44 protein-coding genes and 5 pseudogenes (1 of these 49 running past the window's edge) are annotated in these 57,671 nt (G+C 62.0%); 26 read left to right on the top strand and 23 right to left on the bottom strand.

What is annotated here, in order from left to right:
• Window positions 1-113 precede the first annotated feature (113 nt).
• From APH27_RS14260 to APH27_RS14280, 6 genes are all read left to right on the top strand, one after another.
• Window positions 114-632, top strand: a complete 519-nt coding sequence (locus tag APH27_RS14260; RefSeq protein ID WP_060485155.1) for an RNA polymerase sigma factor — start codon at window positions 114-116, stop codon at window positions 630-632.
• Complete coding sequence (locus tag APH27_RS14265) at window positions 629-1,585, top strand: FecR domain-containing protein (protein WP_060485156.1); 957 nt, start codon at window positions 629-631, stop codon at window positions 1,583-1,585. Before APH27_RS14260 ends, APH27_RS14265 begins: the two co-directional genes overlap by 4 nt.
• 260 nt (window positions 1,586-1,845) lie before the next feature.
• Complete coding sequence (locus APH27_RS14270) at window positions 1,846-4,278, top strand: TonB-dependent siderophore receptor (protein ID WP_060485157.1); 2,433 nt, start codon at window positions 1,846-1,848, stop codon at window positions 4,276-4,278.
• Between the two features lie 56 nt (window positions 4,279-4,334).
• Window positions 4,335-5,447, top strand: coding sequence for a PepSY domain-containing protein (locus APH27_RS14275; RefSeq protein WP_027917518.1), 1,113 nt, complete (start codon window positions 4,335-4,337; stop codon window positions 5,445-5,447).
• A complete protein-coding gene (locus APH27_RS26615) occupies window positions 5,444-5,620 on the top strand; it encodes a DUF4175 domain-containing protein (protein WP_143512528.1) in 177 nt (58 codons plus the stop codon). The genes APH27_RS14275 and APH27_RS26615 overlap by 4 nt, the downstream gene beginning before the upstream one ends.
• A gap of 72 nt (window positions 5,621-5,692) precedes the next feature.
• Window positions 5,693-8,710, top strand: a complete 3,018-nt coding sequence (locus APH27_RS14280; protein WP_060485158.1) for a dermonecrotic toxin domain-containing protein — start codon at window positions 5,693-5,695, stop codon at window positions 8,708-8,710.
• Here the strand turns inward: APH27_RS14280 and APH27_RS14285 are convergent.
• From APH27_RS14285 to glnE, 8 genes are all read right to left on the bottom strand, one after another.
• On the bottom strand, window positions 8,671-10,113 hold the full coding sequence (locus APH27_RS14285) for a lipopolysaccharide kinase InaA family protein (RefSeq protein ID WP_060485159.1): 1,443 nt from the start codon (window positions 10,111-10,113) through the stop codon (window positions 8,671-8,673). The two genes, APH27_RS14280 and APH27_RS14285, sit on opposite strands and share 40 nt — an antisense overlap.
• Window positions 10,113-10,865 (bottom strand): lipopolysaccharide kinase InaA family protein, encoded by a 753-nt coding sequence (locus tag APH27_RS14290; RefSeq protein WP_027917521.1) that lies wholly within the window; start codon window positions 10,863-10,865, stop codon window positions 10,113-10,115. The genes APH27_RS14285 and APH27_RS14290 overlap by 1 nt, the downstream gene beginning before the upstream one ends.
• Window positions 10,862-11,596 (bottom strand): lipopolysaccharide kinase InaA family protein, encoded by a 735-nt coding sequence (locus tag APH27_RS14295; protein ID WP_027917522.1) that lies wholly within the window; start codon window positions 11,594-11,596, stop codon window positions 10,862-10,864. The genes APH27_RS14290 and APH27_RS14295 overlap by 4 nt, the downstream gene beginning before the upstream one ends.
• Complete coding sequence (gene rfaP, locus APH27_RS14300) at window positions 11,596-12,402, bottom strand: lipopolysaccharide core heptose(I) kinase RfaP (protein WP_027917523.1); 807 nt, start codon at window positions 12,400-12,402, stop codon at window positions 11,596-11,598. The genes APH27_RS14295 and rfaP overlap by 1 nt, the downstream gene beginning before the upstream one ends.
• Window positions 12,399-13,523, bottom strand: coding sequence for a glycosyltransferase family 4 protein (locus tag APH27_RS14305; protein ID WP_027917524.1), 1,125 nt, complete (start codon window positions 13,521-13,523; stop codon window positions 12,399-12,401). Before APH27_RS14305 ends, rfaP begins: the two co-directional genes overlap by 4 nt.
• On the bottom strand, window positions 13,523-14,581 hold the full coding sequence (gene waaC, locus APH27_RS14310; protein WP_027917525.1) for a lipopolysaccharide heptosyltransferase I: 1,059 nt from the start codon (window positions 14,579-14,581) through the stop codon (window positions 13,523-13,525). The genes APH27_RS14305 and waaC overlap by 1 nt, the downstream gene beginning before the upstream one ends.
• Window positions 14,582-15,631, bottom strand: a complete 1,050-nt coding sequence (waaF, locus tag APH27_RS14315) for a lipopolysaccharide heptosyltransferase II (protein ID WP_027917526.1) — start codon at window positions 15,629-15,631, stop codon at window positions 14,582-14,584.
• 222 nt (window positions 15,632-15,853) lie between these two features.
• Entirely contained in the window at window positions 15,854-18,787 is a 2,934-nt protein-coding gene (gene glnE / locus APH27_RS14320; protein ID WP_060485160.1) for a bifunctional [glutamate--ammonia ligase]-adenylyl-L-tyrosine phosphorylase/[glutamate--ammonia-ligase] adenylyltransferase, read from the bottom strand.
• 383 nt (window positions 18,788-19,170) lie between these two features.
• Between glnE and aceE the strand changes: the two genes are divergently transcribed.
• The 5 genes from aceE (at window position 19,171) to APH27_RS14345 (ending at window position 28,145) form a co-directional block, all read left to right on the top strand.
• Window positions 19,171-21,816, top strand: a complete 2,646-nt coding sequence (aceE, locus tag APH27_RS14325; protein WP_027917528.1) for a pyruvate dehydrogenase (acetyl-transferring), homodimeric type — start codon at window positions 19,171-19,173, stop codon at window positions 21,814-21,816.
• A 13-nt stretch (window positions 21,817-21,829) separates the two neighbouring features.
• The gene (gene aceF, locus APH27_RS14330; protein WP_060485161.1) at window positions 21,830-23,470 is read left to right on the top strand and encodes a dihydrolipoyllysine-residue acetyltransferase; all 1,641 of its coding nucleotides are present in this window, start codon (window positions 21,830-21,832) and stop codon (window positions 23,468-23,470) included.
• Window positions 23,471-23,996: 526 nt separating this feature from the next.
• A complete protein-coding gene (locus APH27_RS14335; protein ID WP_060485162.1) occupies window positions 23,997-26,681 on the top strand; it encodes a bifunctional diguanylate cyclase/phosphodiesterase in 2,685 nt (894 codons plus the stop codon).
• A 168-nt stretch (window positions 26,682-26,849) separates the two neighbouring features.
• Window positions 26,850-27,518, top strand: coding sequence for a peptide-methionine (S)-S-oxide reductase MsrA (msrA, locus tag APH27_RS14340; RefSeq protein WP_060485163.1), 669 nt, complete (start codon window positions 26,850-26,852; stop codon window positions 27,516-27,518).
• Window positions 27,519-27,521: 3 nt separating this feature from the next.
• On the top strand, window positions 27,522-28,145 hold the full coding sequence (locus tag APH27_RS14345; RefSeq protein WP_027917532.1) for a glutathione S-transferase: 624 nt from the start codon (window positions 27,522-27,524) through the stop codon (window positions 28,143-28,145).
• Window positions 28,146-28,227: 82 nt separating this feature from the next.
• Here the strand turns inward: APH27_RS14345 and APH27_RS14350 are convergent, their stop codons facing one another.
• Window positions 28,228-28,728 (bottom strand): ATP-dependent zinc protease, encoded by a 501-nt coding sequence (locus APH27_RS14350; protein WP_027917533.1) that lies wholly within the window; start codon window positions 28,726-28,728, stop codon window positions 28,228-28,230.
• Between the two features lie 182 nt (window positions 28,729-28,910).
• Here APH27_RS14350 and APH27_RS14355 point away from each other — a divergent pair, with 182 nt between their 5' ends.
• Together APH27_RS14355 and APH27_RS14360 are read left to right on the top strand one after the other, a co-directional pair.
• The gene (locus APH27_RS14355; protein WP_060485164.1) at window positions 28,911-29,798 is read left to right on the top strand and encodes an acyltransferase; all 888 of its coding nucleotides are present in this window, start codon (window positions 28,911-28,913) and stop codon (window positions 29,796-29,798) included.
• Between the two features lie 245 nt (window positions 29,799-30,043).
• The gene (locus APH27_RS14360) at window positions 30,044-31,393 is read left to right on the top strand and encodes an APC family permease (RefSeq protein WP_060485165.1); all 1,350 of its coding nucleotides are present in this window, start codon (window positions 30,044-30,046) and stop codon (window positions 31,391-31,393) included.
• 199 nt (window positions 31,394-31,592) lie between these two features.
• On the opposite strand, the pseudogene APH27_RS14365 reads toward APH27_RS14360, so the two are convergent.
• A pseudogene (locus tag APH27_RS14365) lies at window positions 31,593-31,898 on the bottom strand (DUF2780 domain-containing protein); the annotation flags it as partial.
• A gap of 186 nt (window positions 31,899-32,084) precedes the next feature.
• Between APH27_RS14365 and APH27_RS25910 the strand changes: the two are divergent.
• Window positions 32,085-33,065, top strand: a complete 981-nt coding sequence (locus APH27_RS25910) for an RHS repeat-associated core domain-containing protein (RefSeq protein ID WP_082435123.1) — start codon at window positions 32,085-32,087, stop codon at window positions 33,063-33,065.
• A 221-nt stretch (window positions 33,066-33,286) separates the two neighbouring features.
• Here APH27_RS25910 and APH27_RS14370 read toward each other — a convergent pair whose 3' ends face one another.
• Window positions 33,287-33,862 carry a DUF2780 domain-containing protein gene (locus APH27_RS14370; protein ID WP_060485166.1) on the bottom strand — a complete coding sequence of 192 codons (576 nt, stop codon included), beginning with the start codon at window positions 33,860-33,862 and terminating at the stop codon, window positions 33,287-33,289.
• 312 nt (window positions 33,863-34,174) lie between these two features.
• Here APH27_RS14370 and APH27_RS25915 point away from each other — a divergent pair, with 312 nt between their 5' ends.
• From APH27_RS25915 to APH27_RS26425, 8 genes and pseudogenes are all read left to right on the top strand, one after another.
• Window positions 34,175-35,065: an RHS repeat-associated core domain-containing protein gene (locus tag APH27_RS25915; RefSeq protein ID WP_177331674.1), complete on the top strand. Its 891-nt coding sequence runs from the start codon at window positions 34,175-34,177 to the stop codon at window positions 35,063-35,065.
• Between the two features lie 258 nt (window positions 35,066-35,323).
• A pseudogene (locus APH27_RS26865) lies at window positions 35,324-35,565 on the top strand (hypothetical protein).
• Window positions 35,566-35,703: 138 nt separating this feature from the next.
• A pseudogene (locus APH27_RS25920) lies at window positions 35,704-35,964 on the top strand (DUF3077 domain-containing protein).
• 135 nt (window positions 35,965-36,099) lie between these two features.
• Entirely contained in the window at window positions 36,100-37,032 is a 933-nt protein-coding gene (locus APH27_RS25925) for an RHS repeat-associated core domain-containing protein (protein WP_256250586.1), read from the top strand.
• Between the two features lie 393 nt (window positions 37,033-37,425).
• Window positions 37,426-37,680, top strand: coding sequence for a DUF3077 domain-containing protein (locus APH27_RS14380; RefSeq protein ID WP_060485167.1), 255 nt, complete (start codon window positions 37,426-37,428; stop codon window positions 37,678-37,680).
• A gap of 171 nt (window positions 37,681-37,851) precedes the next feature.
• Window positions 37,852-38,055 carry a hypothetical protein gene (locus tag APH27_RS14385; protein WP_060485168.1) on the top strand — a complete coding sequence of 68 codons (204 nt, stop codon included), beginning with the start codon at window positions 37,852-37,854 and terminating at the stop codon, window positions 38,053-38,055.
• Window positions 38,056-38,257: 202 nt separating this feature from the next.
• On the top strand, window positions 38,258-38,731 hold the full coding sequence (locus APH27_RS25935; RefSeq protein ID WP_082435129.1) for an RHS repeat-associated core domain-containing protein: 474 nt from the start codon (window positions 38,258-38,260) through the stop codon (window positions 38,729-38,731).
• A gap of 102 nt (window positions 38,732-38,833) precedes the next feature.
• Entirely contained in the window at window positions 38,834-39,166 is a 333-nt protein-coding gene (locus APH27_RS26425) for a hypothetical protein (RefSeq protein WP_156335885.1), read from the top strand.
• Window positions 39,167-39,223: 57 nt separating this feature from the next.
• Here APH27_RS26425 and fdhA read toward each other — a convergent pair whose 3' ends face one another.
• From fdhA to APH27_RS14420, 7 genes are all read right to left on the bottom strand, one after another.
• Window positions 39,224-40,423 (bottom strand): formaldehyde dehydrogenase, glutathione-independent, encoded by a 1,200-nt coding sequence (gene fdhA / locus APH27_RS14390; RefSeq protein ID WP_027917538.1) that lies wholly within the window; start codon window positions 40,421-40,423, stop codon window positions 39,224-39,226.
• A 273-nt stretch (window positions 40,424-40,696) separates the two neighbouring features.
• Window positions 40,697-41,554 (bottom strand): formyltetrahydrofolate deformylase, encoded by an 858-nt coding sequence (purU, locus tag APH27_RS14395; RefSeq protein ID WP_027594310.1) that lies wholly within the window; start codon window positions 41,552-41,554, stop codon window positions 40,697-40,699.
• 12 nt (window positions 41,555-41,566) lie between these two features.
• On the bottom strand, window positions 41,567-42,199 hold the full coding sequence (locus tag APH27_RS14400; RefSeq protein ID WP_027917539.1) for a sarcosine oxidase subunit gamma: 633 nt from the start codon (window positions 42,197-42,199) through the stop codon (window positions 41,567-41,569).
• Window positions 42,200-42,379: 180 nt separating this feature from the next.
• Window positions 42,380-45,397: a sarcosine oxidase subunit alpha gene (locus APH27_RS14405; protein ID WP_027917540.1), complete on the bottom strand. Its 3,018-nt coding sequence runs from the start codon at window positions 45,395-45,397 to the stop codon at window positions 42,380-42,382.
• Window positions 45,394-45,729 (bottom strand): sarcosine oxidase subunit delta, encoded by a 336-nt coding sequence (locus APH27_RS14410; RefSeq protein ID WP_027917541.1) that lies wholly within the window; start codon window positions 45,727-45,729, stop codon window positions 45,394-45,396. The genes APH27_RS14405 and APH27_RS14410 overlap by 4 nt, the downstream gene beginning before the upstream one ends.
• Window positions 45,730-45,743: 14 nt before the next feature.
• Window positions 45,744-46,994 carry a sarcosine oxidase subunit beta family protein gene (locus tag APH27_RS14415; protein ID WP_003255680.1) on the bottom strand — a complete coding sequence of 417 codons (1,251 nt, stop codon included), beginning with the start codon at window positions 46,992-46,994 and terminating at the stop codon, window positions 45,744-45,746.
• Window positions 46,995-47,009: 15 nt separating this feature from the next.
• Complete coding sequence (locus tag APH27_RS14420) at window positions 47,010-48,263, bottom strand: serine hydroxymethyltransferase (protein WP_060485169.1); 1,254 nt, start codon at window positions 48,261-48,263, stop codon at window positions 47,010-47,012.
• A 339-nt stretch (window positions 48,264-48,602) separates the two neighbouring features.
• On the opposite strand from APH27_RS14420, the gene APH27_RS14425 reads away from it, so the two are divergent.
• Complete coding sequence (locus APH27_RS14425; protein ID WP_027917543.1) at window positions 48,603-49,643, top strand: low specificity L-threonine aldolase; 1,041 nt, start codon at window positions 48,603-48,605, stop codon at window positions 49,641-49,643.
• Between the two features lie 114 nt (window positions 49,644-49,757).
• On the opposite strand, the gene APH27_RS14430 is transcribed toward APH27_RS14425, so the two are convergent.
• The 3 genes from APH27_RS14430 to APH27_RS14440 all read right to left on the bottom strand — a co-directional run bounded on the left by APH27_RS14430 (window position 49,758) and on the right by APH27_RS14440 (window position 52,418).
• On the bottom strand, window positions 49,758-51,695 hold the full coding sequence (locus APH27_RS14430; RefSeq protein ID WP_060485170.1) for a methyl-accepting chemotaxis protein: 1,938 nt from the start codon (window positions 51,693-51,695) through the stop codon (window positions 49,758-49,760).
• Window positions 51,696-51,888: 193 nt separating this feature from the next.
• Window positions 51,889-52,191, bottom strand: a complete 303-nt coding sequence (locus APH27_RS14435; protein ID WP_027917545.1) for a cell division protein ZapA — start codon at window positions 52,189-52,191, stop codon at window positions 51,889-51,891.
• Window positions 52,188-52,418 (bottom strand): hypothetical protein, encoded by a 231-nt coding sequence (locus APH27_RS14440; protein WP_027917546.1) that lies wholly within the window; start codon window positions 52,416-52,418, stop codon window positions 52,188-52,190. Before APH27_RS14440 ends, APH27_RS14435 begins: the two co-directional genes overlap by 4 nt.
• Window positions 52,419-52,710: 292 nt before the next feature.
• Here APH27_RS14440 and APH27_RS27160 point away from each other — a divergent pair.
• Window positions 52,711-53,466 (top strand): annotated as a pseudogene (locus APH27_RS27160) (MCP four helix bundle domain-containing protein); the annotation flags it as partial.
• Window positions 53,458-54,321 carry a methyl-accepting chemotaxis protein gene (locus tag APH27_RS27165; protein WP_371260234.1) on the top strand — a complete coding sequence of 288 codons (864 nt, stop codon included), beginning with the start codon at window positions 53,458-53,460 and terminating at the stop codon, window positions 54,319-54,321. The pseudogene APH27_RS27160 and the gene APH27_RS27165, both read left to right, overlap by 9 nt.
• 128 nt (window positions 54,322-54,449) lie before the next feature.
• Here the strand turns inward: APH27_RS27165 and gbcB are convergent, their stop codons facing one another.
• Window positions 54,450-55,550 carry a glycine-betaine demethylase subunit GbcB gene (gene gbcB / locus APH27_RS14450; RefSeq protein WP_060485172.1) on the bottom strand — a complete coding sequence of 367 codons (1,101 nt, stop codon included), beginning with the start codon at window positions 55,548-55,550 and terminating at the stop codon, window positions 54,450-54,452.
• A 295-nt stretch (window positions 55,551-55,845) separates the two neighbouring features.
• Between gbcB and gbcA the strand changes: the two genes are divergently transcribed.
• Complete coding sequence (gbcA, locus tag APH27_RS14455; RefSeq protein ID WP_027917549.1) at window positions 55,846-57,138, top strand: glycine-betaine demethylase subunit GbcA; 1,293 nt, start codon at window positions 55,846-55,848, stop codon at window positions 57,136-57,138.
• 485 nt (window positions 57,139-57,623) lie between these two features.
• Here the strand turns inward: gbcA and APH27_RS26875 are convergent.
• Window positions 57,624-57,671 (bottom strand): annotated as a pseudogene (locus tag APH27_RS26875) (RHS repeat-associated core domain-containing protein) (its annotated part continues 126 nt past the right edge of the window); the annotation flags it as partial.

A 57,671-nucleotide genomic window follows, 5' to 3' on the forward strand; every position in this document is an offset into this window, starting at 1 on the left:
GACCAAGCTCTGATGATGGCAATCCGATAAGCGTCCATTGCACCCCACCCCCCGCCTCTGCAACAATCGCGAATAATTATCGTTAGTTAATGCATTCGTTCCGGGGACGCTGCATGTCTTCTGCCCACAGCCCACGCGCCGAACTGGTCGGCTCGCTTTACCGCGACCATCGCGGCTGGCTGCTTGCCTGGCTGCAGCGCAGCATGGCCTGCCGTCAGCGTGCCGAAGACCTGAGCCAGGACACCTTCGTGCGTCTGCTCGGCCGCGAGCAGCTGGACACCCCGCGCGAGCCGCGGGCCTTCCTCGCCGCCGTGGCCAAGGGCCTGATGTTCGACCACTTCCGCCGCGCGGCGCTGGAACAGGCCTACCTGGCCGAGCTGGCATTGATCCCTGAAGCCGAACACCCGTCCCCGGAAACCCAGCACCTGATCCTCGAAGACCTCAAGGCCATCGACCGCCTGCTCGGCAAGCTGTCGAGCAAGGCCCGTGCAGCCTTCCTGCACAACCGACTGGATGGCATGGGCCACGCCGAAATCGCCGAACGCCTGGGCGTTTCGGTGTCGCGCGTGCGCCAGTACATCGCCCAAGGCATGCGCCAGTGTTATGTGGCTCTTTACGGGGAACCGACGTGAACAACACACCGGTTTCGTGGCAGGTGCTGGAAGCCGCCATTGCCTGGAAGATGAGCCTGGACGATGGCAGCGGCACGCCTGACGAGCGCACCGAATTCATCCGCTGGCATGCCGCCAGCGAGGAACATGCCCGAGCCTGGCGCCAGCTGGGCGCCCTCGACCAACGTGTCAGCGTCGCCGCCGGCCCTGCGCGCCAGGCCCTGCTGCAATCGCGCGCCGGTTTACGCCGGCGCATCGCCAAAGTCGGTGGCGGGCTGGCCGGGATGTTCCTGCTTGGTTCGCTACTGGCCTGGGTCGGTGCTCCGTCACTGGCGCCCAGCTACTGGCTGGCCGATCAGCGCACCGCCACTGGCGAACTGCGCACCTTGCGCCTGGAAGATGGCACGCTGCTGAGCCTGAACACCCACACCGCCGTCGACATCGACTACCAAGGCGAGCAGCGCCTGATCGTGCTGCATCAGGGCGAAATCTCGGTCGAGACCGGCCATGACGACCCACGCCCGCTTCTGGTCCGCACTGACGATGGCCGCCTGCGGCCACTGGGCACGCGCTTCCTGGTACGCCGTGAAGACCAGGGCACGCGCCTTGAGGTGCTGCAGTCTTCGGTAGCCGCCATGCCGCACAACAGCGGCGACGAACAGGTGCTGCGCGAAGGCCAGCAAGTGCTGATGAACAGCAATGGCCTTGGCCGGATAGGCCCGGTGCAAGCCGGGGCCGACGCCTGGACCCGCGGCATGCTGGTGGTCGACAACGTGCGCCTGGCCGACCTCCTGAAACAGCTGGGCCATTACCGCAACGGCCACCTGGGCGTGGCCGATGAAGTGGCCGACCTGCGCGTCACCGGCAGCTTCCCGCTGACCGATACCGACCTGGCCCTGGCTTCGCTGGTACCGGCGCTACCGGTGAAGATCGAGCGGCATACGCCGTGGTGGGTGACTGTCGTTCCCAAGTAAATCGGACTCCTCGCCTGTAGGAGCGGCCTTGTGTCGCGAAAGGGGTGCGAAGCGCCCCCCAGATATCAGCGCTACTGCTGAAATTGCCGGGGCTGCTTTGCAGCCCTTTCGCGACACAAGGCCGCTCCTGCAGGCAATGAGTCGGTGCAGACGAAAGCCAGACTCAAATAATTCTCACTTTTTCTCCGATTCCCCCTGTCACTTCTGGAATCTCGCTCGGCAAGGAAGCAGTTAGCACTTATCCGTCGAGGAACCGCTGCATGTCCCGTGCCGTTGATCGTATCCTGCGTCCCAGCCTGATGGCTCTGGCCATTGCCATGGCCGCGCCCTTGTCCAGCACTGCCCTGTTCGCCGCCGAGCAGTCCGCACCGCGCGCCTACAACCTGCCCGCCGCCCCGCTGGCCGCCACCTTGAACCAGATCGCCAGCCAGTCGGGCATCGCCCTGGCCATCGACCCGGCACTGGTCAGCGGCCGCACCTCGGCGCCGGTCAATGGCCAGTACAATGGTCTCGGCGCCCTGCAGGCCGCACTGCTGGGCACCGGCCTGCAACTGCAGCAGAGCAGCGTGGGCAGCTACAGCCTGGTCGCCGTTCCGGAGGGTGCCCTGGCCCTGCCGGAAACCACCGTGAATGCCGCCAGCGCTTCCGAAAGCGCCTGGGGCCCGGTCGACGGTTACCTGGCCAAGCGCACCGCCGCCGGTACCAAGACCGACACCGCACTGGTCGAAGTACCACGCTCGATTTCCGTGGCCACCCGCCAGCAGATGAGCGACCGTGGCGTGCACAGCCTCGACGACGCCGTGAAATATATGCCGGGCATCGTCTCGGCCAGCTTCGGCAGCGACACCCGCTACGACTGGATGCGCGTGCGCGGCTTCGAGCCGACCCAGTTCCTCGACGGCCTGCCGCTGCCACGGGGCGTGTACGCCAACCCGAAAGCCGAAACCTGGAACCTCGACCGCCTGGCCCTGCTGCGTGGCCCGGCCTCATCGCTGTATGGTCAGACCCCACCCGGCGGCCTGCTGGACATGGTCAGCCGCCGCCCGCAGGCTGAAAGCGCCCACGAAATCGAACTGCAGTACGGCAGCGATAACCACCGCCAGATCAACTTCGCCAGCACCGGCAAGATCGATGACCAGGGCCAGTTCCTGTACAGCGTCAGCGGCGTGATCCGCGATGGCGGCACGCAAATCGACCATATCGACGACAAGCGCTACAACATTGCCCCGAGCCTGACCTGGAACATCGACGACGACACCTCGTTGACCCTGCTGACCCAGTTCACCCGCGACGATACCGGCGCTACCAGCCAGTTCCGGCCAATCCAGGGCACCAAGCTCGATATGCCGTTCGGCAAGGTCTCCCACCACAAGAACCTGGGTGACCCGGACTACGAGTTCTACGACCGCACCTACTACGCGCTGGGCTACGCCTTCGAGCACCGCATCAACGATGTCTGGCAGTTCCGCCAGAACCTTCGCTACACCAAGACTGACCTGGCGTTCCAGACCATCACCCCCGGCAGCTACAACGCAACCACGCCGCCGGTGCAGGACGATGGCACCGTCAGCCGCATGTCCACCAACACCGATGAAGACATCAGCCAGTTCGCTGTGGACAACAACTTCCAGGCCGACTTCGCCACCGGCGACGTTACCCACACGCTGCTGCTGGGCCTGGACCACCAGCGCGTCAACACCAACTACCTGTCGATCTTTGGCTTCAACGTGCCGGACAGCAACGTGATCAACCCGGTTTACGGGGTACCGATTACCCGCCCGGATCGCTCCACGGCGTTTTACGACTACGACCAGAAAACCTATCAGACCGGCGTGTACATCCAGGACCAGATGGCCCTCGGCAACTGGCGCCTGACCTTGGGCGGTCGTGAAGACTGGGTGCACACCAGCACCACGTTCCTCAACCAGGGCGATGCCACCAATACCCAGCGTGACAAGAAGTTCAGCGGCAACGCCGCCATCAGCTATGTATTCGACTCGGGCTTCGTGCCCTACCTGTCGTATGCCGAGTCGTTCCAACCTTCCAGCAACGCTGCCGTGTCCGCCTCCGAGTCGTTCAAGCCAACCGAAGGCAAGCAATGGGAACTGGGCGTCAAGTACCAGCCACCGGGTTCCAACACCCTGCTGTCGGCAGCCGTGTATGACCTGACGCAGAAAAACGTCTCGGTCACCAACAACGAAGGCGGCATAACGGTCACCAGCCAGACCGGCGAAGTGAAAGTCCATGGCCTGGAGCTGGAAGCGGTTTCCGACGTCACCGAAAACCTCAAGCTGACTGCTGCCTATACCCTGGCCAAATCGGAAGTGCAGGACGGCCTGTACAAAGGCAACCGCCTGCAGCTGATGCCCAACCAGCAAGCCTCGCTGTGGGCCGACTACACCTGGCACAGCGGCGTGCTCGACGGTTTCGGCATCGGCGGCGGCGCGCGCTATACCGGCAACACCTATGGCGACCAGGCCAACACCTACCTGGGCAAGGCCAATGCCTACACCGTGTTCGACGCCTCGGTGCACTACGACCTCGGCCGCCTGAGCACCAGCCTCAAGGGCGCCTCGGTGGCGGTCAATGCCACCAACCTGTTCAACAAGGACTACATCTCCACGTGTGATTCGTACTACTGCTACTACGGCGATGAGCGCAGCGTCGTTGCCAGTGCTTCCTACCAGTTCTGAGTGAGCGGGGGCCGCTTTGCGGCCCCACGGTCCAACAGACATAAATCGGTACCGTGATGAAAAGCCCAACCATCCGCCGCTGGTCGGTGATCCATACCTGGAGCAGCCTGGTCTGTACCCTGTTCCTGCTGTTGCTGGCGCTTACCGGCCTGCCGCTGATCTTCCACCACGAACTCGAACACCTGCTCGGCGATGCCCCAGAACTACGCGAGATGCCCGCTGGCACCCCGCAGCTGGACCTGCAACAGCTGGTCATCAAGGCCGAGCAGCACCGCCCCGGCGAGGTCGTGCAGTACTTCGGCTTCGACGAGGACGAACCCAACGGTGTGCTCGCGATCACCGCTGCCACCGCCGGCACAGAACCCAATTCCTCGCACACCTTCATGCTCGACGCCCGCACCGGCGAAGCCGTGGCCATGCCTGCCGCCAACGGTGGTTTCATGATGCTCATGCTGCGCCTGCACGTGGACATGTTTGCGGGGCTCCCCGGCAAACTGCTGCTGGCATTCATGGGGGTGCTGTTCGTCGTCGCGATCGTTTCCGGCACCGTGCTCTACGCGCCGTTCATGCGTCGCCTGGGCTTCGCCACCGTGCGCCACGACAAGTCCCGCCGCCTGCGCTGGCTCGACCTGCACAACCTGATCGGCATCGTCACCCTGACCTGGGCCCTGACGGTCGGCATTACCGGGGTGATCAGTGCACTGTCAGACCTGGTGATCGCCGCCTGGCGCAACGACAGCCTCGCCACCCTGGTCGCGCCCTACCGCGATGCCCCGCCACTGACGCAGCGCTCGCCCGCCACGCAACTGCTGGCCATCGCCGAACAGGCAACGCCCGGCATGCGCCCTGATTTCATCGCCTTCCCTGGCACCCGCTTCTCCAGTGAGCACCACTACGCCGTGTTCATGAAAGGTGCCACGCACCTGACGTCGCACCTGCTCACCCCGGTACTGATCGATGCACAAACCCTGCAGGTGACCGCTGTCGGCGAGCGGCCCTGGTACATGGATGCCATGGGCCTGTCGCAGCCCCTGCACTTCGGTGATTATGGCGGCCGCCCGATGCAGATTCTCTGGGCGGTGCTCGATGTGCTGACGCTCATCGTCCTTGGCAGCGGCCTTTACCTGTGGTGGGGCAAGCACCGCAAACCACGGGAGGCCAGGGCATGAGCCACACGTCGCAATCGATCCGGCGCATCTTCGCCTGGCCGGCTCTGATCGCCGCGCTGGGTGCCCTGGGCCTGTTTGCGGCCTTGCTCGGTGACGGCGCCTGGGACGCGCTTTCCTGGCTGGGCCTGGGCGCTCCGGCATGGCTGGCCTTACGTGGTATATGGCGCCGCTGAGGTAGCGGGTTAACGCAGTGGCGCACTGGCAACGGTGCAGCATGGTACGTTTTCACTCTCCGGAGACGGACCATGACCCCGCTGTTGCAATTACTGGCCCTGGACAACCGACTGCAAACGCTGCTGCCACCGCTGGACGGCGTCGAACACCGCCTTGACCAGTACCTGGCCGTACTGTTTCCAGGCAAGGTCATCCGTGCCAGCGCTCTGCGTGTAGGCCGTCACAGCCTGCTGGAACTGGTCGGCCTGCACCTGTTCGATGGCGGCATATTCCGCTTGCCCGTCGGTAGTCAGCCCGAGCATGAGCAGTACCCACGACTCGCCCTGCCCGTCGACTTCAACGCCCGGGTCGACCGTTTCTGCAAGAACATCCGCAAGGACCTGCACGCACAGCTGGCTGAATACTGGCAGGCCCGCGACAGCACGGGCCTCACCCGCCTGGTGCGCCTGGCGTCCTTGCGACGCGAACAGCTGGATATCGAAATGCGTTTGCGCAGCGGTGATCAGACCTTGTCGGCAGCGCATGCCCAACTGCTCAGGACCTGTATCGAATACCCCCTCCCCTGGCAACGCCGCCACTTGCCCACGTCAGCGCGGCCGCAGGTCTATCGCCCACTGCTGACCGCCACCGCGCCCAACTGGCGCAGCCATCTGCCCGGCGTATTGATACTCACCGAACAAGGCCAGGAAGGTCGGCTGCTCGAAGCCCACGAAACGGTCGGCAGAGCCGTGTTGTACACGGCTCTGCACGGGGTGGAGGCATTCGAAAGTCTCGCCGAGCTTCACCTGGAACTGTGCCAGCGCCTTGAAGACCCATTGGAGAGCGCCCCGCTTGTCAGCCTGCTGCCCCACCCTGAAGACCAGCGACGCGCGCGCATGGCCGAACGCCTGCGCTATGACTGGTACAGCGAGGATATTGCCCAGAGCCAGGCCATGGCCATCCGCGACGCCCACATTCAGCGCCTGACCCATGCCTGGCAAGATGCCTGGCAACGAGGCCAACAGCGCGATGTAGCAACACTCGATGCAGCACTGGCTAAAGCGCTGGACCTGCACATGGAACTCTCCAGCAAAGGTCCGCTGGCCACCCGATACGGGCTGCTGCTCGAAAAACACCTGCCAAACTGGCTGCGCTCCACCTCACAACAAGGCGTGGCGCACATCATGCAGGCCATGCAGGAACAAGTGGCCGCCATCGAGGCAGCGGCAGCCCCGGGTATTCTCACCCTTGAGCAATTCAAGCAGCAGCATGCCTTGCTGGCTTGGGTGCGTGAACGTTTGCACGAGTTCCTGCAACGTGACCCCGGCATCGATACGGACCCGCAATCCATCTGCGTCAGCGTGACCTTGGCCCGCCAGATCGGCCCCTCCTTCAACCCGCTCGACATCAGTGCCTACATTCCCGTGGCCAGCCGCCCTCAGGTAGGGCCCAGTATCGAACTGGTCAAGCAGACCTATCGGCTCGATAAACTGGCACTGCTCAACATCGCCTGGTTCGATGTCGACTACTGGCTCACCGCCCGCGTGCACCTTGCCGATGGCCAGCCACTTCCAGCCCTCACGCCGCTGCGGGTCAAACAGATCATTCGGCGCTTGAATGCCGGCGATGGTTACCAGGCCTACCTGCGCACGCACCTGCTTGACTCCCCCCACGGCCATTGGCGTCGGCGGGCACATGTTCAACTCAACCGCACGCGCATGAAGGCCGAGGCGGTCAAGGCACGCTACGCAGGCCACTTTCAGCCGGACACCTTCGAGCAAGGGTATGGATGGGCCAGCACGGTGATCCGTTGGCCCGACAGCCATGCCCGGCCGCATTACAACGAACAGCAGGTTATCGCCCGCCAGTTGCTTGTCCAGGGTCAGAGCCTGCAGGGCGTTTTCCTGCTCGTCTCGCCGGAAAACTCCAACCGTATCGTCGCCTACTGCCCGGATGCCCCAGACCGTCGACCCTGGCGTGAATACACCAACGCCAGGGCCCTGATAAGAGCAGTACGCAACGATGCCGACTTGCGCAGCTATGTGCTCGAGCGACTGCCACTGGGCAACGGCAAAGCGCTTGAGGCGCTGCTGCGCAAAGGCCGCCTGGGCACGCACATCAAGCTGCAGACCATCACCGGCAACCTGTACGAAGCCCAGTACCGTGCCGAGGTCAACTTCCTGATGGCACAGGCCGATGCTGCCACCCGCAGCAATAGCGAGCTGCTGGGCGAATACTCGGTCAACGTGCTCAGGGTGTTGCTGGATATAGTCGCACTCGTGCTGCCACAAGCGGGTGCCACAGCCCTGGCGTTCGGGCGCTTGGGGATTTCCATCTGGGATGGCTTCGAAGCGTTCGATCAGGACGACCATGCCGGTGCACTGCACCACGCCACCGCCGCATTCGGCCATGCAACAGCAGGCCTCCACAACATGGCAGGTACGGGGCTGATGCGCCGGGTCATGCGCGGGCTGCCCAAGCCACCGCCCGTACCGCTACCGCCGCACTATGAAGTAACCCCCGACGAGACCAGGCTGCGCTACCGCATCGATGCGCTCCACGGCGAGGCGGTCTATGAACGCCAGACGGCGAACCCCGGCCTGACGCAGTACTACGTCACAGATAACCTGGGCCGCTATTTCGGTGTCACCTTCAACGGCAACCGCTGGCGCGCAATTGACCCTGACTTGCCAAATGCCTACCTGAAGCTGCCCATCAAGCGCTGCCGTGAAGGTAACTGGGTGGTCGACTCACCCCTGCTCTGGCATGACGGGCTGCCGGACATCCAGCAACTGCTTGGCGACTGCCGGTTGGCTGCGCCTGTGCAGGGCACCGTTACCGCAGACGATGCCAACCTGTTCGAAGACAACACCCTGCTGTACCTTCAGCTCGGCCTGCATCAGTTGCCCGTGCGCCGCCATCCGCTCAGCAACCATTACCACCTGGTGCTGGCAGATGCCTTGCGCGGCAGCGTGCCTGGCGGCGCGGTGCTGCGCCGGCAGGACGAAGAATGGCGCATACGCGTGCGCCAGACCGGCCGCAGCAGCAACTGGCTGCCACTGCCGGCGGATTATTCCGACAACCGAGGCAGCAGCCGGTCCAGCCGCTGATACAATGCGCTGCCGCTCGGCCAGTTGCGCAAAAGCCGTGCCCGGTCACGGGCATAGGCCGGGGCGAAACTGAGCTGGGTGGCGTGCTGGCACATGGCGTCAAGGTCGATCAGCGACCATTGGCCGTTGTCCCAGAACAGGTTGTGCCCCTTGAAGTCGCCATGGCTGATGCGCTCGCGGATCAGCTGCTGCATCACATGCACCAGCGCGTCGACCTGCTCTTCAGGTGCCTCGCCGTTGTCCACATAGGGCGCAAAGCATGCGGTCAGGTCCGGGCCATCGACATATTCTGTGACCAGGTAGGCGCGGCTGCGCAGGCCCATCACACGTTGTTCCAGCACCGCCAACGGGCGTGGCGTGGCGATGTCGAGGAACTCCAGGCGGTGCCCTTCGATCCATGAGTGCCAAGCCCTGCTCGGGCGCCAGAAGCGCTTGAACCAGTGCGCGGTGTTCTTGATGTTGTAGCGCTTGAGTACCAGCTTGCGGCCGTTTACCTCGATACGCGCCACGCTGGCAGCACCACCGGTCTTGTACAGGTGGCCCTTGTCGATCAGTTCATCCGCCTGCTCCAGCACCGGCAGCATGGCATCCACTTCATTGCGACGAATCGCCCGCAGGCCTGAAAGGCTGCGCTCGACACTGAACAGGCTGCACTCGCGGCCAGCTTTTTCCAGGTAGTCCTTCTGCCGCCAGTTACGCACCTTGTCCACCTGCTTCTGCAGCGCTTCCAGCGGCAGCGCATGCTCGGCGTTGGCCAGCAGGTAGTGCACCAGCAACGCTTCGATGAACGGTTCCAGGCGCTTGGGCAACTGGGCGAAGAACACCCCGAGGTTTTCCAGCACGCGCGGGCGTGAAAGCTGCTGACCGGGTGTTTCGGCCTTGATACCGGCGCCGTCGATCAGGTACAGCTTGCCGTCGTGGCGCAACAGGTTGTCCAGGTGCAGGTCTTCCTGCCACAAGCCTTGTGCATGCATCTGTGCCACGGCAGTGAGGGCTTCGCCCAGCACCAGAAGCTGCTCGTCAGCCAGCACAGGCAGATCTTCTACCGCTGCCCAGGCATCGGCCAGGCTTTCGGCACCCTCGAGGAACTCGAACAGCAGCCAGCCACCCTCGCCTTCCTTGAGGCCGTCGGCAAGCAGTTGTGGCGTGGTCAGGCCTTCTTTGGCCAGTAGCTTCACGCCGTCCAGTTCGCGCTGGAAGTGCCGTGCGGCATTGCCGCCGACCAGCAGCTTGGCCAGCACCGGGGTGCCGCGCCAGATGCCAGCGCCGACATAGCGCTGACCGGGCAGCACCCGCAACAGGCTGAACAACTGCAGGTCAGCCGTGCCGGCGGCATCGGCCAGGGTAATGCTCAGGGGGAGCGACGGGCTGCGCCCGGCCGCCTTGAGTTCAGACAAACGCATCAGCGGGCCTCTTTTTCACGACGGCGTTGCGTCAGGCGTTGCAGCCAGGTACCGACCAGCGCGCTGTCAGCAGGCTGCTGCAGGTAGGCGGCCAGCAACTGGCGAACCTCTGCCTCGCCCCAGGCGGGGGCACGGCGCAGCAGCGGCTCAAGGTCACGCAAGCGGTCACGCATGCCAAACAGCAGCGGCCGGGTCTTTTCCAGGTCGATCAGCTGCGCATCCCAGCCTTCGCGGCGTTGGCGCAGAAAGATGTGCTTGGGATAGAAGCAACCGTGTACCTGGCCAGCACCGTGCAGGGTGCGCGCCAACTGGCCGCAGGCCTTGAGGATGCCCGCCTGGGCGCCCTCGGCGAGCTGCGGCCACTGGGCCAGCAGGCCCTCCAGGTCGCTCCATTCGTCCAGCGCACGGGTCATCAGGATCGCCCGGTGCTGGCCGTTGTGCTTGCGCTCGCCGTAGAACACGGCCTGCAAAGCCGGAATGTGCAGCTTCTGGTAGCGGCTGATGTTGCGGAACTCGCGGGCGAAGGTCGGTTCGCCAAACGGCCGGTGCAAGGTGCGGGTCAGGTAATCGCTCTGGCGCTTGAGGTAGTAGCCCTTGCCTTCGAGCTCCAGGCGGTAGACGCTGCTCCAGCCACCGCGGCCAGTGTTGGGTTCGTCCACGGCGTCGAGCTGCAGCGCCCACAGCGCTTCGAAGTCGTTCAAGCCATGGCGTTTGAGCAGCGCGAGGTCCGCGCTGGCCAGGTAATCGGTCATTCCCTTCCCTCGAAGAAGCTCAGCACCTGGCGAATGCGCCGCTTGTCGCGCACATTCAGGCGCTGGCGCCCACGGTACTGCAGGTAGAAACGCAGGCGCTGGGTCGCCGACAGGTGATATTTGGCCACCTTGTCCAGGCAGGCCAGGTCTTTGATCATGCGGTGGCGCCACATGAAACCACGCCAGAAGTCGCCGGTCGGGCAGTCGATGAAGAATAGCGTGCCCAGGTCGTCGACCAGCAGGTTGCGCCATTTCAGGTCGTTGTGGGCGAAACGGTGCTCGTGCATTACCCGGGTGTGGCGCGCCAGCTGGCGGCTCAGCTTGTCGACCCAGACGCGGTCGGCCAAGCGTGGGTCGTTGCGTTCGGCCAGGGCCGAGAGGTCTTCGGTACGCGGCAGTTCGCGGGTGATCATCGCACCACGGCCAAAGGCCAGGCCTTTGCGTTCCAGCCCCCAGGCCACCACTTCGGCAGTGGGAATTTCCCACTTGGCGAACTGTTTGAGGTTCTGCCATTCGGCCTTGATGCGCGGCCGGCCCAGGTAGCGGCGCATGTGCTTGCCAGCACCGGTGTAGCGTTTGACGTAGTAGTTGACCCCGTCACGCTCGATGCGGATGACCTCGCTGAGTGGGTCACGCGTGAGGTGTTCACCCTTGAGGGCAAACACCGCATCGAGGCTGCCGAAGTCCGACGCCAGATGTTCGTAGCCTGGCGCCAGTGTCCAACTCGCCATCAGAGTGCATCCCCATAGCGTTGCTTGCGATCGTAAAGTTTCTGCGCCTTGCCTTCGAGCCAGGCGAGCAGCGCAGCCTCTTCGGCCAGAATCTGCCGCAGCGGGCGCTGGAAATAGCCACGCAGGAAGCGCAGCTTGTCGCGCCGCGTAAGGCCGATGTCCAGCGCCGAAAAGTACAGCGCAGCCAGGTCCTTGTCGCGCCAGCGGCGGCTGATTTTCGCCCGTGTCTGCGCACGATGCAGGTCGATCACCGACAGTTTGAAGTCTTCAGGCGTCACCGGCCTGTCCGTGTGCAGCAGGAAGTGGCAGATGTAGCAGTCGCGGTGGTTCACCCCGGCGCGGTGCATGCCGCCGGTCATCTTCGCCACTTCCGCGATCAGCGCGCGCTTGAGGCGCGGCTCGGGCGGGTTCTTGACCCAGTCGATGCTGAAGTCTTCCAGGCTGATGGTCGGCGCCAGCTCTTCGGTGACGATGAACGAATGCTGAGTCGCCGGGTTGCTGCCGCGCTCGCCATAGGCCACGGCCGTCATGGTCGGCACGCCAACCTCATGCAGGCGCTGGATGGCTTGCCATTCCTGGCCGGCACCGAGTACTGGCAGCTTGGCGGTGAGCAGGTTCTTGAAGATCTCGCCCCAGCCGATGCCGCGGTGGATCTTGACGAAGAACCCTTCGCCAGCGACCTCGGTACGCAGCGTGCGGCGGCCTTCCAGCTCGCGATAGACCTCGCCTTGCAGCGCTTCCACGGCCTCGAAGGCGTCACGCCCGGCCCACAGGCGCTTGAAAGGTTCGGCCAATATCAGCTTCATGCGTTCTCCTGCCCCAGGATCACATCGGCAGCATGCTGCGGCATGCTGTACAGGTCGGCGCTGTCGGCAAAGGCCAGGCCATTGCGCGACCAGCCGGCGCGGGCCTGCCCGTCTTCGAGCATGCGTTGCAGGTAGCTGTTGAGCTGCTCCTGTTCGAACGGCTCGTCCAGCACCAGGCCGCAGTCGGCCTCGGCGATGTAATGGGCGTAGCCGCAAACCTTGGACACCAGCACCGGCAGGCCGGCCACCAGGGCCTCCAGCAGTACCGTGCCAGTGTTTTCGTTGTACGCCGGGTGAATCAGCAAGTCGGCGCCCAGCAAGAAGCGCGGGATGTCGCTGCGGCCCTTGAGGAACTGCACCTGCTCGCCCAGGCCCAAGGTGGCGCTCTGCAGCTGGAAACCCTTCGGGTCGTCCTGGCCGATGACCATCAGCTTCGTGCGCTTGCGCAGTGCCGAGGGCAGCGCGGCCAGGGCCTTGAGGCTGCGGTCGACGCCCTTGGTCTTGAAGCCTGAACCGATCTGCACCATCAGCAAGTCGTCATCGCCCAGGTTGAACTCCTTGCGGAAATCAGCGCGGATCTCGGCGGCATTGGCCGGCGCGCGACGGTCCTGGGAGATGCCCGGCGGCAGCAGGTGGAAGCGTTCCACCGGGGTGCCGTAGTGCTTGATGAACAGCGGCTGCTGCACCTCGGAAATCATCAACACTTCGGTGCGGGCGTCCTTGGCGAACACGGCGCGCTCGTACTCGGCGAAATGCCGGTAGCGGCCCCAGCGGCGGTACAGGCCGCCGCGCAGGGTCTGCGCCTTGTCTTCGAAGCAGCCGTCGGCAGCGTAGTAAACGTCCAGCCCGGGCATCTTGTTGAAGCCGATCAGGCGGTCGACAGGGCGCTTGGCCAGGTCCGCTTCCATCCAGGCGCTGAGCTTCTCGTTGCGCCGGTGGTTGAAGATCGCCTTTACCGGCGCCACCAGCACCTCGAAGCCCGGCGGGATGTCACCCTCCCAGATCAGCGTGTACACGCGGATCTGGTGGCCCCGCTTCTGGCATTCCAGGGCAATGCGCATGAAGTCGCGCTGCAGCCCGCCGAAAGGGAAATATTTGTAAAGCACGAAAGCCAGTTGCATCAACGAACATCCTCAGCCAGCAGCAGCGCGCTCAGGCGGCTCGCTACATGCTCGGGATTCAGGCGAGTGAAGCACAGCGGCCACTCGCGTTTCAGATCGAACCGGCGCTGGTCATCAGCGCTCGGTTTGTAGGTGCATTTCTTCTGCAGGCACGGTGCGCAAGGGAAATCGCTGGCCTGGTGAACCTGCACGCGGCCATAGGCGCCAGTCAGGCCCGGGTTGGTCGGGCCGAACAGCGAAATGGTCGGCACATCCAGCGCTGCGGCCAGGTGGCCGAGGCCGGTATCCACCGCCACACACGCCTTGGCCGCCGCCAGCACACGGGCGACGCCGGCAAGGTTCAATTTGGGGAGCACCTGGCAGTTGTTCAACCCCTGGGCGATGCGCTCGGCGCGGGCCTTCTCGGCCGGGTTGCCCCATGGCAGGCGCACCTGCAGCTTGCGCCGGCCAAGGCGTTCGGCGAGTTCGCGCCAGTAGGCTTCGGGCCAGTGCTTGGTCGCCCAGGTCGTGCCGTGCAGGAACACCACGTAGGGCGCGGCCGGCGGCAGCTGCAGGCGGTCGAGGTCGAGGCCGTAATGGCCGATGCCTTCCGGCAGGTCGTAGGCCAGGGCCATGGCGAACAGCTGGCGCACACGCTCCACGGCATGCTGGCCGACGGCAACCGACAGCGGCCGGTCGTAGAAGCGGCTGGCCCAGCCTTCACGGGCCGAGAAACGGTCCAGGCCGGCGACCGGTGCCTTGACGTAGCGGGTCAGCCAGGCCGACTTGACCAGGCCCTGGGCATCGATCACCAGGTCATACTTGCGCTCGCGAACGCGCTGCTTGAACGCCTTCCACTCGCCGCTCCTGATCGTCTGCCAGATATTCTTGCGCCAGCGGCGGATCGCCACCGGGATGACCTGGTCGACCGCCGGGTGCCAGCTGGGGATCTCGGCGAAGCCTTCTTCCACTACCCAGTCGAAACGGATGCCCGGGATGGCATGGGCAGCGTCGGTAAGCGCCGGTAGGGTGTGGATCACATCACCCAGCGACGAGGTCTTGATGATCAGTACCCGCACTTAGTCGACCTCGGCCACGGTATCGATCAGGTTCGAGCCACCCAGGCTGTGCAGGGCGGCGATGACTTTGCCGGGCTCCAGCAGGCGCAGGCAGTTGTAGTGGCCGAAGCGGCAGGTGCGGTCGAAACACGGGCTGCACTCGATGCCGGTGCGCACCACTTCCACTTTTTCAGCCAGTGGCGGCGTAAAGCCTGGCGAGGTAGAGCCGTACACCGCTACCAGCGGACGGTTCAGCGCGGCAGCCACATGCATCAGGCCGGAATCGTTGGAAACCACGGCGTCGGCGCAGGACATCAGGTCGATGGCCTCGGCCAGCGAGGTTTCACCCGCCAAATTGTACGACTCTTCACGCAAGCCCGGGATCAGGCGGTCACGGATCTGCTCACCAACCGGGTGATCGTTCTTCGAGCCGAACAGCCATACCTGCCAGCCCTGGCGGATCATCGCGTCGGCAACGTTCGCGTAGTGCTCGGCCGGCCAGCGCTTGGCCTCGCCGAACTCGGCGCCTGGGCACAGCGCCAGCACCGGGCGATCCAGCGCCAGGCCGAACTTGGCCATGGCGGCTTCACGGCTCTGTGCTTCGATCTGCAGGCTTGGCCGCGGATACGGCTGCGGCAGCTCGGCGCCGGGCGCGTAGGCAAGCGCCATGAAGCGCTCGATCATCAACGGGTAGCGGGCTTTGTCCAGCTTGCGCACGTCGTTGAGCAGGCCGAAACGCATTTCGCCGCGCCAACCGGTGCGCTTGGGGATACCGGCAAAGAACGGCACCAGCGCCGACTTCAGCGAGTTGGGCAGCAGGATGGCCTGGTCGTACTGGCCAGCCAGGGACTTGCCGATGCGCCGCCGCGTGGCCAGCTCCAGCGCGCCGTGGCCGAGCGGGAAGCTCAAGGCCTGGCGTACTTCGGGCATGCGTTCGAGGATCGGCCGGCTCCACTCGGGCGCCAGCACGTCGATCACGCAGTCGGGGTGCTGCTGTTTCAGGCACTGGAACAAGGTCTGCGCCATCACCATGTCGCCGACCCAGCTGGGGCCAATGATCAGTATTCTCATGCTTAGTCCAGAAACGCTCGGGGAGGCTACAGGCTGCTTACAGCCTGGCCTCCCCTCTTTATATTCAGGCTATGTGGCGGACAGTGTACCACTCAGGCATATCCGTCGCTGATTGCAGAACCTGTGGGAGCGGGTTTACCCGCGAACACCGGCGAAGCCGGTGCCATGCACCGCGTGGCCTTCTTCGCGGGTGAACCTGCTCCCACAGGGTTGGCGGGGCCTTCAGGTAAGGCCCAATTCACCCCAGATCCGCCGCACCTCGCGGCGCTCATCGGCAAACTGCGCCGCATCGATCACCCCGGCCTGCTTCTGCAGGGCCTGGCGGTGCGACGCAGAGCGGAACGCCTTGTACACCTCACGCAACAGCACCGCGTCACTGGCCGGCATCAACCCTGCCTGCTCCAGCTCTTCCAGAATGCGGATGTTATCGGTCCATCGAAGTATGGCCGGATGCGCGTGAGACCAGGCCAAAGCGGCGTATTGCACCATAAATTCGATATCGACGATACCGCCGGCATCCTGCTTGATATCGAACGCAACGCCAGCATCGAAGGCATTGGCCGCGGTGCCGGCAGCCGTAGCTTTGGTGCCAAGGTTGTCACGCATCTTGGCGCGCATCTCGCTCACTTCGCTGCGCAACTTGCCAAGGTCGCGGGCCTGGCCCAGGACCTTGGCCCGCACACCCTCGAACGCCGTCGCCACCTGCTTGCAGCCCACCAGCACACGGGCGCGCACCAAAGCCTGATGTTCCCAGGTCCAGGCTTCGCTCTGCTGGTAACGCTCGAACGCCCCCAGCGAACTGACCAGCAGCCCCGCCGCACCGGAGGGGCGCAGGCGCATGTCGACGTCGTACAGCTGGCCGGAGTTGGTCTGGGTGGTCAGCAGGTGGATGATGCGTTGGCCCAGGCGCGTGAAGAACTGCGCACTGTCGATCGGCTTGGCGCCGTCGGTTTCCGCTTGCGGGTCGCCATCGTGGATGAACACCAGGTCCAGGTCCGAACCGTGGCCCAGCTCCAGGCCGCCGACCTTGCCATAACCGATGATGATGAAGCCTGGGTCGCACAAGCTGCCGTCGCTGCGCTTGGGCTGGCCATGGCGGGCCACGGTCTGGCGCCAGGCCAGGGCCAGCACCTGGTCGAGAATCGCTTCGGCCAGCCAGGTCAGGTAATCGCTGACTTTCATCAATGGCAGGTTGCCGCTGATTTCCGACGCGGCGACACGCAGGCTGTGCGCCAGCTTGAAGTGGCGCAGCGCTTCCATCTGCTGCTCCAGGTCGTCCTCGGGAATGCGCGTCAGCCGCTCACGCAGCTCGGCGGCCAGCTCCGGCGCCAGCGGCGGGCTGAACAGGCGGCCTTCGTTGAGCAGCTCATCGAGCAGCAACGGGTAGCGGGCGATCTGCTCGGCGATCCATGGGCTGGCCGCACACAGGGTCAGCAAGCGCCGCAGGGCACCCGGGTTTTCGGTGAGCAGCACCAGATAGGCCGAACGCCGCGCCACGGCTTCGACCAGTGGCAGCACGCGCTCCAGCACCAGGTCCGGGTTGTCGTGCTCCACGGCCTGGGCCAGCAAACGTGGAATGAAGGCATCCAGTCGCTCGCGGCCGATACGTTGCATCGACCGCAGCTGCGGGCTGGCACGCAGCCCGGCCAGGCGGCGCAGGGCTTCGGCCGGTTGCTTGAAACCAGCCTCCTCCAGTTGGCGACCTGCAGCATCTTCATCCTGGGCCTGTTCCCAGAGGGGCGACCACTCGCCACCCACTACCAGCTCGCCTTCACTGTCGTCTTCATCCGGGTCGGCAATCACCTGGCGGAAGTGCCAGTCGACCCGACCGCGCCAGTACATCAGCTGATCGTGGAAGCTCTGCCAGTCGGCAAAGCCGAGGATATAGGCAACACGCTCACGGTCGAGCTCGCTGTCCGGCAGCATCTGTGTCTGGCGGTCGGCGATGGCCTGGATGGCGTGCTCGGTATAACGCAGGAATTCATAACCTTCGCGCAGCTCCGCCACCACTGCCGGCGGCAGGTAACCCTGGCCTTCCAGGGTCGCCAGCACCTTGAGCAGCGGCCGCTGCTGCAGGCTCAGGTCGCGCCCGCCGTGGATCAGCTGGAAGGCCTGGGCGATGAACTCGACCTCGCGGATACCGCCAGCGCCGAGCTTGATATTGTCGGCCATGCCCTTGCGCCGCACTTCCTGCTGGATCAGCTGCTTCATGGTGCGCAGCGCTTCGATCGCCGAGAAGTCCAGGTAACGCCGGTATACGAATGGCCGCAGCATTTCCTGAAGTTGCGCACCTGCGGCCTGGTCGCCAGCCACCACCCGCGCCTTGATCATCGCGTAGCGTTCCCAGTCACGGCCCTGGTCCTGGTAATACTGCTCCAGCGCATTGAAGCTGAGCACCAGTGCGCCGGCCGAGCCGTAAGGGCGCAGGCGCATGTCGACGCGGAACACGAAGCCGTCGACGGTGACCGGGTCGAGTGCCTTGATCAGGCGCTGGCCCAAACGGGTGAAGAACTCCTGGTTGTCCAGCGAGCGCTTGACCCCTTCCGTTTCGCCACCTTCGGGGAAGCCGAAGATCAGGTCGATATCCGACGACAGGTTCAACTCCACCGCGCCCAGCTTGCCCATGCCCAGCACCACCATGTGCTGTGGCTGGCCGCTACGGTTGCCGATTGGCGTGCCGAACTGCTGGCAGTGGCGCGGGTACAGCCACTGGTAGGCTTCGTCGATGGCGGCATCGGCGAGGTCGGACAGGTCGCGGCAGGTCTCGCCCAGCTCGGCCTGCCGTGTGATGTCGCGCCAGATGATGCGCAGCTGCTGGCGGTTGCGCTCGCGGCGCAGGTTACGCGCCAGCTCGTCTTCGCTCTGCGCGGCCTGGGCCGCAGCGGCGATCTGCCCGCGCAACTCGCCTGCGGCGTAACGGCGGTCCAGCTCACCGCTGGCGATCAGGGCAAACAACATGGCCGGTTCACGCTGGGCCAGGCCAAGCACGAAGTCGCTGGCGGCGGCTACTTGATCGAACTGTTGCCGGTGCAGCGGGGTCCAGGTTTGCAGGTCGAGTTCAGCGTGGCCTGCCACGGCATCGCTCAGAAACTGCTGGTTGCGAACGACCAGCGGTTGCAGGGAAGCAGGCAGTTCGAGCGGCAAAGGTAGGCGCATGGTCTATCCTTGATCGGCGTGAAATGGAGGGGAAAACGCGGCCAAGAGGAAGCCGGACCACGGTTGGACTGTCATACAAAAGTTGGAAATAGCTGAAAAAAACGAATCATTGGCACGAAACATCAAGATCCACCTGTTCGCGACACACCGCCAACCAACATGAACGTTTTTCCTCACAAGCCGAGGTGCGACCAAACGTCGCATTTGTGTAGTTTTACTACTACCCATGGCGTGCAAAAGCATGAAATGCCGAAGCAAATGTAGTAAAACTACACGGCGCCGGGAGACACCCCGGTAATCCAAGAATTCACGACGTCTGCCCATAAGGCCAGTCGCAAACTCAGGCCCCCGATTCTGGTGGCCTTTCCGCCCTGGAGCAAGCCATGCAAGACCTCGATCCAATCGAAACCCAGGAATGGCTGGATGCCCTGGAGTCGGTCCTCGACAAAGAAGGCGAAGACCGCGCTCATTACCTGATGACCCGCATGGGCGAGCTGGCCACCCGCAGTGGCTCCCAGCTGCCGTACGCGATCACCACGCCATACCGCAACACCATCCCTGTCACCCACGAAGCACGCATGCCTGGCGACCTGTTCATGGAACGCCGCATTCGCTCGATGGTGCGTTGGAACGCGCTGGCCATGGTGATGCGCACCAACCTGAAGGACTCGGACCTGGGCGGCCACATCTCCAGCTTCGCTTCCAGTGCCACCCTGTACGACATCGGCTTCAACTACTTCTTCCAGGCGCCGACTGAAGAACACGGCGGCGACCTGATCTTCTTCCAGGGCCACGCATCGCCAGGCGTTTACGCCCGTGCCTTCATGGAAGGCCGCATCAGCGAAGACCAGATGAACAACTTCCGTCAGGAAGTGGACGGCAACGGCCTGTCTTCGTACCCGCACCCATGGCTGATGCCTGACTTCTGGCAGTTCCCGACCGTTTCGATGGGTCTGGGCCCGATCCAGGCTATCTACCAGGCACGTTTCATGAAGTACCTGGAAGCGCGCGGCTTCATCCCGGCCGGCAAGCAGAAGGTCTGGTGCTTCATGGGCGACGGCGAGTGCGACGAGCCGGAATCCCTGGGCGCAATCGCCCTGGCCGGCCGCGAGAAGCTGGACAACCTGATCTTCGTCATCAACTGCAACCTGCAGCGCCTCGACGGCCCGGTTCGCGGCAACGGCAAGATCATCCAGGAACTCGAAGGCGTGTTCCGTGGCGGTGGCTGGAACGTCAACAAAGTCGTCTGGGGCCGGTTCTGGGACCCACTGCTGGCCAAGGACACCAACGGTGCCCTGCAGCGCCGCATGGACGAAGTCATCGACGGCGAGTACCAGAACTACAAAGCCAAAGACGGCGCGTACGTTCGTGAGAACTTCTTCAACACCCCAGAGCTCAAGGCCATGGTCGAAGACCTGTCCGACGACGAGATCTGGAAGCTCAACCGTGGCGGCCACGACCCGTACAAGGTCTACGCGGCTTACCACCAGGCTGTGAACCACAAAGAGCAGCCGACTGTCATCCTGGCCAAGACCATCAAGGGCTACGGCACCGGTGCTGGCGAAGCCAAGAACACCGCGCACAACACCAAGAAGGTCGACGTCGACAGCCTGCGTCACTTCCGTGACCGCTTCGACATCCCGGTCAAGGATGCGGACCTGGAGAACCTGCCGTTCTTCAAGCCGGAAGAAGGTTCTGCCGAAGCCCGTTACCTGGCCGAGCGCCGCGCAGCCCTGGGTGGCTTCGTACCGCAGCGCCGTGCGAAGAGCTTCAGCGTACCGACCCCATCCCTGGAAACGCTGAAAGCGATCCTGGACGGCTCGGGCGACCGCGAAATTTCCACCACCATGGCCTTCGTGCGTATCCTCGCGCAACTGGTCAAGGACAAGGAAATCGGCCAGCGCATCGTTCCGATCATCCCAGACGAAGCCCGTACCTTCGGTATGGAAGGCATGTTCCGCCAGCTGGGCATCTACTCGTCGGTCGGCCAGCTCTACGAGCCAGTCGATAAAGACCAGGTGATGTTCTACCGCGAAGACAAGAAGGGCCAGATCCTCGAGGAAGGCATCAACGAAGCCGGCGCCATGTCGTCGTTCATCGCTGCCGGTACCTCGTACAGCTGCCACAACCAGCCGATGCTGCCGTTCTACATCTTCTACTCGATGTTCGGCTTCCAGCGCATCGGCGACCTGGCCTGGGCCGCTGGCGACAGCCGCACCCGTGGCTTCCTGATCGGCGGTACCGCCGGCCGTACCACCCTCAACGGTGAAGGCCTGCAGCACGAAGACGGTCACAGCCACATGATGGCGGGCACCATCCCGAACTGCCGCACCTACGATCCGACCTACGGCTACGAGCTGGCGGTGATCATCCAGGACGGCATGAAGAAGATGACCGAAGAGCAACAGGACATCTTCTACTACATCACCGTGATGAACGAATCCTACCAGCAGCCAGCCATGCCGGCCGGTGTCGAGGAAGGCATCATCAAGGGCATGTACCTGCTCGAAGAAGACACCCGCGAAGCCGCGCACCACGTACAGCTGATGGGCTCCGGCACCATCCTGCGCGAAGTCCGCGAAGCGGCGAAGATCCTGCGTGAAGAGTTCAACGTCGGTGCCGACGTGTGGAGCGTCACCAGCTTCAACGAACTGCGTCGCGACGGCCTGGCCGTGGAACGCGCCAACCGCCTGAAGCCTGGCCAGAAGCCACAGCAGACTTACGTCGAGCAGTGCCTGAACGGTCGCAAGGGCCCGGTCATCGCGTCCACCGACTACATGAAGCTGTTCGCCGAGCAGATTCGCCAGTGGGTTCCAAGCAAAGAGTTCAAAGTCCTGGGTACCGACGGTTACGGTCGCAGCGACAGCCGCAAGAAGCTGCGTCACTTCTTCGAAGTCGACCGCCACTTCGTGGTGCTGGCTGCCCTGGAAGCCCTGGCTGACCGCGGCGAGATCGAACCCAAGGTTGTGGCTGACGCCATCGTCAAGTTCGGCATCGACCCGGACAAGCGCAACCCACTGGACTGCTGAGGAGTATTTTTAAGTGAGCGAACTCATTCGCGTACCTGACATCGGCAGCGGTGAAGGTGAAATCATCGAGCTGTTCGTCAAGGTCGGTGATCGTATCGAGGCTGACCAGAGCCTGCTGACCCTGGAGTCCGACAAGGCCTCCATGGAGATCCCGGCGCCCAAGGCCGGTGTGATCAAGGAACTGAAGGTCAAGCTGGGCGACCGCCTGAAAGAAGGCGACGAGCTGCTGGTCCTGGAAGCCGAGGGCGCCGCTGCTGCGGCCCCTGAGGCCCCGGCGGCCGCCGAAGCTCCGGCTCCAGCGGCTGCGCCTGCTCCGGCCGCCGAAGCGGCTCCTGCTCCGGCAGCAGCTCCGGCTGCCGCCAGCGTGCAGGACATCCACGTGCCGGACATCGGTTCGTCGGGCAAGGCCAAGATCATCGAAGTGCTGGTCAAGGTCGGCGACACCGTCGAAGCCGACCAGTCGCTGATTACCCTGGAGTCCGACAAGGCCTCCATGGAAATCCCGTCGCCGGCTGCCGGCGTGGTCGAAGAAGTCCTGTGCAAGCTGGAAGATGAAGTCGGCACTGGCGACCTGATCTTCAAGCTCAAGGTCGCGGGCGCTGCCCCTGCTGCCGCTCCGGCTCCAGCCGCTGCAGCACCAGCCAAGGCTGAAGCTGCCCCAGCAGCCGCGCCTGCCGCTGCCACCCCGGCTGCTGCCCCGGCTCCGGTCGCTACCGCCCCGGCTGCCGGCAGCAATGCCAAGGTTCACGCCGGCCCGGCGGTTCGCCAGCTGGCCCGTGAATTCGGTGTCGACCTGGGCGCAGTTGCCGCCACCGGTCCGCACGGCCGCATCCTGAAAGAAGACGTGCAGGTCTACGTCAAGGCGATGATGCAAAAGGCCAAGGAAGCCCCGGCAGCCGCCGGCGCAACCGGTGGCGCTGGCATCCCGCCGATCCCTGCCGTGGACTTCAGCAAGTTCGGTGAAGTGGAAGAAGTGGCCCTGACCCGCCTGATGCAGGTCGGTGCCACCAACCTGCACCGCAGCTGGCTGAACGTGCCGCACGTGACCCAGTTCGACTCCGCCGACATCACCGAGCTGGAAGCCTTCCGCGTTGCGCAGAAGGCCGTGGCCGAGAAGGCTGGCGTCAAGCTGACCGTGCTGCCACTGCTGCTCAAGGCCTGCGCCTTCCTGCTCAAGGAACTGCCGGACTTCAACAGCTCGCTGGCGCCAAGCGGCAAGGCCATCATCCGCAAGAAGTACGTGCACATCGGCTTCGCCGTGGACACCCCGGACGGCCTGCTGGTCCCTGTAATCAAGAACGTCGATCAGAAGAGCCTGCTGCAACTGGCTGCCGAAGCCGCTGCACTGGCCGAGAAGGCGCGCACCAAGAAGCTGTCGGCTGACGACATGCAAGGCGCCTGCTTCACCATCTCCAGCCTCGGCCACATTGGCGGCACCGGCTTCACGCCGATCGTCAACGCGCCGGAAGTGGCGATCCTGGGCGTCTCCAAGGCGACCATGCAGCCAGTCTGGGATGGCAAAGCCTTCCAGCCGAAGCTGATGCTGCCACTGTCGCTGTCCTACGATCACCGTGTGATCAACGGTGCTGCCGCCGCGCGCTTCACCAAGCGCCTGGGCGACGTGCTGGGCGACATCCGCACCATGCTGCTGTAAGGCGGCACACTGCCCCTCCTGGCGGGGGGCAGTACACTTTTCGAGCTGCCACGCTCGTCCCTCAACCCCGTCGATTGGCGGGGCTTTTTTTTGTCCGCCTTTAGCGTTTTAGCGCCTGTGAAATCGAGCGCCGCCCGCGCGGCGCATCGCGGATGAATCCGCTCCTACATTTGTTGCAACGTGGCCATGCCTGTGAGGCCATGGTTGCCCGCCTTGTCTGCAAGGCTCAAGTCGTGCGCGAGGCAGGCGATCATGGCCTGTCAGGTTCGGCACGTTGCAACAAATGTAGGAGCGGATTCATCCGCGATGCGCCGCACGGGCGGCGCTCGATTTCACAGGCGGCAAAACCGTCAAGACGAACACCCGCCTACCCCCAAAAATCCGACAGGCGCCTAAGGATTTCAGCCCAGCGGCCGAAAACATATACATGACAGCCCTCATGGCCGCTTGCCAGCCTCAGGGACATGATGCAACCTTGCCAGATGCGCCGCCGACCAGGCCGCGTCCCCCTTCAAGCGAGTCTTCGATGAAAAGCCAACCCGATGCCGCCAGCCGTGTGGCGGCCGAGGTCGTCACGCAGCTTCCCGTGCCCTCGCGGCTCGGTATGCTGCGTTTCGAAAGGCTGAACGAAGCCAGCTGGGCGATGCTCTACCTGGACCCGGCCTGCGATCGCCAGTTCGGCCTGCCCGCTTCCGAGCTGTGCGCACTGATCGACTCGCCCTATGCCAGCCTGATGGAGCCTGAGGCACGCTACCGGCTGCACGATGAAATCCAGCTGCAACTGAGCAACCGTGGCTACTACCGCGTGCGCTACACCCTGCATGCCCAGTCGCGCGCCCTGCGCCTGCTGGAAGCCGGCGAGGCGTTCAAGCAGCACAACCGCCAGCTGCTGCGCGGGTTCCTGACGGTGCTCGACGACGAAGTCGACAGCGACCTCGACACCAACGACCTGGAATCGCGCAATAACCGCCTGCAACTGGCCCTGCAGATCAACCAACGTGCCCAGCAGGAACAGCTTGAGCATCTGGAGCGCGTGCGTGCCCAGCAGGACCTGATCCTGCGCCTGGCCCGCCAGCGCTACAGTGCCGAGAACTCGCTGATCGAAGCTGCCCAGCTGATTACCCGCAGCGCCTGCGAAATCTACAAGGTCGACAGCGCCAGCATCTGGCACCTGGACGAGCAGCGCCTGGAGCCGATCAGTGCCTGGTTGCGCAACGAGCAGGCGCACCGCCTGCCCGAGCCGATCGATGCCAGCCGCTTCCCCGACTACCTGGAGGCCCTGCACGCCAGCCGTGCCATCGACGCGCACAACGCCAACCACGACCCTCGGACCCGTGAGCTGGCCGAGAGCCTGTATGCCGACAACAACGCCATGCTCGACGCCAGCATCCGCGTCGATGGCCAGGTAATCGGCGTATTGTGCCTGGAGCAGACCGGCCAGCCGCGTGCCTGGCAGTCGGATGAAATCGCCTTTGCCGGCGAGCTGGCCGACCAGTTCGCCCAAGTCATCACCAACCACAACCGGCGTACCGCCGCCAGCGCCCTGCACCTGTTCCAGCGGGCCGTGGAGCAAAGCGCCAGCGCCTTCCTGCTGGTCAACCGCGACGGCGTGGTGGAGTACGTCAACCCAAGCTTCACGGCCATCACCCAGTACAGCACCGAGGAAGTCCAGGGCCACCCTCTGGCCGAGCTGCCAGCCCTGGAAAACCTCAGCGAGCTGCTGTTCGACTCGCCGTCGAGCCTGGCCATGGGCAACAGCTGGCAGGGTGAATTCAAGAGCCGGCGCAAAAACCTCGAGCCCTACTGGGGCCAGCTGTCGATCTCCAAGGTGTACGGCGACAACCGTGAGTTGACCCATTACATCGGCATCTACGAAGACGTCACCCAGACCAAGCTGGCCCAGCAACGCATCGAGCGCCTGGCCTATACCGACAACCTGACCAACCTGGGCAACCGCCCGGCGTTCATCCGCAAACTCGATGAGCGCTTCGCCCGTGACAGCGAGAACCCGATCTGCCTGCTGCTGGTGGACATCGACAACTTCAAGCGCATCAACGACAGCCTCGGCCATCAGACCGGCGACAAGCTGCTGATCAGCCTGGCCCGGCGCCTGCGCAATAGCCTGAGCGTCAACGGCGTGCTCGCCCGTTTCGCCAGCAACGAGTTTGCCGTGCTGCTCGATGACACCAGCCTGGAAGACGGCCAGGGTGTTGCCCTGCAGTTGCTGCGCACCCTCGACAAGCCGATGTTCGTCGACAACCAGCTGATCAACGTCACCGCCTCGGTAGGCCTGGCTTGCGCGCCGTTGCACGGCAGCGACCCGACTACCCTGATGAAGAACGCAGGCCTGGCCCTGCACAAGGCCAAGGCCAACGGCAAGCACCAGGTGCAGGTGTTTACCGAAGTGCTCAACGCCGAAGCCAGCTACAAGCTGTTCGTCGAGAACAACCTGCGCCGCGCCTTGACCCAGAACGAGCTGGAGGTGTTCTACCAGCCCAAGCTGTGCCTGCGCAGCGGCCGCCTGCTGGGGCTGGAAGCGCTGCTGCGCTGGAACCACCCCGAGCGCGGCATGATCCGCCCGGACCAGTTCATCAGCGTGGCCGAAGAAACCGGCCTGATCATCCCCATCGGCAAGTGGGTGGTGCGCCAGTCGTGCCGCATGAGCCAACAGCTGCAGCAAGCCGGCATGGGCTGCCTGCACGTGGCCATCAACCTGTCGCCCAAGCAGTTCTCCGACCCCGACCTGGTGGCCTCGATCGGCTCGATCCTCAAGGAAGAAGGCCTGCCCGCGCACCTGTTGGAGCTGGAACTGACTGAAGGTCTGCTGCTGGAAGCCACCGAAGACACCCACCGCCAGCTCGACGAGCTCAAGGCCCTGGGCCTGACCCTGGCCATGGACGACTTCGGCACGGGTTATTCGTCGTTGAGCTACCTGAAGAAATTCCCGATCGACATCATCAAGATCGACCGCAGCTTCATCAACGAGATCCCCGACAACCAGGACGACATGGAAATCACCTCGGCGGTGGTGGCCATGGCCCACAACCTCAAACTCAAGGTGGTGGCCGAAGGCATCGAGACGCCAGAGCAACTGGCGTTCCTGCGCCGGCACCGCTGCGACGTCGGCCAGGGCTACCTGTTCGACCGGCCAATCCCGGGCCGCGAGCTCGAAGAAAAACTCAAGCGCTACCCGCGCGGTCCAATGGCCTGACAGCCGCTTAAAGGTCGGGCACACTAGATCCCATTCGGGCCCTTTCGCGGGCAAGCCCGCTCCCACAGGTACTGCACAGTCTTCGAAATCTGTGCAGTACCTGTGAGGGCGGGTTCACCCGCGAAGGCCCCAACACCTATTCAACTGAATCAACACAGAGGAACGGCCATGGTCCTGCGTTCGGAAATCCTGGTGAACAAAAACGTCCTGCCCACTGCGGAGCAGGCCCTGCCTGGCCGCGAGACGCCCATGCAGCTGCCCGAGTTCCACTACGTGTTCAAAAGCACCCCGCTGCTCGGCCCGTTCTTCGAAGGTGCCATCGACTTCGCCATCTTCGGCCTGGGCTGCTTCTGGGGCGCCGAGCGCCGCTTCTGGCAGCGTGAGGGCGTGGTCAGCACCGTGGTCGGCTACGCTGGCGGCTTCACGCCGAACCCGACCTACGAAGAAGTCTGCTCGGGCCTGACCGGCCACACCGAGGTGGTGCTGGTGGTGTTCGACAAGGACAAGGTCAGCTACCAGCAGCTGCTGGCGATGTTCTGGGAGCTGCATAACCCGACCCAGGGCATGCGCCAGGGCAACGACGTCGGCACCCAGTACCGCTCGGCCATCTACTGCACCAGCCCTGAACAGCTGGCGCAGGCCAAGGCCAGCCGCGATGCCTTCCAGGCCGAGTTGAACAAGGCCGGCTTCGGCGAAATCACCACCGAGATCGACCAGGCACCGACCGTGTACTTTGCCGAGGCCTACCACCAGCAGTACCTGGCCAAGAACCCGGACGGCTATTGCGGCATCGGCGGTACCGGCGTGTGCCTGCCACCGAGCCTGCAGGGCAACTGAACCATGAGCACGATGACCCTGTTCCACTCGCCACTGTCGCCCTTCGTGCGCAAGGTCATGGTGGTGCTGCACGAGACCGACCAGCTACAGCGCGTGAGCCTGCAACCGGTGAACATCAGCCCGGTGAGCGGCGACGAGCAGCTCAACCAGGGCAACCCGATCGGCAAGATCCCGGCGCTGCGCCTGGATGACGGCACCGTGCTGCACGACAGCCGGGTGATCTGCGAGTACCTCGACCTGCAGCATGTCGGCCTGCCACTGCTGCCGCGCGAGGGCTCGGCGCGCTGGCGGCGCATGACGCTGGCCTCACAGGCCGATGCGATCATGGATGCGGCAGTGTCCAGCCGTTACGAGAGCTTCCTGCGGCCTGAGGAGAAGCGCTGGGACGGCTGGCTTGAAGCGCAGGCCGAGAAGATTCGCCGCAGCCTTGCCGACCTTGAGCAGGAACACCTGGCCGAGCTGGCATCAGGGTTCGATCTCGCCGCGATTGGCGTGGCTTGTGCGCTAGGGTATCTGGACCTGCGTCAGCCGAAATTTGGCTGGCGGGAGCGCCAGCCTGGCTTGGCGGCGTGGTATGCCGAGGTAGCCAAGCGGCCATCGATGGTAGCCACAGCCCCGACAGCCTGACGGGCCAATCGCGGATGAATCCGCTCCTACACACCTGTAGGAGCGGATTTATCCGCGATGAGGCCAGTACAGGAAACAACAATCAGCAGTCAGGCTTGCCAGCGGTAAACTTCTTGGCCGGGTTGACCGCCGCCTTGAACTCGCGCAGCGCCTTGGAGCCCACCAGCAGCGGGTAATTGAAGTGGCTGCGGTCCACCAGGTTGACCTCCATGGTGCGTTTCACACCCCCCAGGCACATCTCCAGGTCGACCACCGGCCGCTTGGAGATTTCCGGTGCATCACCCTCATCCTCTTCATCGGCACGGCCCTTGATCTTGCTGATGCGCGAGACCTGGTGCTCATAGACCTTGCCGTCGGCGTCCTTGGTCGCCAGGCGGAAACGTACCCACTCCTCGCCATCGCGGGTGAACAGCTCGATGTCCTTGGCCGACAGCGAGGCGGTCCAGGCACCGGTGTCCAGCTTGGCTTTCAGGGTCTGGCCAAGCTCGGGCAGCTTGATGTTCTCGTAACGGCCATAGAGCGTGGGTTCGGCGGCCATGACCGGCAACGCCAACAGCGATAACAGGGCAAGCAGGGATTTCACAGGCAGGCTTCCTTGAGAAGAGTCAGTGCTTAGACTGCAATGGCAGGATAGGTTCGCTGTCACAAGCCTAACCAACATGTTGTGAAACATTTGTCCTCGCCGTCGGGCATTGGACATTTGGCGTAGACCGCAGCGCTGCTTATCATTGCGCCCTGCTAATTTCTCACAACAAGAGTTTCCTTATGCGTCGCCTGTTTACCGGCATTCTTACGACCACAATGCTGCTGCTCAACACCGTGGTGTTGATCTGCCCGCTGCTGGTCTTCGCCCTGCTCAAACTGGTGCTGCCAGGCCGTGGGCGTGACTATGCCTCATGGGCGGTGATGTGGGTCGCCGAAACCTGGTCGGAAATCGACAAGGCCATCTTCGCCCTGTGCATCCCCACCCAGTGGGACGTCCGCGGTGTGGAAAACCTGCGCAAGGACACCTCGTACCTGGCCGTCAGCAACCACCAGACCTGGGTCGACATCCCGGCGCTGATCGAAAGCCTCAACCGCCGTACGCCGTTCTTCAAGTTCTTCCTCAAGAAAGAGCTGATCTGGGTACCGCTGCTGGGCCTGGCATGGTGGGGCCTGGATTACCCGTTCATGAAGCGCTACAGCAAGGCCTTCCTTGAAAAGCACCCAGAGCTCAAGGGCAAGGACCTGGAGATCACCAAGGCCGCCTGCGAACTGTTCAAGCGCCAACCGGTGACAGTGGTCAACTACCTGGAAGGCACCCGCTTCACCGAAGCCAAGCACCGTGAACAGCAATCGCCCTACCGCTACCTGCTCAAGCCCAAGGCCGGCGGCGTGGCATTTGTGCTGGCGGCGCTGGGCGAGCAGCTGGACGCACTGCTGGATGTGACCATCGTCTATCCCGGCAACCAGGCACCGGGGTTCTGGGCCTTGCTCAATGGCAGCATCAGCCGGGTGATTATCGACATTCAGGTGCGTGAGCTGGACCCGGCGTTATGGGATGGGGATTACGAGAATGACCCTGAGTTCCGGCAGTCCGTGCAGGCCTGGGTGAACCAACTGTGGCAGGAAAAGGATCAGCGCATTGAGCGACTTCGCACGGAAATGAACTGAGATTTTCATGGCCTGTGCCGGCCTCTTCGCGGGTGAACCCGCTCCCACAGAGATTGCACAGGCCTTCAGATTTGCGCAGTACCTGTAGGAGCGGGTTTACCCGCGAAGAGGCCGACACAGGCGTGCGCATAACCCCGATTAAAACCCAGGCTAATAATTAGAATAAGTAATACTTTTTTGTCATTACCCACCTAAGTGGATAAAAATCGACCAAAGCACAACTACAAAAAAGCCTGGATCGATCGATGGCCAACCCACCCAGCTCCAACTCCGCCCAACTGCGCCGTGTCCTCAGCCTCCCCGCCCTGGTGTTCTTCGGCCTGGTGTACATGGTCCCGCTGACCATCTTCACCACCTACGGCATCGTCACGGAACTCACCGGTGGCCGCACCGCCGGCGCCTACATGGTGACCCTGGTAGCCATGCTGTTCACCGCCGCGTCCTACAGCTTCATGGTCAAGCGCTTCCCGGTTGCGGGCTCGGCTTACTCCTACACCAACATGGCCTTCGGCCCCAACGTCGGCTTTCTTGCGGGCTGGTCGCTGCTGCTCGACTACCTGTTCCTGCCGATGATCAACTACCTGCTGATCGGCCTGTTCCTCAACATCGCCTTTCCCGCCATCCCGGCCTGGTCCATTGCCTTGGCCTCGATCGTGCTGGTGACGGTGCTCAACGTGGTCGGCATCCATTCGGTAGCCAAGACCAGCAACCTGATCGTCGGTGCGCAGATCGTCTTCATCGTGGTGTTTGTCGCGCTGTCCTGCCAGTCGCTGGCAGGCCAGCCGCTGGACCTGCTGTCGCCGCTGATGGGTGATGGTTCCAAGCCAGGTTTCGGCGCGATCATGGCCGGCGCGGCGGTGCTTTGCCTGTCGTTCCTCGGCTTCGACGCCGTCTCTACCCTGGCCGAAGAATGCCGCGACGCCCGCCGCGACGTGCCACGGGCGATCATTCTCACTACCCTGTTCGCCGGCCTGCTGTTCACCGTGCTGGCCTATGTCAGCCAGCTGGTCATGCCAGGCACCACCTTTGCCAATGCCGATGCGGCGGCCAACGAGGTGATGTTCAAGGCAGGCGGGCAGTTCCTGGCCAACTTCTTCACTGCCGCGTACGTTGCCGGCAGCCTCGGCTCGGCGCTGGCCTCCCAGGCGGCGGTGTCGCGCATCCTGTTCACCATGGGGCGCGACAACGTACTGCCTCGGCGCAGCTTCGGTTACCTGTCGCCACGCTTTGGCACGCCGGTGTTCGCCATTGCCCTGGTGTCGGCATTCTCGTTGCTGGCGTTGGTGATCGACCTGGCCACCCTGGCCTCGCTGATCAGCTTCGGTGCGCTGGTGGCGTTTTCGGCGGTGAACCTGGCGGTGGTGAAGACCCACCTGATGGGCGAAGGTGCGCAGCGCAACCTCAAAGGGCTGCTGTGCTATGGCGCGGTGCCGCTGGTGGGCTTGGCACTGACGTTGTGGCTGTGGACCAGCCTGTCGGCGCTGACCTTGGTGATTGGCCTGTGCTGGTTTGCCCTGGGTCTGGCGTACCTGGCCGTACTGACCGCCGGCTTCCGCCGCCCGGTGCGCCTGGTGGACTTCACCGAAGCTGCATGACCCGACGCAATACTGTCATGCTGGGATACATCGATCTTGTAGCCTGCGCTGCACCTGTAGGAGCGGCCTTGTGTCGCGAAAGGGCCGCAACGCGGCCCCTTCAATCTTAAAGGTGAAGCTGAAATTCTGGGGCCGCTGCGCGGCCCTTTCGCGACACAAGGCCGCTCCTACAGATTCCAGCACTGGCGCTACAAATTCCTCAGACCGAAGGTTGGGTCAACGGCGCCGGAGTAGTCCACAAACTCCCCAGATTCTGCAACAGTGACCCGGCAATCCCCTGCTGCCCCAGGTACTGCAGAATCAACGGCGCAAACTGCCCGATCATCCCGGTATCCATCCCCAGCGCCTTGAAGGCATTGTCCAGGTCGCCACGGTTCTCCACATCGTTGCCCAACGCCTTGTCCAGGGCCGACTGGCTGCCCTTGTCGCTGCCCAGCAACTCACCCAACCCGCTCAGCCCGCCCAAGGCATAGGCGCCCGACAGCAGGTCCAGGCCCGGCACGGCCCACGGCCTGCTCAGGGAGCATGGGAAATCAGGGTTGTTCAGCACCGTAAGTCGGTGTTCAGGGAGCATCAAGCACGCCATGCTCCGCTTACCTATCAGTTTTGCCAGTAGCGCCAATACCTACGTACTCAGCATGCTAGTGACACCCTACGAGCAGACCGGGTGTTGAGCCACCAGGAGAATAAAATGCGAGCTGACAAGAAACTAAATCGTCTGTTTTATCAGGACGGCAAGGTGAGCGCTGTAAAAACGGGCGATACAACCAGGAGGTTACTGCGCCACGGCGGAACGCTGCTCACTGACAAATCCAGTGCAGCCGATCTCGCCTTGCTGGCGACCAGTCTCAGCGGATCTGTATTGCGGGTCGTCCATGGCGACCACGATGAAATACGCAACTACTCATGCTATGGCTTCGAACTCAATCAGTCACAAGAGAACGCCATTGGATTCAACGGTGAAATGTTAGACCTGGCTACCCAGTGTTATGCGCTGGGCAACGGCTATAGGCTTTTTAGCCCGACGGCAATGCGTTTTCACTCACCCGACAACTTAAGCCCTTTTGATCGCGGAGGGATCAACGCCTATTGCTATTGCGTGGGAGACCCCACTAACAAAATTGACCCGAGTGGGCACTTAGCTCAACTCCCACCTCGAAGCTCATGGCTACATACACACTCCCGCGAAGCTAGGATCATGCAGGCAACTAAAGAACTATCGCATGCTAGGCGCGGAGTCATCAATAAACGCCACCATATAGCAACCGCATTGAGTACCCCAGGCTCTTTATTCCCAAACAAGCGCAAGGTGTTAGCACTGGCCAGATCCGAACTTGCAAAATATGAAGCTCAGGAACACTACGCCGTTAAAGAAAACATGGCCCTTGGGCTCGAAATACCCTCTTACACCCGGGATGAAATCTTAATCAATAACCATTACTTTGCCGTGAAAGATCGACAACAACCCGCACGCACAACGAGAATCTCCAAGCCCACACCCAGTTCGTCAACTCACATATTGAATACACAAGAAAGAGAAACTAAATATTCACACCTTACTCTTAAGGAGACACAGTTTTACAATGATCGGCAACCCCTCCAGATCATATGGAGGCCTCTGGAAAAAATTCGTAATGCTCGCGATCAACAGGATCTTCAATCGCTCATATGAATGTTTAGACCCGCGGCCCGCTCTCGAAAATAAAGGGCCGACCCTAGCGCTTGTAGATAGTGCCAAAGCAATCACTCGCTAAAGAGGTTTTTAACGATATCGCTACCTCAGGTGATGTCGGCACAAATAGGTAAAAGGCCCAGTGATTCCGCAGGGCCTTTATCTAGCGAGAACGGAACTGCCCGGGATTTCGCTGTGGGTAGGTTGCAGAGCCAGCCCACTCAAACAGACGGCGTGGTCGTCGGCGCAGGGTTAGTCCACAGGCTGCCCAGGTTCTGCAGCAGCGACCCGGCAATGCCCTGCTGACCGAGATACTGGAGAATCAGCGGGGCAAACTGGCCGATCATCCCGGTATCCATCCCCAGCGCCTTGAAGGCGCTGTCCAGGTCGCTGCGGTTTTCGACGTCGTTGCCCAGGGCATTGCTCAGAGCAGACTGTTTCTCGCTGTTCTTGCCGAGCAGATCACCCAAGCCGCTGAGGCCGCCAAGCGCGTTGGCACCGGAGAGCAGATCCAGGCCCGGCACCGCCTTGGTCAGCTGGCCATAGTCGTCGCTGCTCAGGTTATTGCGCGCCAGCCCCAGCATCGCCCCTGCCCCGCCCACGGCCTGTTCAGGGGTGATGTTCAACTGGCTGCCCAGGGTATTGAGCAGATTGGCCTGCCCTTCCGGCGCTTGTACCTGGCCTTGTTGCTTCTGGGTCTGCATGGCGGAGACGGCGTTGGCGGCGTCGCTGAAGTTGAAGGCGAACACCGGGCTTGCGGCCAGGGTCATCAGGGTTGCCAGGGTGAATGCTTTCATCGGGAGGGACCTCATGGGCCGTGATGGCCTGCGGAAACGAGGCGTTTGACTGAAGGATCGGAGATTTGTTCCAGGCCCCGTGTCGCGTGATCAAAAGCACTTAATTAGCCCGATCTCCAAAGCGTCACCTGAGGTCTGCTGGCCTATTCTGCGTACCTATCATTTTTGCCAGTAGCCGAGCACTCGCTTCTGGATTGATTCTATGGAGGTTGCGATCAGTATAAGTCAGTGGAGCAGATGATCCGACACTGCAACCGGGCTGAACCACACCTGATACAGCTCTATCGAAGCCACGGCAAAGGGAGCAACCTCATGAACAAACAAACATCCGTGCAATTCTTTTACAACAAAGGAAAAATATCTAACTTAGGCAATGACAACCTCATAAACAGGATTTTTCGAACGCCTGAATTATCGTTAGCCGAACTGAAACCACAAAGAGCAAACGCCGACTTACTAATGATAAGTAATAGTGGTTCCGTGCTAGAGGCTTGCACACCTAACGACAGCCAAAAAAACGTTTACTCAGCTTATGGCTACAGCAGCGCCGCAGCCGCGCTATCAGCTTTTAATGGGGAATATTTAGATGATTTTCTTGGCAACTATATTCTGGGCAGCTATCGCACGTTCAGTACGAACTTGATGCGCTTCCAATCACCTGACAATCAAAGTCCATTCGACAATGGCGGCATTAATGCCTATGCCTACTGTCAGGATGACCCTATCAATAATACCGATCCCTCTGGCCACTTCATTTGGAAATATCTCACCAGCGGATTTAGCCGCGAAACTTCAAGTTCACGGTATGGCTCCGCGACGCGTACGATCCGCACATATGCAGAGGTGAAACATCGATCGCTAAGCAAGAATGAATATAAAGCCACCAAGAATGAAGTTACTCAAGAACATCGGTTTCTTACATACAAGTTTAATAAATACCGAGCAATAAACGCACCAAACCATGGTCAAAAGACACTGCCCGGAAACACTCGTACCGAGAAGTCAAAACTCCAATATTACGAGAGCAGGTTAAATGAAATAACCAAGACGTTAGCAAATTTAAACGACTTCACTGAAGCCTCAGTCAATACAAAAACCCGATACTTCACAAAAGAAAACCATCGTATCTATTTAGACCTTCTAACTAAAGACAGCAACCCCATTGAAGTAGCCGCTTCCATGATGACCATCCGACAAGCATGAACATCACCGGCGCCGGATCATGTAACAACTTGAATGCTACCTGTGAGCCGTAATGCGGCTCCAAACTCTGGGCGGACGTTACAAAATCAGCGACCGGCTTTGACAGGCCGCTTTCGTCAACCACATGGCTTTGCTTCTATGGCAGCTGTGCAGGGGGCACTCACGTGCGCCGGGTTTTGGTTGACCTACCGGTCTGTCAACCCAGGTACAGCTGCCACCCTCTTGTTTGACAGCAGGTCGGTGGTGGCATCATTCATCATGCTAAAGATCGTCCCCATTCAACCCACGCCTCCCATTCCCTCGAAGACACCCTCATCTAGGCCAAGGACTACGCGCTGTGCGCCCAAACCGTGGCGCATCAGGCGATTCTACTGCAGACCAAATCACCGGTCTCGATTGTGATGATAGCCACGATGCATGAGCTTGAAGCGCTGCGGGTGCTGCTTGAGGCGGCGTTGATCCAGGCGCAGATGCCGGCGGAGCCGCGAACACTGCGCTAGGACTTGAGCCTTGTGTTGGCTGGGCTGGCCCTTCGCGGCTGAAGCCGCTCCTACAGGGGCCGCACAAGGCCTGTAGGAGCCGCTTCAGCCGCGATAGGGCCGGGCCTGGCAGTCGAGAAACTTCAGGGAGATTGAATCATGGCCAGCGACGACACCAAGACCACCGTAGGCAAGACCTTTTTCTACGAGGGCGAAGGCCACACCCACCCGCTGTTCTGCATTGCCCCGGGCATTCCCTGCCAGAGCGCGCGAACAGGCCTCGGAACTGATGGGCTATGTGCGGGACTTGACCCTTGACGGCCTGATGGACAACAAACCGCAGTTGCTTTGGGCTTTACATTATATGGCGCGTTGGCCAAGGCGCTGATGGATGATGCTGAGTTGGTGATGATGGGCTGAGTGATGGATTGGCGACTGGACTGTCACCACGTTTGCAGACCGTCTCAATCTTGTGACCTGTTAAAACTGCTAGTTGTGATGGGCTTAAAAGCCATGCAAAGTGCCGATACAGCAATGACTTCTCAGGCCACCACCATGAGTACCTCTTCCACTCGCAAGCGCAAACAGACTCTGGCGCCGCAGCAGAGCTTGCATTTCTATAAAAACGATCAATTGGCAACAGAAGTAGCCGCCAACGGCAATCGGCACGTGTTATGGGCAAATGACGTGGCGCTGGCCCAACTTGCTCAATCGCGAACAGCAGAGATGCTTCGTGTTGACCATGCTAATTCAGTCCTGGGGCTTGCATCTGGATCAGTGGCGTATTCACCCTACGGATACTTGGCCACAGAAAAACTGCACGCATTGCTTGGATTTAACGGGCAGTGGTGTGATCCGCTTACTCAAGGGTACCCCTTGGGTGCTGGACGTCGAATATACAACCCCTCACTCATGCGCTTCTGCAGCAATGACAAATTGAGCCCATTCGAGAAAGGTGGGCTGCACCCATCGGCATACTGTGGAGGGGATCCGATAAATCAGCTCGACCCTACGGGTGAATTTCGGGTAACGATGCTACAGAAACCAATTGCGGTTGTTCAACGCGGTCTCAGACAGATCCGGGCCGCAACGGCCAAATTTGGCACTTATGGGTTTCATAGCCCCAAAAGTACACCGCAGTTCTTTGACACACCACAAACCAACACCACAAGCCGAGCGATCAATGCATCACAACCCTCTGAACGACAACCACGACTTTTACCTGGTACAACTTCATCCTCTCCAGCGACCAATTACACTGCTGCATCAAGTATTATTTCAGCCCCCACCCCCTCCTCCTCAAACACTATAATGCCTCGCAACAGTGATAATAACTCATCACAAAATACGAAAACAAAAGTCAACCGAAGGCCCTACGATTATGATAGCGCCGGCACTGGCAGGGGCTCGGCATTCGAGATATTAACTGCATTCGTGATAATTGGCGTAGGTATTTGGCTAATAGTGAAAAATACTCGACAAAGCTAAGCACTGCCTCGCGCTGCGCGCAAGCGCCTCTCCAGTCGAGAGGCCTCAATTGCTCATATCAACCCTGACAGCATTCATTGCTCGGTTCGACTTGGCCTACCCGAGCTCTTAGGGTCTGCGTGAAACGCCTTGAGACGAAGGTCAGGCAAGGCGAAACAGCCAAGGAAGCGGAGTTTACGGGTTGTAATGAGCATTCCGGGGCTGTTTCCAACGGAGCATCAAGGCGTTTCACACAGAGCCTAAGATTGTCCCCGATCTACCACAAATCCCATTCCCTCGAAGACACCCTCATCTAGGCCACAGACTACGCGCTGTGCGTTCAAACCGTCGCGCATCAGGCAATTCTGCTGCAGCCCAAATCGCCGGCCTCGATTCTGATGGTGGCCACAATGCATGAGCTTGAAGCGCTGCGGGTGCTGCTTGAGGCAGACATTTTTCTACCAGGGCGAAGGCCACACCCTCCCGTTGTTCTGCATTGCCCCGGGCATTCCCTGCCAGAGCCCGCGCGAACAGGCCTCGGAACTGATGGGCTATGTGCGGGACTTGACCATTGACGGCCTGATGGACAACAAACCGCAGTTACTTTGGGCCTCGCATTATCTGAGCGCGCTGGCCAAGGCGCTGATGGATGATGCAGAGTTGGGATGATGCGCTGATTGACGGGTTGGCAGGGCTGGCCTCTTCGCGGGCAAGCCCGCTCCCACAGGCCCCCCTTTCAGGCCACAAAACTAGTAATTCTGCCAGTATCAAAATCCCTGCGGCTGTTCAGAATGGGCTTCGAGCAGCCTCCATTCATCCAGCACGGCAGGGACTTGAATCATGAGCAAAATATCGAACCGCTCGCTTTTCTTCTACCAGGGCGACAAGCTGATCACCTTGAAACAAGGCGACCAGCATGTCGCCATCTTCCGCAATGCGGAACAACCGCTGGCAGAGCTGAGTACAGACAAAACCCAGACCGGCGGCTTGCTGGCCACCGATGACAAAGGCTCGGTACTTGTGGTGCAAAACCATGACGAGTAAGGCGCCGTTGAATGATGCTGAGTTGGGGATGATGCGCTTAGCCTCGCGTCGGCCCTGCCGGCCTCATCGCCGGCAAGCTGGCTCCCACAGGGCCCGCGTGAGCCTAAGAAACTGTTATTTCTGCCAGAATCAAAATCCCTGGTCCTATTCAAGATGAGCTTCGATCAGCCTCCAATCATCCAGCACGGCAGTGACTTGAATCATGAGCAAAGCCTCGAACCGCTCGCTCTTCTTCTACCAGGGCAACAATCTCGTCACCGTGAAACAGGGCGATCAGCATCGCTCCATCTTTCGCAGTGCTGGGTTACCGCTAGCTGAGCAGCAACTACAAGGTGACTCAACGTCCAGCCTGCTAGCCACAGATGATAAGGGGTCGGTGCTCAAGGCGTTGGACGCTGAAAAAGAGCAAACCCGCAGTTATTCTGCATACGGACACGACCCTAGGTCGCTATCAACCCGCGCCGTGATGGGATTCAAGGGTGAGTTTTATGACGTGAGTTCCCGGGGGTATCTACTAGGCAATGGTTATCGAAGATACAGTACTGTTTCAATGCGCTTCTGTTCAACTGACCGGCTGAGCCCATTTGGTGCCGGCGGGCTGAACACTTACTGCTTTGTCAGATGCGACCCAGTAAACCTTTCAGACCCGTCCGGACATATGCCCCTCGCTAAATAAATAACGAACCTGACTGAGCCTGATATATTTACCAACATTATCAAGCATCTTGACTTTGATTCTGCAATATCACTATCAAAAGCAAACAAACATTTGAACACAATGACAAAACCGGCCTTGCAAAACATCAAGCGCTTACTTGACAAGCCCGAAAAATTGATCGGCGCCGCACTCGGCAAAGAGAAAAATATTGCCAAAGCACATGCAGGTGAACTGCTAGTTCGACGGTCAGATATAGATATCTCTCAGTTCCCCTCAACTGATGCACCAACAGAAGCGCTGCTGGACAACATTCGAATCGCGAGAAATTTCCGTGCGGCACAAAATCGCAGAACCCCGTCAACTGATTCAACACCGTACGGCTCAGATGCTGAGGACGAAATGCAAAGGATAAATGAGGGGATACGAAAAACTCTAAAAGTGCCTCAATTATAAGATTAAAAATAAAAATATAGCCCCTCAATGCGAAGGGCTATATTCATTCAACGAATATTACGCCGCGCCCCACATCTTGTGCGGGTCAATCACAAACTTCTTCGGCACCCCTGCATCGAACTCGCCATACCCTTCAGGCGCCTGATCCAGGTTGATCACTTGCACACCCACCACCTCGGCAATGTTGATGCGGTCCCACATGATCGCCTGCATCAGCTGGCGGTTGTACTTCATGGTCGGGGTCTGGCCGGTGTGGAAGCTGTGCGACTTGGCCCAGCCCAGGCCGAAGCGGATGCTCAGCGCGCCAATCTTGGCAGCGGCATCCACCGCGCCTGGGTCTTCGGTCACGTACAGGCCCGGGATACCGATGTTGCCGGCAACGCGGGTAACTTGCATCAGTGAGTTCAGCACGGTGGCCGGTGCCTCGTGCTTGGCACCTTCGTGGCCATGGCCGCGGGCTTCGAAGCCGACGGCGTCGACGGCGCAGTCCACTTCCGGCTCACCGAGAATGTCGACGATCTGCTCGTGCAGCGGGGTGTCCTTGGACAGGTCGACCACTTCGAAGCCTTGGGACTTGGCGTGGGCCAGGCGGGCTGGGTTGAGGTCACCGACGATCACGCAGGCGGCGCCCAACAGGCGCGCCGAGGCGGCGGCGGCCAGGCCGACCGGGCCGGCACCCGCTACGTAGACGGTGCTGCCTGGGCCTACGCCGGCGGTGACGGCGCCGTGGTAGCCGGTCGGCAGGATGTCGGACAGGCAGGTCAGGTCACGGATCTTTTCCATGGCCTTGTCGCGATCCGGCAGTTTCAGCAGGTTGAAGTCGGCGTACGGCACCAGCACGTACTCGGCCTGCCCGCCGGTCCAGTCGCCCATGTCGACATAGCCGTAGGCGCCGCCAGCGCGGGCCGGGTTGACGGTGAGGCAGACACCGGTGTGCATCTCTTTGCACGAGCGGCAGCGCCCGCACGCGACGTTGAACGGTACCGACACCAGGTCGCCGATCTTCAGGCGCTCTACGTCACGCCCCAGCTCGACGATTTCACCGGTGATTTCGTGGCCCAGGACCAGGCCGACCTGGGCAGTGGTGCGGCCGCGGACCATGTGCTGGTCGGAGCCGCAGATGTTGGTGGAGACCACCTTGAGGATCACGCCGTGCTCGATCTTCTTGCCGCGTGGGTCTTGCATTTTCGGGTAGTCGATCTTCTGTACTTCGACCTTGCCAGCGCCGAGATACACCACTCCACGATTGCCAGACATGCTCTTACCTCGCTTGATTTTTATTTATGCAGCGGTGGTGGAACGCGCCGCCGTCCATGGGCGGCATGTGTTACTGGAATGCAGGGAATTGTGGGCTTGATACGGCGGTTTGCACTGACTGGAAACGACAGGGAGATGCCTTTTAACGGCAGGGGAAAAGCTGGGGCCGCTGTGCGCCCCTTTCGCGACGCAAGGCCGCTCCTACAGGAGAATGCGATACCTGTAGGAGCGGCCTTGTGTCGCGAAAGGGCTGCAAAGCAGCCCCAGAAATGTTCAGAGAACGACAGTCCGGTTGGCGTTGAGGAACACCCGACGCTCGATGTGATACCCCACCGCCCGCGCCAGGGTCAGGCACTCGATGTCGCGCCCCTTGGCAATCAGGTCTTCCGGGTAATGGCTGTGGTCCACCACCTCGACGCCCTGGGCAATGATCGGCCCTTCATCGAGGTCGTTGTTGATGTAGTGCGCCGTGGCGCCAACCATTTTCACGCCCTTGTTGTACGCCTGGTGATAAGGCTTGGCGCCCTTGAACCCGGGCAGCAACGAGTGGTGAATGTTGATCGCCCAGCCATCCAGGCGCCGGCACAGCTCAGGCGACAGCACCTGCATGTAACGGGCAAGGATCACCAGCTCGGCGCCGGTCTCCTCGATCACCTGCAGCACCTTGCGCTCTTGCCCGGCTTTGTCGTTGGGGTCGAGTGCGAAGTGGTAGTAAGGAATCTTGTGCCAGTGCGCCAAGGGTTCGAGGTCGGGGTGGTTGGACACCACCGCGACCACGTCCATGCCCAGCTGCCCGATGCGCTGGCGGTACAGCAAGTCATTCAGGCAGTGGTCGGCCTTGGACACCATGATCACCACCTTGGGACGGTGATTGGGTGCGGTCAGCTCGAAGGCCATGCCGAACGCTTCGCTGCGTTCGGCCAGGCCGGCACGGAAGCCCGCCTCGTCAAAATCGTCCGGCTGGCGGAATTCGACGCGAATGAAGAAGCGCCCCGACTGCCGGTCATCGAAGGAGTGGTGCTCCGTCACGTAGCAGCGCTGCTCGTAGAGGAAACGCGTCACCACGTCGACGGTGCCGAGCATGCTCGGGCAGTCGGCGGTGAGAATCCAGGTATCCGGTGCCCGACTCATGTTCTGCTCTCCTTAAGCCTCGATGCTCAGGCCGTATTCGGCCGAAGCGTCCTGCAGCCACAGCCACCAGTAGTCGGCGAAGCTGCGGCGGATCACCAGTTCCCAGGTGTCTTCGGCGGTGCGGCGGATCACCAGTTGCGACTTGGCGAACACGGTGCCGACTGCCTTGCCCACCGGGAAGTTGTTCGGGTGAACATCATAGCTGGTGGACTTCATCAGCACTTCGCGCACGTTCGGGCCGCGCAGCTCCAGCAGGCTCTGCCCGCCGCTGACGTTGACCACCTGGATGTGCTGGCCGTCGAGGGCCGCGCGCAGCTTCTGCTCCACTGCCAGCTCCTGGCCGCCGGGCACGATCAGCAGCCACTCATCCGGGCCTACCCATTGCAGCGACATCTCGTTGTTGGCGACCACGGTCAGGGCAACCGGCAGCTCCAGGCCCAGGGCCTTGTGCACGCCAGCGGCGAATTCCGGGTTGTGGCCATCGCCACGCAGGGTCAGGTGGCCGAGGAACTTGCGTTCCCGCAGGGTCACGCCTGCGTTCTTGCGGCCCTTGCCGACCAGGCTGGCCAGGTCGGCGTGGTGCAGTGGCGACTGGGCCTTGGCATCGCTGCCGGGGTTTTGCTGGAAGACGTTGATAGCGCTCATTTCTTACCTGCCTTGAATTCTGTTGATCGCGAAGACCTGAGGTAGAACCTGTTGGCACTGACGGTGGAGATCCTGTGGGAGCGGGTTTACCCGCGAAGAGGGCGGTGAATCCACCATCGCAATCGCGGGTGAACCCGCTCCCACACAGACCGCATTCCAGCCAGTGCTACTGGTGAAGCCTCAAACGTTCTGCCGCTCACCCTTCGGATCGAAGAACACCGAAGACACGATCTCCGCCTCGATCACGCTGCCATCGGCCTGTGGCGAATAAACACGCTCGCCCATGCGCTTGAGGCCGCCCTTGACCACACCCATGGCGAACGAATAGCCCAGGGAGTTGGAGGCATAGCTGGAGGTAACGTGGCCGACCATGTCCATCGGGATCGGTTGCTTCGGATCGAACACCAGCTGGGCGCCTTCTGGCAGCCACTTGGTTGGGTCGATCGGCTTGAGGCCTACCAGTTGCTTGCGGTTGTCGCGCAGGCAGTCTTCGCGGTTCATGCCACGCAGGCCGATCCACGAGAACGGCTTGTTGCGGCCAACGCACCAGCTCATGTTGAGGTCGTCCGGGTTCATCGAGCCATCGGTATCCTGGCCAACGATGATGAAGCCCTTCTCGGCACGCAGGACGTGCATGGTCTCGGTGCCGTACGGGGTCAGGTTGTACTTCTTGCCCGCCTCGATGATCTGCTCCAGCACGCCCATGGCGTAGTTGGCCTGCACGTTGACTTCGTACGACAGTTCACCGGTGAACGAGATACGGAACACGCGGGCTGGCACGCCGCCAACATTGCCTTCCTTCCAGGTCATGAACGGGAAGGCTTCCTTGTCCATGTCGATGTCGGTCAGTTCGCTGAGCAGCTTGCGGCTGTTCGGGCCAGACAGGGTCATGGTCGCCCAGTGGTCGGTGACCGAGGTGAAGTACACCTTCATCTCTGGCCATTCGGTCTGGTGGTACAGCTCCATCCACTGCAGCACGCGGGCGGCGCCGCCGGTGGTGGTGGTCATGATGAAGTGGTTGTCGCCGACGCAGGCGGTCACGCCGTCGTCGAAGACCATGCCGTCTTCCTTGCACATCAGGCCGTAGCGGGCCTTGCCCACGTCGAGCTTGGTCCAGGCGTTGGTGTAGATGCGGTTGAGGAACTCGCGGGCATCCGGGCCCTGGATGTCGATCTTGCCCAGGGTCGAGGCGTCCAGCAGGCCCACGCTGTCGCGCACGGCCTTGCATTCACGCGCCACGGCAGCATGGATGTCTTCACCGGCTTTCGGGAAGTACCAAGGGCGCTTCCACTGGCCGACGTCTTCGAACTCGGCACCGTTCTTCACGTGCCAGGCATGCAGGGCGGTGAAGCGTACCGGCTCGAACAGGTGGCCACAGTGGCGACCGGCTACTGCACCGAAAGTCACCGGCGTGTAGTTCGGGCGGAACATGGTGGTGCCCATTTCCGGGATGGTGATGCCGATCGAACGGGCGGCGATGGCCAGGCCGTTGATGTTGCCCAGCTTGCCCTGGTCGGTACCGAAGCCCAGTGCGGTGTAGCGTTTTACGTGCTCGACCGATTCGAAGCCTTCGCGGGTGGCCAGTTCGATGGCGGCTGCGGTGACGTCGTTCTGCTGGTCGACGAACTGCTTGGGTGCGCGGGCCGTGCCTTTGTCGTGCGGCACCTGGAACAGCGCCACGGTGGCCTCTTCCTTGCGCGCAACGGTTTTCGGCAGGCTGCCAACGGTGGCTTTGAAGCCGGCTTCGGTGGCTGCGCGAGCGCCGCCTTCGAAGCCATCGGCAATCACGTCGCCCAGGGCGTAGACCCCGTTGATGCCGCCTACGCATTCGCGTTTCTGTGGGGCATCGCCCGGCACGAAGCCGAGGATGTCTTCACGCCATACCGGGCGACCGCCCAGGTGCGAAGCCAGGTGCACGATCGGGCTGTAGCCACCGGAGGTAGCGATCAGGTCGCATTCGAGGGTTTCGCCAGGGCTGGTGACCTTGTGCGCCTGCACATCGATGGCGGCCACACGGGCGCCGCTGACGTGCTTGGTGCCTTTGGCCTCGATCACGGCGCTGGAGGTGAGGATGCGGATGCCTTTGGCACGTGCTTCTTCAACCAGCGAACCGCGTGGGTTGTGGCGGGCGTCGGCAATGGCAACCACCTGCAGGCCAGCGTCGTGCCAGTCCAGCGCGGCGCGGTAGGCGTGGTCGTTGTTGGTCGACAGCACCAGCTTGCGGCCCGGCGCCACGCCGTAGCGGCGTACGTAGGTGGACACAGCACCTGCCAGCATGTTGCCCGGCAGGTCGTTGTTGCCGTACACCAGCGGGCGCTCGTGGGCGCCGGCAGCCAGGACCACGCGCTTGGCGCGGACGCGGTGCACACGGTGGCGAACCTGGCCGATCGGGGCGCGGTCGCCGAGGTGGTCGGTGAGGCGCTCGTGAATGGTCAGGAAATTATGGTCGTGGTAGCCGTTGACCGTGGCGCGTGGCAGCAGGGTCACTTCCGGCAGGCCTTCGAGCTCTTTGACCACGGCGTTGACCCAGTCGGCGGCCGGCTTGCCGTCGAGGGTTTCGCGGGTGTCGAGCAGGCTGCCGCCGAACTCTTCCTGCTCATCGGCCAGGATCACCCGGGCACCGCTGCGTGCAGCGGCCAGGGCGGCGGCCAGGCCAGCAGGGCCGGCGCCGACGATCAGCACGTCGCAGTGCTGGTTCATGTAGTCGTAGCTGTCCGGGTCGTTCTGCAGCGGCGCACGGCCAAGGCCGGCGGCTTTGCGGATGTACTTCTCGTACGTCATCCAGAACGATTTCGGGTACATGAAGGTTTTGTAGTAGAAGCCCGGCGGCATCATGCTGCCACCGACCTTGCCAAGGATGCCCATGACGTCGTTGTTGACGTTCGGCCAGCCGTTGGTGCTGGTGGCGACCAGGCCTGCGTACAGCGCCTGCTGAGTGGCACGTACGTTAGGGATCTGGGTGGCTTCGCTGGAGCCGATCTGCAGGATGGCGTTCGGCTCTTCGGTACCGGCAGCGATGATGCCGCGTGGGCGCGAGTACTTGAAGCTGCGGCCGACGATGTCGACGCCATTGGCCAGCAAGGCAGCGGCCAGGCTGTCACCGGCATAACCCTGGTAGGTCTTGCCGTTGAAGGTGAAGTTCAGGACCTTGCTGCGGTCGATACGGCCGCCGCTGGCGAGGCGATAGGTCTGGCTCATACTTTTTCCCCTTGGCCTTTGACGGCGGACGGTGCGTTCGCAGCTTTGCCATCAGCAGTCACTTGCGGCTTCTGGCCAATCTTGTAGGTTTCCAGAATCTCGTAAGTCACGGTGTTACGGGTGACGTTGAAGTACTGGCGGCAGCCGGCAACGTGGTCCCACAGTTCATGGTGAATACCGCGTGGGTTGTCACGGTAGAACATGTAGGTGCCCCACTCCTCGTCGGTGCAGGCGTTGGGGTCCAGCGGGCGGGCGATGTGCGCCTGGCCAGAGGCGTGGAACTCTTCTTCGGAGCGCAGCTCGCCGCAGTGGGGACAGAAAATATGCAACATGACGGTGTCTCCGGTTAGTGGGCGACGGCGGCGGCGCCGTGTTCGTCGATCAGTGCGCCGTTGTAGAAACGGTCCATGGAGAACGGCGCGGCCAGTGGGTGCATTTCGCCCTTGGCCAGGCTCGCGGCGAAGACGTTGCCCGAACCCGGGGTCGCCTTGAAGCCACCGGTCCCCCAACCGCAGTTGAAGAACATGTTCTTGACCGGGGTCTTGGTGATGATCGGGCAAGCGTCCGGCGAGGTGTCGACGATGCCGCCCCACTGGCGGTTCATGCGCACGCGCGAGAGGTTGGGGAACATCTCGACGATGGCCTGCAGGGTGTGCTCGATCACCGGGTAGGAACCACGTTGGCCGTAGCCGACCCAGCCGTCGATACCGGCACCGATCACCAGGTCGCCCTTGTCGGACTGGCTGATGTAACCGTGAACGGCGTTGGACATGATCACCGAGTCGATGATCGGCTTGATCGGCTCGGATACCAGCGCTTGCAGCGGGTGCGATTCCAGTGGCAGGCGGAAGCCGGCCAGCTTGGCCATGTGCCCGGAGTTACCGGCGGTGACCACACCAACGCGCTTGGCACCGATGAAGCCTTTGTTGGTTTCCACGCCGATGACCGCGCCGTTTTCCTTGCGAAAGCCAATCACTTCGGTCTGCTGGATCAGGTCCACGCCCAGGGCGTCGGCGGCACGGGCGAAGCCCCAGGCCACGGCGTCGTGACGGGCCACGCCACCACGGCGCTGAACGGTTGCGCCGAGGATCGGGTAACGGGTGTTCTTCGAGCAGTCCAGGTACGGGATTTCGGCCGCGACCTGGGCAGTGTTGAGCAGCTCGCCATCGACGCCGTTGAGGCGGTTGGCGGAAACACGGCGCTCGGAGTCACGCATGTCCTGCAGGGTGTGGCACAGGTTGTAGACACCGCGCTGGGAGAACATGACGTTGTAGTTGAGGTCCTGGGACAGGCCTTCCCACAGCTTCATGGCGTGCTCGTACAGGTGCGCCGACTCGTCCCACAGGTAGTTGGACCGCACGATGGTGGTGTTACGGGCAGTGTTGCCGCCGCCCAGGTAGCCTTTCTCGATCACGGCAACGTTGGTGATGCCGTGCTCTTTGGCCAGGTAGTAAGCCGTGGCCAGGCCATGGCCGCCACCGCCGACGATAACCACGTCGTAGACCTTTTTAGGGGTCGGCGTGCGCCACATGCGCTGCCAGTTTTCGTGGTGGCTGAGGGAGTGTTTGAAGAGGCCGAAGCCCGAGTAGCGTTGCATGGTCGTTTACTCCACTCAGCGGTAAACAGGGAAGTCGGCGCACAGGGCCGCGACGTTCTTCGCCACATCGGCTTCGACGTCAGCGTCACCGAGGTTGTCGAGGATGTCGCAGATCCAGCCGGCCAGCGCTACGCACTGGGCGACCTTGAAGCCGCGGGTGGTCACGGCCGGGGTGCCGATGCGCAGGCCAGAAGTGACGAACGGCGACTGCGGGTCGTTCGGCACGGCGTTCTTGTTGACGGTGATGTGCGCGCGGCCCAGGGCGGCGTCGGCATCTTTGCCGGTCAGGCCCTGGCGAATCAGGCTGACCAGGAACAGGTGGTTGTCGGTGCCGCCGGAGACCACGTCGTAGCCGCGGTCGACAAACACCTGGGCCATGGCCTGGGCGTTTTCGATGACTTGTTTCTGGTAGCTCTTGAACTCAGGCTCCAAGGCCTCTTTGAAGCACACCGCCTTGGCGGCGATCACGTGCATCAGCGGGCCGCCCTGGGCGCCCGGGAATACTGCGGCGTTGAGCTTTTTCTCGATCTCTTCGTTGGCCTTGGCCAGGATCAGGCCGCCACGTGGACCGCGCAGGGTCTTGTGGGTGGTGGTGGTAACCACGTCGGCGAACGGGATCGGGTTCGGGTACAGGCCCGCGGCAACCAGGCCGGCGACGTGGGCCATGTCGACGAACAGCAGCGCACCGACCTTGTCGGCGATGGCGCGGAAACGCGGGAAGTCGAGGGTCTTGGAGTAGGCCGAGAAACCGGCAACGATCATCTTCGGCTTGTGCTCGACCGCCAGGCGCTCGACTTCGTCGTAGTCGATCAAGCCAGTCTTGGTGTCGATGCCGTACTGCACAGCGTTGTACAGCTTGCCCGAGGACGACACCTTGGCGCCGTGGGTCAGGTGGCCGCCGTGGGCCAGGCTCATGCCTAGGATGGTGTCACCGGCCTGCAGCAGGGCCAGGTAGACCGCACCGTTGGCCGAGGAACCGGAGTGTGGCTGGACGTTGGCGTAGTCGGCGCCGAACAGCTGCTTGGCGCGCTCGATGGCCAGCGCCTCGACCTTGTCGACGTGCTCGCAGCCGCCGTAGTAGCGCTTGCCTGGGTAGCCTTCGGCGTACTTGTTGGTCAGGCCGCTGCCCTGGGCCTGCATCACGCGCTTGCTGGTGTAGTTTTCCGAAGCGATCAGCTCGATGTGATCTTCCTGACGCTGTTCTTCGGCATTCATCGCCGCCAGCAGTGCATCGTCGTAACCCTGGATCTGGTCTTGCTTGCTGAACATCGTGTATCTCCCGGCAGCGATCGTTTTTTGTCGTGGGGCACTGTGGCCCTTTGTGGCGATGTTATGACTGGGCGGGGTGGGTCAGATGCCTGCGCACGCCTTGCAATGGCGCGTTTACGACATTGGCTTGGGTGTTGACCGTGCCGGCCCTTTCGCGGGTAAACCCGCTCCCACAGGTACGGCAGTGTGCTGAAGGCTTGTGGTATCCCTGTGGGAGCGGGTTTACCCGCGAAGAGGCCGGCATGGGCACCCGATAAATAGACGGTTGGGCTGCTTGTATAGGCAACCGCTGAATCGATGGTTTAGAGTGCTGTTCTGCGTCGTTCACAGGACAGTGTCATGACAGATAAGAGCCAACAATTCGCCAGCGACAACTATTCCGGCATCTGCCCCGAAGCCTGGGCGGCGATGGAGAAAGCCAACCGCGGCCACGACCGCGCCTACGGCGACGACCAGTGGACCGAGCGTGCCTCGGCGTACTTCCGCAAACTGTTCGAAACCGACTGCGAGGTGTTCTTCGCCTTCAACGGCACCGCCGCCAACTCCCTGGCCCTGGCCTCCCTGTGCCAGAGCTACCACAGCGTGATCTGCTCCGAGACCGCCCACGTCGAGACCGACGAATGTGGCGCGCCGGAGTTCTTCTCCAACGGCTCCAAGCTGCTCACCGCGCCCAGTGTCAATGGCAAGCTGACGCCGCAATCGATCCGCGAAGTGGCACTCAAGCGCCAGGACATCCATTACCCCAAACCGCGAGTGGTCACCCTTACCCAAGCTACCGAGGTCGGTACCGTCTATCGTCCTGACGAGCTCAAGGCAATCAGCGCCACCTGCAAGGAGCTTGGCCTTAACCTGCACATGGACGGCGCACGCTTCACCAATGCCTGCGCGTTCCTTGGCTGCAGCCCGGCCGAGCTGACCTGGAAGGCCGGTGTCGATGTGCTGTGCTTTGGCGGCACCAAGAACGGCATGGCGGTAGGCGAGGCGATCCTGTTCTTCAACCGCCAGCTGGCCGAGGACTTCGACTACCGCTGCAAGCAGGCCGGGCAACTGGCGTCGAAGATGCGCTTCCTGTCGGCGCCGTGGGTGGGGCTGCTGGAAGATGGCGCCTGGTTGCGCCACGGCAACCACGCCAACCATTGCGCGCAGTTGCTGGCGTCACTGGTGAGTGACCTGCCAGGGGTGGAACTGATGTTCCCGGTGGAGGCCAACGGGGTGTTCCTGCAGATGCCGGAGCCGGCGATTGAAGCACTGCGTGGCAAGGGGTGGCGGTTCTATACCTTCATTGGCAGTGGCGGCGCACGGTTCATGTGCTCATGGGATACCGAAGAAGAGCGGGTGCGGGAACTGGCGGCGGATATCCGCAGCATCATCAGCGCCTGACAGATGGCCGGTAGGGCTTCGCCCGACTTTCGCGACGCCGCTCCTACAGGAGGCCGCAACGCCTTGTAGGAGCGGCCTTGTGTCGCGAAAGGGCCGCACAGCGGCCCCCGCATGCTAAAGCTTGAACCCGCCCATCTGCCGCGCCAGGTCGTCGGCCAGCCCACGCAACGCCTGGCACTCCTCCCGGCAACCTTGCACCTCGGCCGCCGTCTCCCGCGCCAGATCGGAAATCCCCTGTACCGTCCGGTTGATTTCTTCAGTCACCGCCGACTGTTCCTCGGTCGCCGTGGCCACCTGATGGTTCATGTCGCTGATGTGCTCGACCTGATCGGTGATCGCACCCAACGACGCGCCGGTCAGTTGGCTCGACTCCACACCACTGCCCGTCGCGCGCTGTCCTGCCTGCATCGAGCTCACCGCTGAGCCTGCGCCCTGCTTGAGGCGCTGGATCATCTGCTGCACTTCATCGGTGGACAGCTGTGTGCGCCGGGCCAAGGTGCGCACTTCGTCTGCCACCACGGCAAACCCACGCCCCATCTCCCCTGCCCTGGCCGCTTCGATTGCAGCATTCAATGCCAACAGGTTGGTCTGTTCGGAAATACTACGAATCACTGCCAGTACTTCATCGATCGAGGCGACTTCATCGGCCAACTGGCTCACCGCATCAGCAGCCATGCCGATGTCCCCCGACATGCCCTCGATGCCTTGGATCGAGCGCCGTACCACCTCACGCGCCTGCATGGCTTCATCCCGCGCAGTTTGCGATGCCTGGGCCGCATCACCGGCGTTACGGGCAATGTCCTGCACGGTCAGGCCCATCTCATGCACGGCAGTGGCGACCATCTCGGTCATCTCCTGCTGCCGCCCGGAACGTTCGGCGGTGTTATCCACAACCTGGGTCACCTGCTCTACTGCCTGATGCAGGCGCCCGCTGGTGCGCAGCACCTCACCGATCAAGCCGCGCTGGCTGTCGAGGAAGCGGTTGAAACCACGGGCCAGGTCGCCCAGTTCATCCTGGCGGGAATCGTCCAGGCGATGGCTGAGGTCGCCACTGCCACTGCCAATCTGTACCAGCGCGGCGGTAACGCGACGAATCGGCCGCACCAACCCACGCGCCAGCAGCACCACCAGCAGCAGCGAAACCAATGCAACCGCACCGCCGATAAGGCTGGTCAGCCACACCGCCTGGCGCATCTGTGCGTAGATTTCCGACTTCGGTACCTCGGCTACCAAGGTCCAGTTCAGGTCGCGCAAGGGCAACCCCAGCGCCAGATAGTCTTCGCCATCGCGGCTGAAGCGACCGCTGTGCAGTTGGCCCCCCTTGGCCATTACCGCCCTGGCGGCGTCCTCACCCATCTGTTCGGCGAGCTGGCGCTTGCCGCTGAAGGCGTTATCCGGGTGCACCTGGATCAGGCCATCGTTGCGCACCAGGAAGACCTTGCCGTGCTCGCCAAAGCTGAAGTCGTGGATGAGTCTCGACAACTCGGCCATGCGCAGGCCCATACCAGCCACGCCGACCAGTTTGCCGGCCTTTTCCACCCGGTAGTCGATGAACAGCGCCAACTCGCCCGTCGCATGATCGATATCGATGTTCACCAGGCGTTCGGCACCGCTGTCGATATAGCCGTAGAACCACTTGTCATTGGGGTTGCTGCGGCTGAGGGTGCGATCCAGGCCATTCTCGTTGTAGTAGTTGCCCGTTTCGGTCGAGGCGAACAACGCGGTGAATGCATGGTTGCGCTGCTTGGCAGCCTGGAGGTATTCCAGAAATTGAGGGGCTTGAGCGGGATCTTCGCCAGCGGCAAGCCAGTCGCGCAGCAGCGTATTACCGGCAATGTCGGCTGCAGCCACCAACGGCTGGCCGAGCATGCGCTCGATGTCATTGCGGATCGCTTCGATACTGGCCGGCAAGGCGGTGTCGACCAGGTAACGCTCGGTCAGGCGGTTGAGCGCCACCGTAAAGATGACCACCACCACCAGAATGCTCGCCAGCAGGGCGGCGCCCATGCTTGCGATCAATTGCCACTGGATGCTTTTACGCCAGATACGCATGCCCCTGCTCCCCGCTAATTATTGTTTTGCGAGAAGTGTATACACTTGCGTATTCAGTTAATCCAGTGATCTGGAACAATGGGACTGCTTCGCAGTCCTTTCGCGACACAAGGCCGCTCCTACAAAGGGCATGCGTTACCGGTAGGAGCGGCCTTGTGCCGCGAAAGGGTCGCAAAGCGACCCCAGGGATTGATCAAGACTCAGCAATAGTCTTGACGATGGCATCGACGGTGGCATCGATCTGCGCCTGGGTACGCTCGAGGGTCTGCTGGTGCTCCTTCTGCAGTTCGACCTGCTTGGAACACAGATTCAGCGCGGCCAGTACCAGCAACTTGTCACCGATCAGGGTCGGGTACTGGCGCTTGGTCTCGTTCAGCGCGGTATTGAGCATCCGCACTGCCTGGGCCAAGGTCTCTTCCTGGCCTTCGGGCGCCTTGATCGAATAGTCGCTGCCGAGGATCGACACGACATTGATCGGCTGCGCTTGCAGTCTCATGCGCCGACGACACCTGCGCTGGCGCGGTCAACCAGCGCCTGGATACGCGCGGCGGTAGCGCCATTCTTTTCTTCCTGCTCCATCAGCGACAGCTGCAGGGTCTCGTTTTCTTCCTTGGCCTGGGCCAGTTCCTGGCCGAGGGTGGTGTTCTGCTCGGTGAGTTGAGCGTTTTTCTGCATCAGGTCGCTGACCAGTTGCTCGAGTTGATTCAGGGAGGCTTCCAGCATGGGTCTATCTCGGGTTGTTGCAAAGGGCGCACACGATAAAGAAAAGCGTGAGCCCCCGCCATTAAATATCGGATTCTTAAGGTTTCTACCCCGCAGATTGACAGGGTATCGGGCCCCTTGTTCCGACCTGGATCAACCGCCGGTCAGGTAAATAGTTAGCAGGCTCACATTTTCCGTCAGTCAGCCTCAAGACTGATGAGTCACGACCGATAGACAGGCAGGTCATATTTCGTCGCATGGACCGCGCCCCCCCTATTCCTTGCCTGGACTTTTACCCATGTCTCTTCGCAACATGAACATCGCCCCGCGCGCGTTGCTCGGGTTCGCCCTGATCGGCGTACTCATGCTCGGCCTTGGTATTTTCTCGCTCATGCAGATGGGCAACATCCGACAAGCCGGCGTGGCCATCGAAAATGTGAGCGTGCCCAGCATCAAGACCCTGGACGAGCTGACCGCACTCAACCTGCGCATGCGCACCCTGTCCTACCGCCTGCTGCTCAACCGTGAGCCGGAAACCCAGCGCGACACCCTCAACCTGCTGGACCAGCGCAACGCCCAGATCGACCGTGCCCGCCAGGCCTACCTGCCGATGATCGGTGCTGCGGACGAGCAGGCGGCCTTCGACCAGTACACCCAGTTGCTCAGCCAGTACCGCCAGCTCGAGTCGCGCATGCGCAGCCTGAGCCAGGCCGACCGCCTGGACGAGCTGCGTGACCTGCTCAACCGCGACCTGTTGGCCAACTCCGACCAGATCAACAAGGTCATGGACACCCTGGTACAGATCAATACCGACCAGACCCGCGCCACCAACCAAACCGCCGCCAACCAGTACGCCGCCGCCTTCGCCCTGGTGATCGGCCTGTTGATCGCCGCCACCGTGCTGACCTTCCTCTGCGCCTTCCTGCTGACCCGCAGCATCGTCAAGCCGATCGAAGAGGCCCTGCAGGCAGCCGAACAGGTGGCCGACGGCGACCTGACCAAGGTGATCCGCGCCGAAGGCAGCGACGAAGCCGCCCGCCTGCAGCGCGCCATGGCCCGCATGCAGGACAAGCTGCGCGACACCCTGCAGCTGATCGCCGGTTCCGCCACCCAGCTGGCCTCGGCAGCCGAAGAGCTGAATTGCGTCACCGACGAAAGCGCCCGTGGTCTGCAGCAGCAGAACAATGAAATCGAGCAGGCAGCTACCGCCGTCACCGAAATGACCAGCGCCGTGGAAGAAGTGGCGCGCAACGCGGTCAGCACTTCGGAGGCCTCAAGCGAAGCCAGCCGCTCGGCCGGCGACGGTCGTGACCTGGTCATGGAAACCGTGGGCGCCATCGAACGCATGAGCGGTGACGTGCAGGCCACCGCCAAGCTGATCACCCACCTGGCCGAGCAATCGCGCGACATCGGCAAGGTGCTCGACGTGATCCGCGGCCTGGCCGACCAGACCAACCTGCTGGCGCTCAACGCCGCGATCGAAGCGGCACGTGCCGGTGAGGCCGGTCGTGGTTTTGCCGTGGTGGCGGATGAAGTGCGGGCGCTGGCCCATCGTACCCAGCAGTCGACCAGCGAGATCGAGCGCATGATCGGCAGCATCCAGGGCGGTACCGAAGAAGCGGTGGAATCGATGCGTACCAGCACCGAACGCGCCGAGTCGACGCTGAATATCGCCAAGGGTGCGGGCATGGCGCTGGACACCATTGCCGGCGCTGTGGCGCAGATCAACGAGCGTAACCTGGTGATTGCCAGTGCGGCAGAAGAACAGGCCCAGGTGGCGCGGGAGGTGGACCGCAACCTGGTGAACATCAACGACCTGTCGGTGCAGAGTGCTACCGGGGCGCATCAGACCAGCGCGGCGAGTGCGGAGCTGTCGCGCCTGGCGGTGGACCTGAATGGCCTGGTAGCCCGCTTCCGCACCTGACTTGAGAATGCCGGGGCCGCTTTGCGGCCCGTTCGCGACACAAGGCCGCTCCTACAGGGAAACGCATACCCTTGTAGGAGCGGCCTTGTGTCGCGAAAGGGCTGCAACGCAGCCCCGGCAATCTCGGATCAGTAATCGATCCGTACATCCCCCTTCGGCACACTGCAGCACGACAGGATGAAGCCCTCGGCTTCGTCTTCCTCGGTAATCCCGCCGTTGTGCTCCATCTCCACTTCGCCGCCCAGCTTGAGCACCTTGCAGGTCCCGCAGATGCCCATGCCACAGGCTTTGGGAATCATCAGCCCGACCTTCGCCGCCGCTGCATGCACAGTCTCGCCCGGGGCGACGCGGATGCTCTTCTCGCTGCCGATGAACTCCACCAGGTTGAGGTCCGAAGCATCCACTTCCGGCGCATCGGCCGCCTGTTCGGCATGCTCCACCGCATCGGCCTTGGCCTCTGCCGGCGTGGCACCGAACGATTCCTCGTGGTAGTTCTTCATGTCGAAGCCGACCGCTTCGAGCATGCGCTTGACTGCGGTCATGTACGGCGTCGGGCCGCAGCAGAACACCGTGCGCTCCATGTAGTCCGGCGCGATCAGCTCCATCAGGCGCTGGTTGAGGTAGCCGCGGTAACCCGCCCACGGCTCACCCAGCCCGTGCTTCTCGCAGATGATGTGCAGGCTGAAGTTGGGGATGCGCGAGGCCATCTGTTCCAGCTCGCGGTGGTAGATGATGTCTTTCGGCGAACGCGCGCTGTGCACGAAGACCATGTCGACGTTGGCGTTGGTGTCGTAGAACCAGCGCGCCATCGACATCACCGGGGTAATGCCGACACCCCCAGACAGGTACAGCGTCTTGCCCGCCGGGAAATCAATGGCGTTGAACAGCCCCACCGGGCCATGCACCGGCAGCTCGGCGCCTTCGTGCATGGTGTCGTGAAGGAAGTTGGAAACCAGCCCGCCCGGCACGCGCTTGACCGTGATCGAGAAGCTGTAGGGCACCGACGGCGAGCTGGAGATGGTGTAGGAGCGCATCACCGGCTTGCCTTCGATCTCCAGCTCCAGGGTGACGAACTGCCCGGGCTTGAAGAAGAACATGATCGGCTGGTCGGCCATGAAACAGAAGGTGCGCACGTCCCAGGTCTCCTGGATGACCTTGACGCAGCGCACGATGTGGCGGCCGTTGGCCCAGGTCTGGGTGGTGACCGGATTGAGGAAGGTATCGGACATGTTCATCTCCAGCGGCCGACTATGGCCCTTTTTATGGCTGCGATAATGCGCAAGCTGAACGCGACGTACATTCCTGCCAGCGACATCGGCGTGCTTATCGCGACCAGCCCCGTGATACAAGGGCTGGCGCGTCGTAATTCAAATCGGCCATGTCGCCCATGGATACGGTTCGCGCCGCCTTCGGACGCACACTCCACGGCAAAAGAAGCTGCCTTTTTCCGGCAGTCAGTCTTGCGGCACCACAACAACGATTAGCCACCTTTTGCCGGCCGCACACGGCCCCGAGGATTACACGATGGACGTCACCGCAACCCTGAGCCTGGGCGATCCACTGGAACCTGCACGCAAGGCCACCGCCGAGATGCTGCAGACCCGCGAGCGCACCTACTCGCTGCCCCAGCCGTTCTACACCGACGAGCGTCTGTTCCAGATCGACATGCAGGAGATCTTCCAGAAAGAATGGCTGATCGCCGGCATGACTTGCGAGATCCCGGCAAAGGGCAACTACATCACCCTGCAGATCGGCAAGAACCCGATCCTGGTGGTACGCGGTGCTGAAGGCAAGGTGCACGCCTTCCATAACGTCTGCCGCCACCGCGGCTCGCGCCTGTGCGTCAGCGACAAGGGCAAGGTGGCCAAGCTGGTCTGCCATTACCACCAGTGGACCTACGAGCTGGACGGCCGCCTGCTGTTTGCGGGCACCGAGATGGGCGCCGATTTCGACATGAAGGAATACGGCCTGAAGCCTGTGCACGTGAAAGTGGCCGGCGGCTACATCTTCATCAGCCTGGCCGAAAACCCGCCTGCCATCGACGAGTTCCTGGCCACCCTGGACCACTACATGGAACCGTACGACATGGAGAACACCAAGGTGGCGGTGCAGACCACCTTGATGGAAAAGGCCAACTGGAAGCTGGTGCTGGAAAACAACCGCGAGTGCTACCACTGCTCGGGTTCGCACCCCGAGCTGCTGCAAACCCTGCTGGAGTGGGACGACACCAACGACCCGCGTGCCAGCCAGGAATTCAAGGACCACGTAGCCAGCTCTGCTGCTGCCTGGGAAGCCGAGAAGATCCCTTACCTGCACAAGAGCCATGGCCTGCGTAACCGCATCGTGCGCATGCCGCTGCTCAAGGGCACCGTGTCGATGACCATGGACGGCAAACAGGCCTGCCAGAAGCTGATGGGCCGCATCAAGAACCCGGACCTGGGCTCGATGCGCATCCTGCACCTGCCGCACTCGTGGAATCACTGCATGGGCGACCACATGATCGTCTTCACCGTGTGGCCGATCAGCGCCCAGGAGACCATGGTCACCACCAAGTGGCTGGTGCACAAGGATGCCGTGGAAGGCGTGGACTACAACCCTGAGCACATGCGCAAGGTGTGGGATGCCACCAACGACCAGGACCGCCGCCTGGCCGAAGAAAACCAGCGCGGGATCAACTCCACCGCGTACCAGCCTGGGCCTTACTCGAAGACTTATGAGTTTGGTGTGGTCAACTTCATTGATTGGTACAGCGGGCGGATGCTGAACAACCTGGGTGCGGAGCCAGCACCGTATCTCAAGGAAGTGCAGGCGCAGTAGTTTCTTGGCGCAAGCGGATAGCGACGGATGTCGCTATCCATGCTTCCAGAGCTGGATCAACCACCCCTGATATCTCCGGCATTAAGAGTTGACGGCAGCCCTAGAGGCGTCAAGGGCACCAACATTTCCGGATTGCTTGGCCGCCATGGCTTCGCCTGAGCCAACTTCCATGCTTCAAATGCGGTGGTACCCAGCGAGATAGAAGTCAACGTCGCCAATGCCCAGGTCTGCCAATTATTCTCCGGCTCAGTCGTCCTCACTACACCAATGGTCAACCCCGCAGTGCCAGACAGTAGACTGATGCTCGAGAGCCACCAATCCTTGCGCTCAGGTAACGGAATGGTCGGTGCAGTTTGATCCAAGGCACTACTGCGAGCAACACGGCTTTGCTTGAAGAATGACCTGAAGCGCAGTCCGCTAACAAATATCCCGAGCAGATTGCTAAAGATACTCAGCACGGGCAGCACATAGTCTTCTGCCTTCTCACCAGTGGGATCGCGATGGTTGACCGGGTCGCCCAGGCAATATGCATA

It is taken from the genome of Pseudomonas sp. NBRC 111123 (assembly GCF_001320205.1).
Taxonomy (GTDB): Bacteria; Pseudomonadota; Gammaproteobacteria; order Pseudomonadales; family Pseudomonadaceae; genus Aquipseudomonas; species Aquipseudomonas putida_J.

Bases quoted from the DNA above. Each gene is read 5' to 3' on its own strand.
- APH27_RS14380 (WP_060485167.1), top strand. From the start codon at position 37,426: ATGAGCTTGAAGCGCTGCGGGTGCTGCTTGAGGCAGACATTTTTCTAC.
- APH27_RS25910 (WP_082435123.1), top strand. From the start codon at position 32,085: ATGCGAGCTGACAAGAAACTAAATCGTCTGTTTTATCAGGACGGCAAG.
- APH27_RS14370 (WP_060485166.1), bottom strand. From the start codon at position 33,862: ATGAAAGCATTCACCCTGGCAACCCTGATGACCCTGGCCGCAAGCCCG.
- APH27_RS14355 (WP_060485164.1), top strand. From the start codon at position 28,911: ATGCGTCGCCTGTTTACCGGCATTCTTACGACCACAATGCTGCTGCTC.
- APH27_RS26615 (WP_143512528.1), top strand. From the start codon at position 5,444: ATGAGCCACACGTCGCAATCGATCCGGCGCATCTTCGCCTGGCCGGCT.
- gbcB (WP_060485172.1), bottom strand. From the start codon at position 55,550: ATGTCCGATACCTTCCTCAATCCGGTCACCACCCAGACCTGGGCCAAC.
- APH27_RS25935 (WP_082435129.1), top strand. From the start codon at position 38,258: ATGAGCAAAGCCTCGAACCGCTCGCTCTTCTTCTACCAGGGCAACAAT.
- APH27_RS26425 (WP_156335885.1), top strand. From the start codon at position 38,834: ATGACAAAACCGGCCTTGCAAAACATCAAGCGCTTACTTGACAAGCCC.
- purU (WP_027594310.1), bottom strand. From the start codon at position 41,554: ATGAGTCGGGCACCGGATACCTGGATTCTCACCGCCGACTGCCCGAGC.
- rfaP (WP_027917523.1), bottom strand. From the start codon at position 12,402: ATGAAGCTGATATTGGCCGAACCTTTCAAGCGCCTGTGGGCCGGGCGT.
- msrA (WP_060485163.1), top strand. From the start codon at position 26,850: ATGGTCCTGCGTTCGGAAATCCTGGTGAACAAAAACGTCCTGCCCACT.
- APH27_RS14335 (WP_060485162.1), top strand. From the start codon at position 23,997: ATGAAAAGCCAACCCGATGCCGCCAGCCGTGTGGCGGCCGAGGTCGTC.
- APH27_RS14415 (WP_003255680.1), bottom strand. From the start codon at position 46,994: ATGCAACGCTACTCGGGCTTCGGCCTCTTCAAACACTCCCTCAGCCAC.
- APH27_RS14440 (WP_027917546.1), bottom strand. From the start codon at position 52,418: ATGCTGGAAGCCTCCCTGAATCAACTCGAGCAACTGGTCAGCGACCTG.
- aceE (WP_027917528.1), top strand. From the start codon at position 19,171: ATGCAAGACCTCGATCCAATCGAAACCCAGGAATGGCTGGATGCCCTG.
- APH27_RS14285 (WP_060485159.1), bottom strand. From the start codon at position 10,113: ATGCGTTTGTCTGAACTCAAGGCGGCCGGGCGCAGCCCGTCGCTCCCC.
- APH27_RS14435 (WP_027917545.1), bottom strand. From the start codon at position 52,191: ATGAGACTGCAAGCGCAGCCGATCAATGTCGTGTCGATCCTCGGCAGC.
- APH27_RS14405 (WP_027917540.1), bottom strand. From the start codon at position 45,397: ATGAGCCAGACCTATCGCCTCGCCAGCGGCGGCCGTATCGACCGCAGC.
- APH27_RS14430 (WP_060485170.1), bottom strand. From the start codon at position 51,695: ATGCGTATCTGGCGTAAAAGCATCCAGTGGCAATTGATCGCAAGCATG.
- APH27_RS14290 (WP_027917521.1), bottom strand. From the start codon at position 10,865: ATGACCGATTACCTGGCCAGCGCGGACCTCGCGCTGCTCAAACGCCAT.
- APH27_RS14305 (WP_027917524.1), bottom strand. From the start codon at position 13,523: ATGCAACTGGCTTTCGTGCTTTACAAATATTTCCCTTTCGGCGGGCTG.
- APH27_RS14270 (WP_060485157.1), top strand. From the start codon at position 1,846: ATGTCCCGTGCCGTTGATCGTATCCTGCGTCCCAGCCTGATGGCTCTG.
- glnE (WP_060485160.1), bottom strand. From the start codon at position 18,787: ATGCGCCTACCTTTGCCGCTCGAACTGCCTGCTTCCCTGCAACCGCTG.
- APH27_RS14280 (WP_060485158.1), top strand. From the start codon at position 5,693: ATGACCCCGCTGTTGCAATTACTGGCCCTGGACAACCGACTGCAAACG.
- APH27_RS25915 (WP_177331674.1), top strand. From the start codon at position 34,175: ATGAACAAACAAACATCCGTGCAATTCTTTTACAACAAAGGAAAAATA.
- APH27_RS14400 (WP_027917539.1), bottom strand. From the start codon at position 42,199: ATGAGCGCTATCAACGTCTTCCAGCAAAACCCCGGCAGCGATGCCAAG.
- APH27_RS14385 (WP_060485168.1), top strand. From the start codon at position 37,852: ATGAGCAAAATATCGAACCGCTCGCTTTTCTTCTACCAGGGCGACAAG.
- waaF (WP_027917526.1), bottom strand. From the start codon at position 15,631: ATGAGAATACTGATCATTGGCCCCAGCTGGGTCGGCGACATGGTGATG.
- APH27_RS14360 (WP_060485165.1), top strand. From the start codon at position 30,044: ATGGCCAACCCACCCAGCTCCAACTCCGCCCAACTGCGCCGTGTCCTC.
- APH27_RS14425 (WP_027917543.1), top strand. From the start codon at position 48,603: ATGACAGATAAGAGCCAACAATTCGCCAGCGACAACTATTCCGGCATC.
- APH27_RS14345 (WP_027917532.1), top strand. From the start codon at position 27,522: ATGAGCACGATGACCCTGTTCCACTCGCCACTGTCGCCCTTCGTGCGC.
- fdhA (WP_027917538.1), bottom strand. From the start codon at position 40,423: ATGTCTGGCAATCGTGGAGTGGTGTATCTCGGCGCTGGCAAGGTCGAA.
- APH27_RS27165 (WP_371260234.1), top strand. From the start codon at position 53,458: ATGCAGGACAAGCTGCGCGACACCCTGCAGCTGATCGCCGGTTCCGCC.
- APH27_RS14275 (WP_027917518.1), top strand. From the start codon at position 4,335: ATGAAAAGCCCAACCATCCGCCGCTGGTCGGTGATCCATACCTGGAGC.
- APH27_RS14420 (WP_060485169.1), bottom strand. From the start codon at position 48,263: ATGTTCAGCAAGCAAGACCAGATCCAGGGTTACGACGATGCACTGCTG.
- APH27_RS25925 (WP_256250586.1), top strand. From the start codon at position 36,100: ATGAGTACCTCTTCCACTCGCAAGCGCAAACAGACTCTGGCGCCGCAG.
- APH27_RS14295 (WP_027917522.1), bottom strand. From the start codon at position 11,596: ATGGCGAGTTGGACACTGGCGCCAGGCTACGAACATCTGGCGTCGGAC.
- gbcA (WP_027917549.1), top strand. From the start codon at position 55,846: ATGGACGTCACCGCAACCCTGAGCCTGGGCGATCCACTGGAACCTGCA.
- APH27_RS14260 (WP_060485155.1), top strand. From the start codon at position 114: ATGTCTTCTGCCCACAGCCCACGCGCCGAACTGGTCGGCTCGCTTTAC.
- APH27_RS14410 (WP_027917541.1), bottom strand. From the start codon at position 45,729: ATGTTGCATATTTTCTGTCCCCACTGCGGCGAGCTGCGCTCCGAAGAA.